Source organism: Algoriphagus algorifonticola (assembly GCF_007655305.1).
GTDB classification, from domain to species: Bacteria; Bacteroidota; Bacteroidia; order Cytophagales; family Cyclobacteriaceae; genus Algoriphagus; species Algoriphagus algorifonticola.
The window spans coordinates 57,672-104,161 of record NZ_VLOG01000066.1 but is presented as its reverse complement, the minus strand read 5'-3'; the positions used below and the strand labels follow the sequence as shown (position 1 = coordinate 104,161).

Annotated in this window: 46 protein-coding genes (1 of these 46 only partly in view); 28 read left to right on the top strand and 18 right to left on the bottom strand. The window is 40.3% G+C overall.

The genetic code is table 11. From position 1 onward, the window contains the following. Positions 1-639 precede the first annotated feature (639 nt). Entirely contained in the window at positions 640-1,878 is a 1,239-nt protein-coding gene (locus FL972_RS19270; protein WP_144607598.1) for a M20/M25/M40 family metallo-hydrolase, read from the bottom strand. Between the two features lie 67 nt (positions 1,879-1,945). Between FL972_RS19270 and FL972_RS19265 the strand changes: the two genes are divergently transcribed. From FL972_RS19265 to FL972_RS19255, 3 genes are all read left to right on the top strand, one after another. Further along, positions 1,946-3,055: a TolB family protein gene (locus tag FL972_RS19265; protein ID WP_144607597.1), complete on the top strand. Its 1,110-nt coding sequence runs from the start codon at positions 1,946-1,948 to the stop codon at positions 3,053-3,055. Positions 3,056-3,152: 97 nt separating this feature from the next. Then, positions 3,153-4,073: a mechanosensitive ion channel family protein gene (locus tag FL972_RS19260; RefSeq protein ID WP_144607596.1), complete on the top strand. Its 921-nt coding sequence runs from the start codon at positions 3,153-3,155 to the stop codon at positions 4,071-4,073. After that, positions 4,070-5,131, top strand: coding sequence for a porin (locus FL972_RS19255; protein WP_186300157.1), 1,062 nt, complete (start codon positions 4,070-4,072; stop codon positions 5,129-5,131). Before FL972_RS19260 ends, FL972_RS19255 begins: the two co-directional genes overlap by 4 nt. Here the strand turns inward: FL972_RS19255 and FL972_RS19250 are convergent. From FL972_RS19250 to lysA, 5 genes are all read right to left on the bottom strand, one after another. Next, the gene (locus FL972_RS19250) at positions 5,128-6,657 is read right to left on the bottom strand and encodes a cryptochrome/photolyase family protein (protein ID WP_144607594.1); all 1,530 of its coding nucleotides are present in this window, start codon (positions 6,655-6,657) and stop codon (positions 5,128-5,130) included. The two genes, FL972_RS19255 and FL972_RS19250, sit on opposite strands and share 4 nt — an antisense overlap. Before the next feature lie 50 nt (positions 6,658-6,707). Then, the gene (locus FL972_RS19245) at positions 6,708-7,733 is read right to left on the bottom strand and encodes a PorP/SprF family type IX secretion system membrane protein (protein WP_144607593.1); all 1,026 of its coding nucleotides are present in this window, start codon (positions 7,731-7,733) and stop codon (positions 6,708-6,710) included. 3 nt (positions 7,734-7,736) lie between these two features. Continuing rightward, positions 7,737-9,803, bottom strand: a complete 2,067-nt coding sequence (locus tag FL972_RS19240) for a T9SS type B sorting domain-containing protein (protein ID WP_144607592.1) — start codon at positions 9,801-9,803, stop codon at positions 7,737-7,739. Between the two features lie 364 nt (positions 9,804-10,167). Continuing rightward, positions 10,168-11,229 (bottom strand): PorP/SprF family type IX secretion system membrane protein, encoded by a 1,062-nt coding sequence (locus FL972_RS19235; RefSeq protein WP_317129962.1) that lies wholly within the window; start codon positions 11,227-11,229, stop codon positions 10,168-10,170. Between the two features lie 176 nt (positions 11,230-11,405). Next, on the bottom strand, positions 11,406-12,638 hold the full coding sequence (lysA, locus tag FL972_RS19230; RefSeq protein WP_144607591.1) for a diaminopimelate decarboxylase: 1,233 nt from the start codon (positions 12,636-12,638) through the stop codon (positions 11,406-11,408). 190 nt (positions 12,639-12,828) lie between these two features. Here lysA and FL972_RS19225 point away from each other — a divergent pair, with 190 nt between their 5' ends. Further along, positions 12,829-14,541: a sensor histidine kinase gene (locus FL972_RS19225; protein WP_144607590.1), complete on the top strand. Its 1,713-nt coding sequence runs from the start codon at positions 12,829-12,831 to the stop codon at positions 14,539-14,541. Then, positions 14,538-15,233 carry a response regulator transcription factor gene (locus FL972_RS19220; protein WP_091653099.1) on the top strand — a complete coding sequence of 232 codons (696 nt, stop codon included), beginning with the start codon at positions 14,538-14,540 and terminating at the stop codon, positions 15,231-15,233. Before FL972_RS19225 ends, FL972_RS19220 begins: the two co-directional genes overlap by 4 nt. Before the next feature lie 44 nt (positions 15,234-15,277). Here the strand turns inward: FL972_RS19220 and FL972_RS19215 are convergent, their stop codons facing one another. Next, positions 15,278-16,288, bottom strand: a complete 1,011-nt coding sequence (locus FL972_RS19215) for a dipeptide epimerase (protein WP_144607589.1) — start codon at positions 16,286-16,288, stop codon at positions 15,278-15,280. Between the two features lie 103 nt (positions 16,289-16,391). Between FL972_RS19215 and FL972_RS19210 the strand changes: the two genes are divergently transcribed. From FL972_RS19210 to rlmF, 4 genes are all read left to right on the top strand, one after another. After that, the gene (locus tag FL972_RS19210; RefSeq protein WP_144607588.1) at positions 16,392-17,864 is read left to right on the top strand and encodes a M14 family zinc carboxypeptidase; all 1,473 of its coding nucleotides are present in this window, start codon (positions 16,392-16,394) and stop codon (positions 17,862-17,864) included. 91 nt (positions 17,865-17,955) lie between these two features. After that, a complete protein-coding gene (locus FL972_RS19205) occupies positions 17,956-18,681 on the top strand; it encodes an SIMPL domain-containing protein (protein WP_144607587.1) in 726 nt (241 codons plus the stop codon). Between the two features lie 78 nt (positions 18,682-18,759). Then, entirely contained in the window at positions 18,760-19,242 is a 483-nt protein-coding gene (locus tag FL972_RS19200) for a CIA30 family protein (protein ID WP_144607586.1), read from the top strand. Positions 19,243-19,262: 20 nt separating this feature from the next. After that, on the top strand, positions 19,263-20,210 hold the full coding sequence (gene rlmF, locus FL972_RS19195) for a 23S rRNA (adenine(1618)-N(6))-methyltransferase RlmF (protein WP_144607585.1): 948 nt from the start codon (positions 19,263-19,265) through the stop codon (positions 20,208-20,210). 1 nt (position 20,211) lies between these two features. Here the strand turns inward: rlmF and FL972_RS19190 are convergent, their stop codons facing one another. From FL972_RS19190 to pdhA, 7 genes are all read right to left on the bottom strand, one after another. Continuing rightward, positions 20,212-20,502 carry a hypothetical protein gene (locus tag FL972_RS19190; RefSeq protein ID WP_144607584.1) on the bottom strand — a complete coding sequence of 97 codons (291 nt, stop codon included), beginning with the start codon at positions 20,500-20,502 and terminating at the stop codon, positions 20,212-20,214. Between the two features lie 109 nt (positions 20,503-20,611). Then, a complete protein-coding gene (locus tag FL972_RS19185) occupies positions 20,612-21,022 on the bottom strand; it encodes an OsmC family protein (protein WP_144607583.1) in 411 nt (136 codons plus the stop codon). Between the two features lie 70 nt (positions 21,023-21,092). Beyond that, positions 21,093-21,422 (bottom strand): DUF6787 family protein, encoded by a 330-nt coding sequence (locus FL972_RS19180; protein WP_144607582.1) that lies wholly within the window; start codon positions 21,420-21,422, stop codon positions 21,093-21,095. Positions 21,423-21,477: 55 nt separating this feature from the next. Continuing rightward, positions 21,478-22,797 (bottom strand): aspartate kinase, encoded by a 1,320-nt coding sequence (locus FL972_RS19175; protein WP_144607581.1) that lies wholly within the window; start codon positions 22,795-22,797, stop codon positions 21,478-21,480. Positions 22,798-22,960: 163 nt separating this feature from the next. Beyond that, positions 22,961-23,437: a 6,7-dimethyl-8-ribityllumazine synthase gene (gene ribH, locus FL972_RS19170; RefSeq protein WP_144607580.1), complete on the bottom strand. Its 477-nt coding sequence runs from the start codon at positions 23,435-23,437 to the stop codon at positions 22,961-22,963. 86 nt (positions 23,438-23,523) lie between these two features. Then, the gene (locus FL972_RS19165; RefSeq protein ID WP_091653125.1) at positions 23,524-24,234 is read right to left on the bottom strand and encodes a tetratricopeptide repeat protein; all 711 of its coding nucleotides are present in this window, start codon (positions 24,232-24,234) and stop codon (positions 23,524-23,526) included. A 110-nt stretch (positions 24,235-24,344) separates the two neighbouring features. Next, entirely contained in the window at positions 24,345-25,364 is a 1,020-nt protein-coding gene (pdhA, locus tag FL972_RS19160; RefSeq protein WP_091653128.1) for a pyruvate dehydrogenase (acetyl-transferring) E1 component subunit alpha, read from the bottom strand. Between the two features lie 91 nt (positions 25,365-25,455). Between pdhA and recF the strand changes: the two genes are divergently transcribed. The 3 genes from recF (at position 25,456) to FL972_RS19755 (ending at position 27,120) form a co-directional block, all read left to right on the top strand. Beyond that, complete coding sequence (gene recF / locus FL972_RS19155) at positions 25,456-26,556, top strand: DNA replication/repair protein RecF (RefSeq protein ID WP_144607579.1); 1,101 nt, start codon at positions 25,456-25,458, stop codon at positions 26,554-26,556. A gap of 79 nt (positions 26,557-26,635) precedes the next feature. Continuing rightward, the gene (locus tag FL972_RS19495) at positions 26,636-26,803 is read left to right on the top strand and encodes a hypothetical protein (protein ID WP_186300155.1); all 168 of its coding nucleotides are present in this window, start codon (positions 26,636-26,638) and stop codon (positions 26,801-26,803) included. Positions 26,804-26,889: 86 nt separating this feature from the next. Beyond that, on the top strand, positions 26,890-27,120 hold the full coding sequence (locus FL972_RS19755) for a PIN domain-containing protein (protein ID WP_222116055.1): 231 nt from the start codon (positions 26,890-26,892) through the stop codon (positions 27,118-27,120). Between the two features lie 101 nt (positions 27,121-27,221). Here the strand turns inward: FL972_RS19755 and FL972_RS19145 are convergent, their stop codons facing one another. Then, positions 27,222-28,127: a nucleotidyltransferase family protein gene (locus tag FL972_RS19145; RefSeq protein ID WP_144607578.1), complete on the bottom strand. Its 906-nt coding sequence runs from the start codon at positions 28,125-28,127 to the stop codon at positions 27,222-27,224. A gap of 284 nt (positions 28,128-28,411) precedes the next feature. On the opposite strand from FL972_RS19145, the gene FL972_RS19140 reads away from it, so the two are divergent. The 14 genes from FL972_RS19140 to FL972_RS19070 all read left to right on the top strand — a co-directional run bounded on the left by FL972_RS19140 (position 28,412) and on the right by FL972_RS19070 (position 42,301). Continuing rightward, the gene (locus FL972_RS19140; RefSeq protein ID WP_091653723.1) at positions 28,412-28,750 is read left to right on the top strand and encodes a P-II family nitrogen regulator; all 339 of its coding nucleotides are present in this window, start codon (positions 28,412-28,414) and stop codon (positions 28,748-28,750) included. Positions 28,751-28,774: 24 nt separating this feature from the next. Beyond that, the gene (locus tag FL972_RS19135) at positions 28,775-30,004 is read left to right on the top strand and encodes an ammonium transporter (protein WP_144607577.1); all 1,230 of its coding nucleotides are present in this window, start codon (positions 28,775-28,777) and stop codon (positions 30,002-30,004) included. A gap of 536 nt (positions 30,005-30,540) precedes the next feature. Next, positions 30,541-31,986 carry a BatD family protein gene (locus tag FL972_RS19125; protein WP_144607576.1) on the top strand — a complete coding sequence of 482 codons (1,446 nt, stop codon included), beginning with the start codon at positions 30,541-30,543 and terminating at the stop codon, positions 31,984-31,986. Then, on the top strand, positions 31,986-33,071 hold the full coding sequence (gene aroC / locus FL972_RS19120; RefSeq protein ID WP_144607575.1) for a chorismate synthase: 1,086 nt from the start codon (positions 31,986-31,988) through the stop codon (positions 33,069-33,071). Before FL972_RS19125 ends, aroC begins: the two co-directional genes overlap by 1 nt. Positions 33,072-33,081: 10 nt before the next feature. Continuing rightward, on the top strand, positions 33,082-34,410 hold the full coding sequence (locus tag FL972_RS19115) for a dicarboxylate/amino acid:cation symporter (RefSeq protein WP_144607574.1): 1,329 nt from the start codon (positions 33,082-33,084) through the stop codon (positions 34,408-34,410). A 126-nt stretch (positions 34,411-34,536) separates the two neighbouring features. Further along, positions 34,537-35,211, top strand: a complete 675-nt coding sequence (gene ccsA, locus FL972_RS19110; protein ID WP_091653152.1) for a cytochrome c biogenesis protein CcsA — start codon at positions 34,537-34,539, stop codon at positions 35,209-35,211. Between the two features lie 146 nt (positions 35,212-35,357). Further along, on the top strand, positions 35,358-35,603 hold the full coding sequence (locus FL972_RS19105) for a CcmD family protein (protein ID WP_175557875.1): 246 nt from the start codon (positions 35,358-35,360) through the stop codon (positions 35,601-35,603). 8 nt (positions 35,604-35,611) lie between these two features. Next, positions 35,612-36,028: a cytochrome c maturation protein CcmE domain-containing protein gene (locus FL972_RS19100; protein WP_091653155.1), complete on the top strand. Its 417-nt coding sequence runs from the start codon at positions 35,612-35,614 to the stop codon at positions 36,026-36,028. 27 nt (positions 36,029-36,055) lie between these two features. Continuing rightward, on the top strand, positions 36,056-38,575 hold the full coding sequence (ccsA, locus tag FL972_RS19095; protein WP_144607573.1) for a cytochrome c biogenesis protein CcsA: 2,520 nt from the start codon (positions 36,056-36,058) through the stop codon (positions 38,573-38,575). A gap of 129 nt (positions 38,576-38,704) precedes the next feature. Continuing rightward, positions 38,705-39,073, top strand: a complete 369-nt coding sequence (locus FL972_RS19090) for a molecular chaperone DnaK (protein ID WP_144607572.1) — start codon at positions 38,705-38,707, stop codon at positions 39,071-39,073. 5 nt (positions 39,074-39,078) lie between these two features. Next, positions 39,079-39,831, top strand: a complete 753-nt coding sequence (locus FL972_RS19085) for a hypothetical protein (RefSeq protein ID WP_144607571.1) — start codon at positions 39,079-39,081, stop codon at positions 39,829-39,831. Beyond that, the gene (locus FL972_RS19080; protein WP_144607570.1) at positions 39,831-40,586 is read left to right on the top strand and encodes a sensor histidine kinase; all 756 of its coding nucleotides are present in this window, start codon (positions 39,831-39,833) and stop codon (positions 40,584-40,586) included. The genes FL972_RS19085 and FL972_RS19080 overlap by 1 nt, the downstream gene beginning before the upstream one ends. A gap of 36 nt (positions 40,587-40,622) precedes the next feature. Continuing rightward, positions 40,623-41,249, top strand: a complete 627-nt coding sequence (locus tag FL972_RS19075) for a response regulator (RefSeq protein ID WP_144607569.1) — start codon at positions 40,623-40,625, stop codon at positions 41,247-41,249. Further along, positions 41,249-42,301 carry an oxidoreductase gene (locus FL972_RS19070; protein WP_144607568.1) on the top strand — a complete coding sequence of 351 codons (1,053 nt, stop codon included), beginning with the start codon at positions 41,249-41,251 and terminating at the stop codon, positions 42,299-42,301. Before FL972_RS19075 ends, FL972_RS19070 begins: the two co-directional genes overlap by 1 nt. A gap of 59 nt (positions 42,302-42,360) precedes the next feature. Here FL972_RS19070 and FL972_RS19065 read toward each other — a convergent pair whose 3' ends face one another. Next, positions 42,361-43,314, bottom strand: a complete 954-nt coding sequence (locus tag FL972_RS19065; RefSeq protein WP_144607567.1) for a pyridoxal-phosphate dependent enzyme — start codon at positions 43,312-43,314, stop codon at positions 42,361-42,363. A gap of 85 nt (positions 43,315-43,399) precedes the next feature. Here FL972_RS19065 and FL972_RS19060 point away from each other — a divergent pair, with 85 nt between their 5' ends. Continuing rightward, positions 43,400-44,062, top strand: coding sequence for a peptidoglycan DD-metalloendopeptidase family protein (locus FL972_RS19060; RefSeq protein ID WP_144607566.1), 663 nt, complete (start codon positions 43,400-43,402; stop codon positions 44,060-44,062). A gap of 2 nt (positions 44,063-44,064) precedes the next feature. Here the strand turns inward: FL972_RS19060 and FL972_RS19055 are convergent, their stop codons facing one another. Next, positions 44,065-44,835 carry a type III pantothenate kinase gene (locus FL972_RS19055; RefSeq protein ID WP_144607565.1) on the bottom strand — a complete coding sequence of 257 codons (771 nt, stop codon included), beginning with the start codon at positions 44,833-44,835 and terminating at the stop codon, positions 44,065-44,067. 65 nt (positions 44,836-44,900) lie between these two features. On the opposite strand from FL972_RS19055, the gene FL972_RS19050 reads away from it, so the two are divergent. Then, a complete protein-coding gene (locus FL972_RS19050; RefSeq protein ID WP_144607564.1) occupies positions 44,901-45,377 on the top strand; it encodes a GNAT family N-acetyltransferase in 477 nt (158 codons plus the stop codon). A 31-nt stretch (positions 45,378-45,408) separates the two neighbouring features. On the opposite strand, the gene guaB is transcribed toward FL972_RS19050, so the two are convergent. Beyond that, a protein-coding gene (gene guaB / locus FL972_RS19045) for an IMP dehydrogenase (protein ID WP_091653184.1) crosses the window boundary here: on the bottom strand, positions 45,409-46,490 show its 3' portion. It continues 397 nt past the right edge of the window; 1,082 of the gene's 1,479 nt are visible here — the last part of the coding sequence; the start codon falls outside the window, past its right edge — the gene reads right to left on this strand; it ends in the stop codon at positions 45,409-45,411.

Sequence of the window (46,490 nt, the reverse complement as noted above, 5' to 3'; positions counted from 1 at the left end):
TAATCAATTACACAATTACTCTTTACTTCTTCCTTCCTTGGCGGGAGACATTATCGCCGCGCCTTTGCGACGCCGCGAGCCTGTTTTAAACCACATAGCCACAATAGCCCACATAGATAAAAAACATAGCTTCACACACCCTTTGCCTAATCTATCCTTTTGCGGGAGATGATAAGATGAATTAACTATCAAATCGCTTCTCCGAAGCTCTTGATAACTCTTTCTTCGACTTTCTACAATCATAACGCCTCTCTGAGGCTTTAAGAGGCAGAACTCTTTTAGAGCACCAGAGGTGCGACCTGATTGTAGAGAATAAAGTCACAAACTTGCCAAAGCACCAGCGGTGCGATTTGATCAACCTTCAAAAAATCTCTTTGCCGCTTCCATCCTTGGCGGGAGAATAAAATCGCCAAGCCGTTGCGACGCCGCGAGCCATTTTTTCACCACATAGCCACAATAGCCCACATAGATAGAAAACATTGATTCATAAACCCTTTGCCTAATCTATCCTTTTGATGGAGATGATTGTAAGACTGCTTCGCTCCGCAAGCTCCGCTCACAGTGACGGTAAACCAAATTAACTCCAGATCAAACCCTCCGCGCCGTTGCGACGCCGCGAGCATTTCTTCCCGCCAAGCCTCAAAACTTCACCTGTGCTTCCAGCTTCTTCCCCTCTCGTTCGTACCAAACTTTCGCTTCATCTCCTTTTTGGAAAGCACTTAAAGCTCGCATATAGCTCATCATATCCACTATAGTAGAATCTCCCAATTGTAAAATGACATCTCCTTTTTGCAAACCTGCAGCTTGAGCGGGCTTGTCTTCCGAAACTCCATCGATTCTCATACCCTTGCCATCAAATAAATAATCCGGAACTACGCCCAAAGAAACCGTGAATCGAGGCGAATCACCTGAACTGTCCTTGGTTTTGGTAAAGGCCAATTTTGGTTCCTCATCCAGCTTCCCAACCAATCGCTCTATGTATCTCACCACCTTCAACAAGCCCTCATAATTGATCTTTTCTGAATCGTCTGAAGGTTTGTGATAGTCTTCGTGCTGACCAGTGAAAAAATGTAAAACAGGTAAGTCCTGCAAGTAAAATGAGGTATGATCAGAAGGGCCAACTCCTGATTCGGAGGTCACTAATTTCAAACTGTCTGCATTCACTAGATCCAAAGCAGACACAAAACTTGGACTGGTGCCTACTCCATTGATGGCTAGGGTTTTTTCTTCGTTAAGCCGACCAACCATATCCATGTTGATCATGAAGTTGACAGTTTCTAAATCTATGGTTGGATTTTTTACAAAATAATTAGACCCCCAAAGACCATTTTCCTCTCCTGAAAATGCGATAAACAAAAAGTTGGACTGATGCTTTTGATGCTTTAATAGTTCTGCCAAAGCCAAGAGTGCAGCAGTGCCGGAAGCGTTATCATCTGCTCCATTATGGATGGCGGAATCTCCCCGATGCAAAGAACCCACTCCACCAAATCCCAAATGGTCAAAATGAGCCCCTATCACAATTGTTTTTTCAGCCTGATTATCAATGAAGCCTAGAACATTTCTACCGGTGATTCCTTCTCCGTCTGTGCCAATCACAGCTTCTTCATGAGGGTTGGATGGTTTGGAAACGGTAAATTCCTGGAAAAAACCAGAGGTTCCTTTGGGCTCTACTCCTAATTGCTTGAAACGATCAGCCAAATATTGGGCAGCTTGCTCTTCTCCTTCTGTGCCAATAGCACGGCCTTCCAGTTGGTCTGCAGCCAAGAAACTGACATCTTTTTTCAAGTTTGACAATAGCTTATCATCGCTGGGAGCCGACTGACAAGACAGCATCACAGTTGCTATCAAAGAGGTAATAATCAGAGTATTGAATTTCATAAAAGCAGGAGTTTAGCTCAAAGATAATAATTGGTATCTTCGCGCAGCAAAATAAAATGAATACAAAATGCGTCTTTTACTATTCGCTTTGATCGCTTTGATCATTTCCTGCTCTCCCAAAATCTCAAACACCGAAGAGCTTGAAACTCCAACTCACACTGCCACTGATTCTTTACTTCTTTCTGAAAATGAAATGAAGTATCTCAGAAATATCAAACAATTGACTTTTGGAGGCAATAATGCAGAAGCGTACTGGTCATTTGATGACTCTTTATTGGTTTTCCAGTCTGATTATGCAGCCTGGGGAGCTTCTTGTGATCAGATATTCTATACCGACTGGAGAAAGGATGATCTAAAAAATAATGCTCCTCAGCGTATTTCAACAGGATTGGGGAGAACTACTTGTGCTTATTTCCTTCCGGGCAATGAAACCATCGTCTATGCCTCCACTCATCTGGGCGGGGACGACTGCCCTCCTGTTCCTGAAAGAAGAACTGACGGGAAATACGTTTGGCCTATCTATGACACCTATGATATTTTCACTGCGGACTTAAGCGGTAACCTTCTATCCCAACTGACCAATGAACCCGGTTATGATGGGGAAGCTACCTTATCACCGAAAGGGGATAAAATTGTATTTACATCCATGCGCACTGGGGATTTGGAATTGTTTACCATGAATATTGATGGAAGTGAAGTGAAGCAAATAACCTCAGATTTAGGCTATGACGGCGGAGCATTCTTTTCTCCTGATGGAAGCAAATTAGTATGGAGAGCCTCCCGCCCTAAGACTGAAGAGGAGATCAAAGAATATCAAGAGTTATTGGCTGAAGGATTAGTGAAGCCAACGGAGATGGAATTATATGTAGCCGATGCAGATGGGAGCAATATTCAAAAAGTAACGGATTTGGGTCAGGCGAACTGGGCTCCTTTTTTCCACCCATCAGGTAAAAAGCTGATTTTCGCTTCTAACCATCACACCGAGCGTGGCTTCCCATTCAATCTGTATATGATCAACTTAGATGGCTCAGGATTAGTCAGAATCACTGAAAATGACACCTTCGATGCATTTCCGGTCTTTTCCAACGATGGTAAATATCTGGTATTCTCCTCCAATAGAAATAATGGTGGAACTCGGGACACCAACTTATTTGTCGCCGAGTGGATCGGTGATTAAAGCTTGAGACCGCAGGGGCTAAAAACTCTTGCGGTTTTTCTTTTTTGCATGCTTGCAAATCCTTTTTTATCTTCTGCCTTCTCAACCTATTTTTGAAATGAAGATTTATCGAAGATTAATCATTCCTTTTTTGGTCACCCTTCTTCTGGTCATTGCCAAAATCTACTACAAAGGAGAATCTGAATCTTGGGAAGGCTTTTGGAGTTATCTTCCTCACCTCAATACCATTCTGATCATTTCGGGATTTACCTGGTGTCTATTGGTTTTTACAGGAATCCTCAAGCGGATTTTCCTGAAACAATACGATATCAGCAAAGAAGATAATCTCAGGGCAAGAAAGGTATACACCCAACTCAATATCCTTCAAAAGATCACAAACTTTGTTATCATCGTTTTGGGAATCGGGCTGATCTTGATTTCTTTCGAGCCAATTCGAAAAATCGGAGTTGGAGTCTTCGCCTCCGCAGGTGTAGCGGGTATAATAATCGGTTTCTCAGCACAAAAAGCTATAGGGGCACTGATTGCAGGAATCCAAATTGCCTTTGCACAGCCATTCCGGCTGGATGATGCGGTGGTGGTCGAAGGCGAATGGGGCTGGATTGAAGAAATCAACCTAACCTATGTAGTAGTCAGGATTTGGGATCAAAGACGTTTGGTTTTACCCACAACCTACTTTTTGGAAAAGCCTTTTCAAAACTGGACCAGAAGCTCTGCTGACATAATTGGTTCTGTTTTTCTCTACACCGATTACACGGTTCCATTTGATGCATTGAGAGAAGAGCTGGACAGAATCCTGGAAAAGACCAATCTATGGGATAAAAAAGTCAAAGTTCTTCAGGTCACCAATGCTTCCGAAAGGACTGTAGAAAGTAGGATTTTGGTATCAGCACGAAATTCTCCTACTGCTTGGGATCTTCGCGTTCATGTTAGGGAAAAAATGGTAGAATTTCTTCAGAAAAACTATCCGGATGCTCTCCCTCGAACCCGAGTTGTGTTAGAAAAATCAGAGACGACTTGAAAAAAATTATCATCCTTTGTCTCCTAACCTACTCCTTCCCGACCTTTGGTCAAGAGGATGAAAAACCAATACAATGGGATATTTCAGGATTTGTAGATCTTTATTATGGACAGGATTTCAGAGAACCAATGGCTGGTGATAGGTTTCCTTTTCTTTACAATCATAATAGAAAAAACAGGCCAAGCATCAATTTGGCTTTAGTGACTGTTCAGTTAAAGTCCAAATATTTCCGTGCAAATCTAGGCATTCAGCAAGGTACTTATGCCCAGGACAATTTAAGCGAGGAGCCCAAGGCCTTGCGATGGATTCACCAAGCCAATGTGGGTGTAGCTCTGGACCAGAACCAATCGCTCTGGCTGGATGTGGGTGTTTTGCCTTCTCATATAGGCTTCGAGAATGCGATTTCTACCAAAAATCTGACATTGTCGCGTTCACTTATCGCCGAAAACAGCCCTTATTTTGAAACAGGCGCTAGGTTAAAATGGAAAATGAACCAACGATGGGATTTTGCTTTTTTGGTGCTCAATGGATGGCAAAGAATTCGGTTTATCCCCGGCAAGGCTGCTCCGTCTTTTGGAACACGGGCAACCTACACTCCCAATGAAAATACTACTTTGAATTGGAGTACATTTTTGGGCACTGATCAACCTGCAGAAAGTGGTACTTATCTTTATTTCAGCAATCTGTTTGGGAAGTTTCGCCTTGATCAAAAATGGAACTTAATCATAGGGCTGGATGTAGGAAATCGAACTGTAGAAGGGGATTTTAACCCAACTTGGTGGGGAACTTCCTTAATTTTACAGCGGCAATTTTCTGGAAAATTTGCCTCAGCAATTCGCTATGAATATTATCATGATCCCTTCCAGGCAATTGCTACAAGCTTGAATAATTGGGGCATAGAAACAGGGGGGATATCTTTGAATACCGATTGGACCTTGGGAAAGGTTGCCATCCTCAGATTGGAAGGCCGTTATCTGACTGGGCCATCTTTGGGTCGGGATAATCGCAATTCAACTGATTTCTTTCTGCTGGGTTCTATAGAATTCACTTTGAATTAAAGCTCATTAAGTTTTTCCAAATAACTTTCCGCCTGATCGAGGATTTCCTGCTTATTTTTCAATTTATCCAAAGTTCTATAAGCCATTCCTATCCTGGGGTTTTTTTCCAATTTCTCCCGGTTTCTTTCATAAAATTGCCAATATAGGCTGTTGAAAGGACAGGCTTTTTCTCCAACTTTTTCCTTGTGATTGTAAGCACAATGCTCACAGTAATTACCCATTTTTTTGATGTAATTGGCTGAAGAAACATAAGGTTTGGTCCCTACGATTCCTCCATCTGCAAACTGACTCATCCCGCGCGTATTGGTGATTTCTACCCATTCGATCGCATCTATGTATATCCCCAAATACCACTGATCCAATTCATCGGGGTCTATTCCTGCAAGCAAAGCAAAGTTGCCTGTGACCATCAATCTTTGGATGTGATGTGCATAGGATTTCTCCAAAGACTGGGTAATGGAGTGGGAAAGGCATTTCATTTTGGTTTGACCAGTCCAAAACCAATCAGGCAACTTGCGATCATGCCCAAAAAAGTTCATCTCCGCAAAGTCCGGCATTTTAGCCCAATAAACTCCCCGCATGTATTCTCTCCAACCTATGATCTGCCGGATAAAGCCTTCCACTTGGGAAATGGCAATCTCATCGCGATGTTCTTCCCAGTATTTTTCTACTTCCTCCACCACTTCCAGAGGGGAAAGCATTTTTGAATTCATGGCAAAACTCAGTCGAGAATGAAATAAATAAGGATCCCAAGTAGTCAAAGCGTCCTGATAGTCTCCAAAATGAACCAATAAATTATTACAAAAATGATCCAGCACCTCCAATGATTCTTCTCTGGAGGTAGGCCAAGGGAAGTTTTTAGGATCTACTTCTCCAATTGTTTTGACCTCCGCTTTTTCAATCATTTTATGAATATCACTAAGATCTTTGGGATGTAATTTTGGCTTACGCAAAAGACGCTTGTCTTTCAGGGCCTTTCTGTTTTCCTGATCAAAATTCCATTTTCCATCCACCGGCTCCTTTCCATCCATGAGGATATCAAACTTCTTCCTCATCTCCCTGTAAAATGACTCCATCAAATAAGTCTTCTTACCCTTGAAAAAATCCTTGAGGAATTCTCTTTCTGTCAAAAAATGCTCTGTATCATAAGCCTTAGACTCAATTTCCAGAGATTCACTAATATTTTTCAGCTGCTCATCCAAACGATACTCATCAGGCAGCTGGTATTCAAACCTTTCAAATTCACCTTCTTTGATAACTTGCTCAATTAATTCATCCAGCTTTTGAGGATTATTTTTATTGTCGAGTTGAAAGTAAATTACCTGATGGCCTGCTTCCTCTAGACTTTTTGCAAAGTTTCGCATGGAGGCAAAAAACGCTAGCACTTTTTCAATATGGTGAGGAGCATAATCTGTCTCCTGCCTCATTTCTGCAATCAAATAATGATTGTTCTTGTCGGCTTTATCAAACCAGGAATGTTTTGAGTTTAATTGATCTCCGAGAATTAGGCGTAAGGTTTTAGACATAAAAAAAGGCTTTCTGATAAAAGCCTTTTTGATTGAGGTTTGTTTTGATTTTAATATTTGAAGCAAGGCATAGATGAAGTTCGGCCTCTTCCTTTTGCAGAGCCAGCCAGGAAGCTGTATCGAATGGAGATTTCATGAGCACCTCCTGTATTGGCATTTCCCAAAGAAGAAAGGGTGAAATCGTGGCTGTATCCAATATCCAATCCACCGCCCAATGAAATTCCTACCAAAGCAATTACTGACTCATGGTTGGGCTGGGATTTATCAGAAACCGGGATTCCTCTGTACCAAACTCCCAAAACCAATGGTTGAATATTAATCTGAGTTCCTAAATCCAACTGAGTAAATGGTCCTTGATTTTTATAATTAAATGCGAAAGTCAACTCTTTGGTGCCTGTTCTCTGATTGTAGAATTGGGTAGACGAACCACCTGAAAGGTCCAGCTTTATTCCTCCATGTGCGGAAACCTTGATAGGCAACTCACTGATTTCTCCTTCTATGAAAGAAATATTAGGCTGAGTCACGTGATGAGCGGATGCTCCAAACCAGAAATTATCATTGTGAAATAACATTCCAAAGCTATAATCCACGAACTGATGACGGAAATCAGAACCTAAGTTTTCACCGGAGAAGTCACCCACTGCTCCAGTTTGATCATCGATTTGGCTACCAAACAATAAATTACCAAAGTATGCATCTCTATCCATATAAGACACCTGACCACCCACTCTCAAAAAGGATTTAAACCCCAATCTTGCGCGATAAGAATATGAAGCTCCAATTTCGGATACGCTAAGATTGGCCATGCTTTGTTCAGATCTGTTGAAAACAATTCCGATTCCGCTATTAGCTCCAAAAATATAATGATCCAAATAGGCTGAATATGAGGTAAAGGACTGATCTAACCCAGGCCATTGATTTCTATAATTCACTCCGATTCGGGTCATCTCAGAAGCACCTGCCATAGCAGGGTTCAAGTACAAGGGAGCGGCATAAAACTGGGAATATTGCACATCCTGAGCACGAAGGCTTAGGCATACACAACTTAGGATGATAAACGTAAATAATGTTTTCATAACCTATCTGATTAGGGTGATTCCTCCGCTTTTGGTACTTTGGATACCTTCGCGGTTGGTATAGGTGATTTTATATAGGTAGTTTCCTGCAGGTAAGGTTTGTCCACGGTAGGTACCATCCCATCCACGAGCTTCCAAACCTGATTCAACAAATAGCCTTTCTCCCCAGGTATTAAAGACTTCCATAGTAAAGGCGGTGATTGCCTTCATTTTTGGTAAGAAAGTATCATTTAATCCATCTCCGTTTGGCGTAAATGCATTCGGGATGACTACCATTTCAGTGGCTGTTGCCACTTGAATTCGGTTCGTTTCAAAAGAGGAGCAACCATAAATATCAAAGCCCGTCAATTTCACTTCATAAATCCCTGCTTTTTCAAAAACATGGATTGGGTCTTTTTCCGAGGAAACTGTTCCATCTCCGAAATTCCACTCCCAGGCGATAAACTCAGGGGCAATCTCACTCTCAAAAAGTATTTCTTCCCGGGTAAGTACTTCTGGATCAGCATTGATAACCAGTTTTCTATAGTTAAAATCAAGTCTTCCTCCCTGAGTGGCCGCCTTCGGGAAATCAACTTTAGCTTCTGTTTCTACTTTGCAACCTAAGGCATCAGTGATTGTCACTTTAAGAGTTCCTGATTGATTGAAAGTGATTTCCTTTTTGTCAACCTCTCCGGTGCTCCACTTAATTTTAAACGGTGCTTTACCTCCTTGGAAAGAAACCCAAGCATTTCCTTTCACTGTACCTTGATCACAATTCACCTCAAGGGCTGACTCGATTCTGGCTGTGATTGATTCATTTTGACCAACTTGAACAGCTTTAGTGGATGAGCAACCACTTTCATCTGTCACTTTTACTTCATAGGTGCCAGCGGCTAGATTTTTCCTGGAAAGACTGCCTTTCACTCCGTCTGACCAAGTAATATCAACAGTTCCTTTTGCTCCAGTTACTTTGATTTCAATTTCTCCATCATTTTCACCTGAGCAGCTCAAGTTTTTGGATTGAACCAGTTGAAGATTTAATGCTGATTGATTTTCAAGCTTAAATTCTTGTTGGATGAAGCAACCTGAAGCATCAGTAACCTTCACTTGGTAAGTCCCTGCTGGAAGGTTTTTGATTTCAGATCCGGTCATGCCATTGCTCCAAGAGTAGGTATATGGTGCTGTTCCTCCGTTAATATCCAAAGTGATCTGACCATTTTCTGATGAAGAACAGCTTGGAGCGAGAAAATTGGACTTAAGCTCCATTCCTTTTGGCTCATCCACTTTGTAAATTCCCTGAAAAGCACAACCCTTACTATCTTTAATCAACACCTCATAAATTCCGGATTTAAGGTTTGAAACATCCTTAGTGCTAGCACCGGTGTTCCACTTATAAGTATAAGGTCCAACACCTCCACTTACAGAAAGAGAAATTGTCCCGTCATTTTTTCCTTGGCAAGAACTGTTGGTGATAGACTCGGATACACTCATTCCTTCAGATGCAGATCCTATTTCAAAACTGGTGGTGACATCACAATTGTATTTGTCGATGACGGTTACAGTGTATGTTCCTGGCTTAAGATTGTTTACCTCCCAAACATTGGTCAGACCATTGCTCCATTTTACTTTGTACGGCTCTCCTCTTCCGATTTTAACAGAAATTTTTGCTGAACCATCATTGCCGGAACCACAACTTGCGTCTTTCTTTTCAACAGGATTTAAAATCAACGGGAAAGGCGGTTGAACCACAATTTTTTCTATGTGCTTAAATCCAGTCGCATCAGTGATTTCAACAGTGTAAGTACCTGCAAAAAGATTGGTTCTGTTTTGAGTGGTTTCATTGGTGTTCCATCTAAAAGTATAAGGAGGTGTTCCCCCTTTGATATCCAAATTAATATGTCCTTTCTCAGAATTGGAACAAAGAGCAAGTTTACCGCTTACCTCCACTTGGATTGAATTGTAAGAGAGTATTCTCTGATTGGCTGAATTGGGAACCTCAAAAGAAAATTGGGCAAAAGCAGGAAAATACATTCCAATGCTCAGCAGGAGCAGAAGAAGTGATTTTCCATATGTTTTTAGCCCTAATTGCATTTCCTATTTTGACTATGAATTTCGATGGGTGAAATTTGCCTTATAAAACCTATTTTGTGTATTTCATTTTTTAGAATATTATTTTTTGTAAATCAAATACAACAAAATGATATTCTATTAAATCACTATTTACACCTAATAATAATAGTTTGATTCTTATTTCCAAGGGTTTGTATATACGAAGCAAATATGAAATGCAGCTTTAAAAAATCTTATTTTTCTAGAAATTCTACCATTTCCAAAAAATAGCGGTGATGAAGCTTTTTTTAGGTGACGAAATGAAAAAGGCCTGAAAAACAGGCCTTAAAATTTTTTTAAAATATTTTTAATTTTTTTTCGCTTTACTCAGCTTTCCTTCTGAAAATCAGTATCTGAAGCAAGGGATAGTTCGTGCCCTAAGATTTCTGTTTTTGGCATCTCCCCATAAAAATCGATAAGTAACTGAGACTTCATGTGCTCCTCCGGAGTTTCTCAACCCTAATTTGGAGACCGTAAAATCATAGGAGTAGCCTATGTCCAGACCGGTCGGAAGTGATACGCCGACTAAGCCGATAATTGACTCATTGTTGGGTAAGGAGTTTTTGGTTGGCAAACCTCTATACCAAAGTCCCAATACCAATGGATCCAAATACAACTGAGTACCAATATCTAATTGGTTGAAAGGGTCTTGCTGTTTGTAATTAAATGCAAAGGAAATTGCCCGCTCTTGGTATGCATGGGTAAAATAATCTCTTCTTCCTCCGGTAAAATCAAATTTGACTCCTCCTTGAGCTGATAGCTTCATCGGAAGTTTGGACATTTGACCTTCCACAAAAGAAACATTGGGCTCACTGAGATGATGCGCAGAGGCACCTAACCAGAAGTTTTTACTATAAAACATCCCACCTAGGGCAAAATCAAAAAAGTTGTACCTGCTATCTATTGGAATACCATTCAGCTCGTCTGTAATACCGCCTATTGTCCCATTGATGATGTCAATTTGAGTTCCAAAAACCAAGTCAGAAAAAAAAGCGTCTCGCTGCATATAACTTGCTTGCCCACCTAACCTGAAAAAGGTTTCCTCTCCCAACTGCAATTTGTAAGCATAAGAAAGTCCTACCTCATTGGTGGCAAGATTAGCCATACTTTCTCTATTGCCATTGAAAATAAGACCGATACCACTATTGTAGTCAAAAATATAATGGTCTATGTAAAATGAATAGGAATTGAAATTTTGGTCCAGGCCAGGCCATTGATTTCGGTAATTGACGCCAATTCTGGTGAGCTCGGAAGCGCCTGTCAATGCTGGATTCAGATAAAGGGGAGCAGCATAGAATTGAGAATACTGTACATCCTGAGCTAAGGAGTTTATCCCTAGCCCCAGTAAAAGTACCAATCCTATTAATTTCCTCACCATACGTAATCCCTCCTTCTGCAAATTAGCCATTAGCCAATTGGCAAAAGAATTTTGAATGTTAAAAGGTTATGAAACTACTAGGGCTTATGATTGGGGTGATCAATCAATTATTTGTTTCTGACCTTTTTTAACTAAACTATAGATCTATAATCACCCTCGATATTCAATAACTATACCAAAGACTTCTTGCCTTTGGAAACATTCGACTAAATATCGATAACCACTTGATTTCTAGTCAAATCCTCTATCGTCTCTCTAGTCCTGATTAAATGGGATTTCCCTTCCCATACTAAAACTTCGGCAGGTCTCAAGCGGGAGTTATAATTAGAAGCCATGCTAAACCCGTAAGCCCCGGCATTTTTGATTACTAAAATATCCCCTTCTCTTACTTCAGAAAGCTCCCTGTCTGAAGCAATGGTATCAGTTTCACAGATGTACCCGACAATATTATACGTATGAGTGTTTCCATCGGGATTGCTCAGATTATAAACATCATGATAGGCATCGTATAGCATGGGCCTCAACAAATGATTCAGGCCGGAATCAACACCTGCAAAAGTGATGGAAGGTGTCTTCTTCACTACATTGGTTTTCACCAGCAAGTACCCCGACTCACTGACCAAAAACTTACCTGGTTCTAGCCACAGCTCCAATTGCTTTCCATATTTTTCACAAAATTGCTGAAAAGCCTCGCTGACCTTTTCCCCTACCTCCTGAATGTCGGTTCTTGGATCTCCTTCTTTATAGGCAACCTTAAACCCTCCTCCACAATCGATAAACTCCAGGTCTGGAAATTTAAACGCCGTATCGAATAAAACATTGGCTCCTCTTAAGAATATTTCTGCATCTAAAATATCAGATCCGGTATGCACATGAAGCCCAACGATCTTGAGGTTTTTTTCTTTGACAATTTCCAGAATTTCAGGAAGTTGCTCTATGGAAATCCCGAATTTACTTGCTTTATGACCTACGGAAATTTTGATATTCCCTCCAGCCATGATGTGAGGATTGATCCGGATACAAGCGCCCACTTTGTTGCCATAGACCTCTCCAAATTTTTGCATCAAAGGAAGGCTGTCCAAATTAATCATCACACCTAGATCTACAGCCTCCTCAATCTCATCAAAGCCTACTCCGCTCGGAGTATACATGATTTCTGAAGGCTGAAAACCTGCCATCAATCCCAATTTCACTTCCTCCAAGGAGACTGCATCCACTCCAGCACCCGCATTTTTGATCAGTTTGAGTATACTGATATTGGATAAAGCCTTGGTCGCGTATTTTATTTTTAAAGGTACTCCCAGAAAAGCCTTTTGAATAGCATGCACTTGATTGGTGATTTTCTCACCGTCATACACATAAAGAGGCGTTCCATATTTTTCAGCAATAGATTCCAAGGAAATTCCTTGAATATGAGTAGGTTTAATAGCTTGTGGCATGTTCTCAAATTTGGCCACAAAGATAGCTAAATAGCCCTAGAATGAAGAATAAATAGCCCTCAATTAGCATCTCAGAGGGGCTTTCTGGGTACAAAATCCCATTTAAACTTGCCTTCAATGGTCTTTCATTCAAGCCGTTAAATATTGTTAACCCTACCTTTCTCCCCCGATAAGCCTTTAAATTTGTAACATGTCCAAAAATAAGATCACTTTAATAATTGTTTTGATGTCCGTAGCCAGCCTTGGCTTGGTGGGATTTCAATACTATTGGGTGAGAAATGCGATCCGAATCAATCAAGAAAGGTTTGATCAGGATGTCTATCAAGCACTGGCAGGGACTACAGATCAACTCGAAAAGAGTGAAGCTAGTGACGTTTTGCTAAGCCAATTAATGAAGGACCCCATTCTTCAAAAATCACTTTTTGAGAAAATTGAACCTATTGATTTTGAAATTCGCCCCAAATCAGGTTTTAGAAGGGGGCCCTCTATCATCGATACCTTAAAAATTACTCCAGTTCCTCAGGTCAGTGCTACTTTCAGAAGGATGCTGGAATCTAGAGGAATTGACTTATCCGTTTTACAGGAAATGGAAAGATTTTTTACGCTTATGACTCCTGAGGTAGCCTCTACTATTTTTACTCCGGATGAAATGGCTATCCTTTTGGAGGAAAAGGAGAGGCAGTTACAATACCTCAGCCAAGTGGAAGTATACAGTTTGGGACCAACAGGGAGCTACTTGGATCCAAACTTCGAAAAAGAGGTCAATGTCTCCGAGGATGCCTTGGAAAAAATCAAAAAAACCAACCTCAAAATTGACCTGATTAACCAAACTTGGGAAGAAATGGCAGCTGGGCAAAAAGCCATTTTAAACCGCCTTGATACTTCTCAGGTAAGAAAACTGGTCAAAAATCACCTGCTGGAAAGAGGAATTTATGAAGATTTCGAATTGGGCCTGTTAAAAGACGATGGTCTCTTGATGCCTATCGGACCTGTGTCTGAACCATTCCGACTAGTTCAATATGGCATACAGGCCAAGCTTTTCCCCAATGACATTTTTGGAAAGGAGAATTATCTCTACATATTCTTTCCGGAGAAAAACAACCATGTACTTCGTCAAGTATGGCTACCCGTGTCCTCTTCCATCTTATTTATCGGAGTAATCATCTGGTGTTTCATCTATGCAATTCGTGTCATTTTCAAACAAAAAGCGCTTTCGGATACAAAAAATGATTTCATCAATAACATGACTCATGAGTTTAAAACTCCATTAGCAACGGTGAGTTTGGCGGTGGAAGCACTTCAGGACCCTGAACTTTCATCTCAGGATAAATTTAGAACCCGGTATTTAGGCATTATTAAAGATGAAAATAAAAGGCTTGTAGCCCAAGTAGAAAACGTATTGCAGGCAGCTGCGTTAGATAAGAAGGATTTTAAACTCAAGGTGGAAGACATCGACCTTTCCGAACTCCTGGAGAATGCAGTGGATCATTTTTCATTACAGATAGAAAAAAGGGAAGGAAATATTGAGTTTGAAAATGAACTGAGCGATGGACTGATACAAGGAGATTTCTTTCATGTCACTCATATATTCAATAATCTCCTCGACAATGCCAATAAGTATAGTAGGGAAAAGCCAACTATCCATATCAAAGCTTGGGAAAATGAAGAACAAGTATGGGTAAGTATTTCGGACCAAGGAATAGGAATGAATAAGGATGCCCAGAAGAAAATATTTGATAAGTTTTATCGTGTACCTACCGGAAACCTCCACGATGTAAAAGGATTTGGATTGGGCCTTTCTTATGTAAAAACTATGTTGGAAGCCCATAAAGGAGAAATTCAAGTACAGAGTGAGTTGGGAAAAGGAAGTACATTCACAATTAATCTACCCAAAAAACAATGAGCAAAGCAAAACTACTAGTGGTGGAAGATGACCCAAATTTGGGTGATATCTTAAAGGAATATCTCGAAATGAAAGGCTATGAGCCCACACTTTGCCGGGATGGGGAAGAAGGATGGAATAAATTCAAAAAAGATAAATACGACCTTTGCCTATTGGATATCATGATGCCCAAAAAGGATGGTTTTACCTTAGCCAAGGAGATCAAAAAGGTGCAGGATGATCTCCCTATCCTGTTTTTGACTGCGAAAAATCAAAAAGATGATATCATCGAAGGATTAAAAATCGGAGCAGACGATTATCTCACCAAGCCCTTCAGCATGGAAGAATTGCTATTGAGGGTCAATGCGATTTTGAGAAGAACACAAAAATCCACTGAAGTAGAAGCCTTGAAAGTTTACAATTTCGGGGATTTTGAATTGCACTACGATGAGCAAGTCCTTGATGGTCCGAAAGGCAAGCATAAACTCACTTCTAAAGAAAATGAATTGCTGAGACTCCTAGCTTCGGAGATGAATAGATTGGTCAATCGCTCCCACGCACTCAAGCAAATCTGGGGAGATGACAGCTACTTCAACGCCAGAAGTATGGACGTTTACTTGAGTAAAATTCGAAAGATATTAAAAGACGACCCCAAAGTTCAGATCATAACGGTACATGGAGAAGGCTTTAAACTGATTGTTGGGGAATCTTAATTCAAAATAACCCAAATCCAACCGTGAGTTCGCTCACGGTTTTTTTATACTAAAACTGTTCCAATACCATTCCTTTCAGGGAAGGTCACTTTTTCAGGGCTAATTTTAACTCCATCTGCCGGATCTTTTGCCAGCAACATCGCCCCATCCATATCCACATAATCCAAAAGTGGAGCGATATGAGCGATCGCAGAAATTCCCACCGAGGATTCAGTCATACAACCCACCATCGTTTTCATTCCCAATCTTTTCGCTTCTTGAATCATTCTCAAACCCGGAGTAATCCCGCCTGCCTTCACCAACTTGACATTAATCGCGTGAAAAAGACCGTGGCATTTTTTCACATCTTCTTCTACAATACAACTCTCATCTGCCATTACAGGTAACTTAGAGTGCAAGTACACCTCCCGCATTCCTTCCAAGTCATCCTTGCCTAAAGGCTGCTCCATAAACTCCACTCCTAATTTGACCAATTCTTCAGAGTTTCGGATGGCCTCCTCAGCGGTCCAAGCACAATTTGCATCTATTCTGAAAACAGCATCGGTATGCTTCCTCAGTTCCTTCACAATTGCCAGATCATCGTGAGTTCCTAATTTGATTTTATAAATAGGCCAGTCCACCTCCTTCATTTTCTGAACCATCTTTTCAATGCTGGCAATTCCTATGGTAAAGTTGGTGGTGGGGATGTTTTCAGGATGTAACTGAAGGTATTGATATAGCTTTAGCCCCTGCCTTTTTGTGAATAGATCCCATGCGGCCATATCCAATGCACATTGAGCAAAGGGATTGCCTTTGAAATAATCTTTACCCATGGCCCAAAGCGTTTCTGGATTAACCGTTTTAGTATCTTCCAATACAGGCCTAAATGCTTCCAGGGCCTCCGTCATAGTTTCAATTGTGACGCCGTAGAAGGGATTGGTAGTGGACTCGCCTAAACCGAAAAAACCTGCATCCTCCAATGTCACGATGAGTGTATCCTGAATATCCCTGCTTTGATGGGCAATCGTGAAGGTATGTCGGAGTGGTAAATCAAATACCTGATAAGATAATTTCATGGGAAGAAAAGAGTCTGAATTGTAAGAAATAGGCCGATTTTTCAACAGAAGATTCCTAGATTTACTTCTATTCCTATCCTATCTGTTTGAAAACATGAAAATAATGAAGAGAAATCAATTTAGCCTGTTTTTGCTGTTTTTAGTTTTTATTATTGGATGCAAAACGGCAAATGAAGAAAAGTTTGAAAGCCTGAATACCCCTTTTTTGGAAAGTGCCTTTGAAAAATTTAAGGAACCCGCTATTACTCATAGGCGATTTAGGCATGCTGATTTACAACCATTGATCCAAAAACATCAAAATTCTTTTCAAATTACAGAATTGGGGAAGTCAGTAGAAGGAAGATCCATAACATCTTTGGATTGGGGTAAGGGTTCAACCAAGGTCATGCTTTGGTCTCAGATGCATGGAAATGAAAGTACTGCAACCATGGCTTTATTTGATCTTTTCAATTTCTTGGAAGCATCCGGAGACGAATATGATAGCTTAAGAAATCTTCTGAAAACTTCCCTCAGCCTCAAGTTTATTCCTATGATCAACCCCGACGGAGCGGAAGTATTTCAAAGAAGAAATGCTTTGGACATAGATTTAAATAGGGATGCAATTTCTCAGATTTCCCCGGAAGCCGTGATTCTGAAAAATGCAAGAGACAGCTTCGAGCCAGAATTTGGTTTCAACCTCCACGATCAACAGGTTTATTATAATGTGGTTAATACAGCGAAGCAGGCAACTATTTCTGTTCTAGCTCCTGCTTATAATTATGAAACAGAAATCAATGAGGTAAGAGGAAGAGCCATGAAAACCATTGTGGGAATGAACAGGCTTTTACAAGAGCTTATTCCCGGACAGGTAGGAAAGTATGACGATGCATTTGAGCCACGAGCTTTTGGAGATAATATCCAAAAATGGGGAACCAGTACGATCTTGATTGAATCTGGAGGCTATGTCGGTGACGCAGAAAAGCAGTATATCCGTAAATTAAACTTCCTGATAATCCTGAATGCTCTACATCAAATTGCCACCCAATCCTACGAACAGCATAGCATTGATGAATACTTTGCAATCCCTGACAACGATCTGCAATTGGTTGACCTGATCATCAAAGAGATGCAAGTAGAAGTTGAGGGGAAAAAATTCCCGGTAGATCTGGCAATTCGTAGAAGAGAAAACAATGCAGACAGTACTTTTTATGTTACTGGAAACGTGGAAGATTTAGGAGATATGCAGGTCTATTTTGGCTTTGAAGAAATAGATGCAACAGGTTTAAGTTTTAAGGAAGGCAAAGTATTCGAGCAAGAATTTGAAAACTTGGCAGCTATCAGTTCAGAAGAAGCGATAGAGCTGTTGAGACAAGGCTATTTGGGAGTTAAAATAAAAAATGGAAAGCCCGGAGATCTTCATCAATTACCCATTCTGATTTTACAGAGTAAAAAAGATTTCAATTTCGGCTGGAAGACAGGCTCTTCACCAAACTTCTTTTTAGCAGAAGGCGATTTACTGAAATACGCAATCGTAAATGGCTATCTCATTGACCTTGAAAATCCCAAGGAGCAGGTTTTGAAGCAACGGGTTTTCTAAGCGTTAAAATTTATGAATTGACCAAAAGCCTGGTTTTTCCCGGGCTTTTTTTCGTACAAAATATCTATATTATTCCATAAACCTCTACACTATGAAATCATCGTCCATCATTTTTTCTTTGGCCATAGTTCTTTCTTCTATCGTATTGGGACAGGCTGTGATCAATCGAAACCGACCACAGGGCACCATCAACGTAACTGGCTTAGGAGAAAGTAATTTTACTTCTGACCTGATCGTATGGGAAGGTAATTTCAGTCGGGAAAGTAAAGACCTTCAGACTGCCTATTCCAATCTGGAAAGAGATCGCGAATCGGTCACAACCTATTTGGTTTCCAAAGGAATTCCGAAGGAACAATTGGTTTTCAACGCGGTCATCACAAACCCTCAATATCAGCAAAACTACTCCAACGACGGAAGATACATGGGGCAAACCTTTACTGGATATCAATTGAGTCAATCCTTACAAATTGAATCCAAAGAAGTAGAAAAGGTGGAAAAAATCAGCCGGGAAATCACGGAATTATTAAATCAAGGAATTGCTTTTTACTCCCAACAGCCCCGATACTACTATACCGAATTAGAGTCCCTCAAGCTGGAAATGATAGCAAAAGCAACTGAAGATGCCAGAATTCGCGCAGAGCGTATCGCTGAAAATTCAGAGGCAAAACTAGGCGATTTGATTTCTGCCAATATGGGAGTTTTTCAAATCACCGGACAAAACTCAGGAGAAGATTATTCCTGGGGAGGAGCCTTTAACACCAGTTCAAAAAACAAAACTGCATCCATCACCATGAAATTGGTTTTTGAATCAAATTAATTTTTCCAAACAATTTCACAGCCAGTGGATTCTATCTAAGTGGTACTATTGGCTATTTTCATTCAATTATTTACGAGCATGACTCTTTACGACTTCCAATCCGATAGTAAGAAATCAGACTGGAGAATTATCGATGATGTGGTCATGGGGGGAAGATCTGATGGCTCATTCTCTATCAATTCAGAGGGACATGGTGTATTCGAAGGGAAAGTTTCCTTAGAAAATAATGGTGGCTTTTCATCGGTCAGATATCAACCTGATAAAACCATCATAGATGGAGCTTCTCAAGTAAAAATTCGGCTTCGAGGTGATGGAAAGACCTATCAATTCCGGTTTAAAAGAAAGCGATCAGATTATCACTCCTACGTGGCGAGTTTCCAAACAAGCGGAGAGTGGGAGGAAATAACCATCCCCTTAAATCAATTCAAACCTGCCTTTCGAGGCAGAGATCTTAACATGGAAAATTTCCCGGGAGATCAAGTACAAGAAATCGCATTTTTGATTGGGAATAAAAAGGCTGAAAGCTTCAAGCTCGAGATCGACTACATCAAATTATTCTAAAGGAAGGCTTAATTTGCATCATGGCAAAAGCTAATCCTCAGGAAAAACCCACATTGCACCCCCGAAATTACCATCAAGGTACTTACGATCTGGAGGCACTTTCCAAAAGCTTTCCCAGACTTGCCGAACATATCTTTACCAACTCTTTTGGAAATCAAACAATAGACTTTGCCGACCCGAATGCCGTTAAGGCCCTAAATAAAGCACTATTATTACATTTTTACCAAGTAGAATTCTGGGATATCCCGGACGGATTTCTAGTTCCTCCGATTCCCGGTAGAGCAGATTATATTCATTATTTAGCAGATCTTTTAGCATCTAAAAATCAGGGAAAAATCCCGAAAGGAGCTAAGATTCAAGCTCTGGATATAGGAACTGGCGCCAATTTGATTTACCCCTTGATTGGTAGTTCAGTATATTCTTGGTCCTTCATCGCTGCGGAAATAGAAGAGCCTGCCTTAAAAAATGCCGAAGAAATCCTGGCTCAAAATCCCACATTTAACAAAAAAATCAATCTCCGGAAACAAGAAATTGAAAGCCGGATATTCAAAGGAATTATTCAACATGATGAATACTTTGATCTAACCCTATGTAACCCTCCCTTTCACAGTTCCGCACAGGAGGCAAAACAAGGAAATCAACGAAAAGCCAAGAATCTAAACTTAAAAAGCAATGAGCTCAATTTTGGTGGACAAAGTCATGAACTTTGGTGCAAAGGGGGAGAATTGGAATTTGTTGGACAAATGATTCAAGAAAGCACTCATTTTAAGCATCAGTGTTTTTGGTTTACTTCCCTTATTTCCAAAGAAGCTAACCTGAAGTCACTTACAAATAGACTAAAGCAGGTTGCCGTAAGCGAATATGAGATTATTGAAATGGCTCAGGGCAATAAAAAATCCAGGTTTTTAGCCTGGACTTATCTGAATTCAAAACAACAGGAGAATTGGAGTAAATTCCGATGGAAATAGCTTATAAAGCTAAAGCCATTGGAATTAATAGCAGATAGCCCGCTATTCCGATTACCCAACCGAAAGCCTGCTTCAGGCCCGAAGAGTATCTTAATTCTTCCGTGTTTTTGAAAATAATTCCTCCTATACCTGCAGCGATTGGAGTGAAGATTAAAGGCAAAATCCAAGTGGAAGAAAAACTTCCTTGAAATGCCAATATAATCAGTAAAACACCCAAGGTTATTCCTGCATGTTTGATAAATGTAATTCTGTTAGAGCCGGAGTTCTGAAATGGATGAGCCGTCATTTCCATGGTGGTAGTGGTTTAGTAATCAAGACTTTGTTATACGGATCAATTCCAGTACCGTTCAAGAAAAAAACAGGTTTTTGAAGACCTGTTTTTTCTTAAAATTTCCTAATGCTTAATTCAGCGTATATTCTACAGATATTTCTGTGTTTAAGACTTTGGAGATAGGACAATTTTCCTCCGCATCTTTCACCAATTCTGCAAATTTTTCCTCTGTAATTCCATCTACCTTTGCTTTTAGCACAAGGTGGGATTTCTTCAAGGAACCATCCTCGAATGTTATATTACAAGTAACATCTAATTCCTGAGGAGGAAAATCAGCTCCGCTTAAATTAAAGCTAAGCTTCATAGCAAAGCATCCAGCATGAGCTGCTGCAATCAACTCTTCCGGATTGGTACCAATGCCATCCTCAAATCTGGACTTAAAAGAATATTGAGTTTTATCTAAAACGGTGCTAGGAGTAGTCAAATGACCATTACCGTCTTTTCCGCTTCCTTGCCATACGGCAGTTGCTTTTCTAATCATGGATTAAAGTGTTTTGGTTAAAAATCTGTCTTATCCATGTAATCAAATACGATGCAGAATAGTTCTTGGATTAGTCTGATTTCTTTGAAAAGAGCTTTGCTATTCTTCGAAAAATTTGCTTCTCCTTTTCCCAGAAAAATTGGAATTGGCCGAAGATAAAGCCATAAATCAACAAGAATATCTGATAGAGCGGTAAAACCAATAAGAGATACAGAACTGTGTTAACAAAGCCGCCTTTTTCAACCCCGAAGAAATCCAAAATGGGGTTTTTGATAAATAAAATTGTAAAGCCCGTGCAGGCGAAAACTACCAAAACCAGAACTACCTGAAGCAGGCTATCCAGTTTCCATTTAGTCTGTAATCGCTGAAGAAAGCCAGGTTTTTGTTCTTTATTTTTCATGAAAAGCTTTCGTAATTTGGAAAAAGGCGAGGAAAATTTCCTCGCCTTTCAATTATTACCAGGTAAACACGCCCTCGTTTAAGTTTTGGAGCGCATCATTTTTAAACTTTGAGTCAATCAATAGGGAGACATTATGTCGGCTACCTCCGTAAGATACCATACGGATAGGAAAATCAACCAAGCTATCCATCACTGATTTTACTGCACCTCTGGTTTCAGAAACCATATTACCTACAATACATATGATGGATTGATTTTCGTCCACTTCCACAGAACCCAACACCTCCAACTCCTTCAGAATTTGTTTCAGGTGAGTCAAATCATCGATAGTCACCGAAACCGCCACCTCAGAAGTGGTGATCATATCGATAGGAGTCTTGTATTTTTCAAAAATCTCAAATACTCTCCTCAAAAAACCGTAAGCTAAAAGCATCCTGCTGGATTTGATTTTGATGGCAGTAATTCCATCTTTGGCAGCAATCGCTTTGACGCCCTTTGCTTCTACTCCTGCTTTAATTAAGGTGCCATGGGCTTCAGGATCCATGGTATTCAGAAGTCTAACAGGCACATTGTATTGCTGAGCAGGCCAAATAGAAGCAGGATGGAGAATTTTAGCACCGAAATAGGCCAACTCTGCCGCTTCATCGAAAGATAACTCAGCAATAGGCCTAGTTCTGTTCACAATGCGGGGATCATTATTATGCATCCCGTCAATATCTGTCCAAATCTCACAAACTGAGGCATTGATCGCTGCAGCCACAAGTGAAGCCGTGTAATCAGAACCTCCACGCTTCAAATTGTCTACTTCATTTCTGTGGTTTTTACAGATATATCCTTGGGTAACAAATAATTTTTGTTCTGGATGCTGAGCAATAATGGCTTTCAGTTTTTCAGAAATCTTCCCCAATTCAGGCTCGGAATTTTCATCAATACTCATGAAATCCAAGGCAATTAAAAATACCGCAGGAATTTCGAGTTCTTCCAAAAGTGTATAAAACAACTTTGTGGATAGCAATTCTCCCTGAGCCAGAATATCCCTATTAATCGCCTCGTTAAAGGAGATTTTCAAAATAATATTCAAAAACTCAAAATGTTCTTTGATGATATCTTCAGCCTTTGCTCTTCCTTTTTCAGTTTTTAAAAGCTGAGGATAAAAATCCATATAGTGAGCATGAAGAGCATCGATTCTCTCCTTTGCCAATATTCTATCAGCATCAGCCAAAGCCTCTCCTATCCCTACAAGGGCATTGGTAGTTCCAGACAAGGCTGATAATACAACAATTGTGGGTTCATCTCCACGGGTTACCAGGTCTTTCACCTGATGCATACGCTCGGGCTTTCCTACAGAGGTTCCCCCGAATTTCATTACTTTCATTGGTAGAGTTTGTCTTTTAGATTACCCTGAAGTCTGCTGATTTTCGCTTGTTTATCATCAAGCAATTTCCACAATAGATTCAAGGATGAATTAATAGGTTTGTTATAATAGATAAAGCTTGAAAATAGGACTTGAGAGTCTATTCTTTTACTTCTAGTTCTCTTTAAAAACCAAGCATTTTGATGGCGGTGATTGCGGCTTCATCTCCTTTGTTTCCATGCTTTCCGCCTGCGCGATCCAAAGCCTGCTGTTGATTGTTTGGAGTTAAAACCCCAAAAATTACCGGCTTGTTATATTTCAATCCAACATTGGTAATTCCATGGGCAACTGCATCACAGATAAAGTCAAAATGCTTGGTTTCTCCCTGGATTACGCAACCTAAACAGATAACAGCATCTATACTTTCATCCTGAGCACACCATTGAGCTCCTAATGTCAGTTCAAAAGAGCCCGGCACATTTTTGCGAATGATATGCTCTTTCTTTGCTCCATGCTGTAGCAATGTTTGATAAGCGCCGGAATACAATGCTTCCGTCACATCTTCATTCCACTCCGAAACAATGATTGCAAATTTTTTGCTGCTGATATCCTGGATATTCTTGGAGCTATGCTCGCTTAGACTTTTTAATGATGTTGCCATCTGAGTTTAATTTTTGAAATGTGGTAAACAAAAAAAGAGTAAGATCCCGAGGACCTTACTCTTCTAATTGGTGCTAGTATTCAGCACTACTTAGCGGCAAGGCCTTCTAAGCGAGCTTTGTGTTTTCGTGCAGCAGCATACTCATAAGACTCGAAATATTTCTCTTCGATCTCTCCATAAGTTGCGATAGCTTCTTGAGTCTTTCCTGCTTCTTCATAGGCTACAGCCAATTTGAATAAATACTTAGGAGTAAAGTATTTATTTTCTTCGCTGCTTGCAGCTTTTTTGTAATTGGAAATAGCCTTATCTAAGTTACCTGTTTCCAAGTATGCATCCCCTAAAAGAGCATAAGCTTTAGACTGAACCAAGAAATCATCCGCAGAGAAATCTTCAAGATAATTGATTGCATCGGTGAAGTTTCTTTCAGAAAGGTAAATAGATCCGATGTAGAAATTAGCCAGATTGGCTGCATCAGTACGAGGATACTCTTCTACAATCTGAAGGAATCCAGGATTAATCCCGTCTCCATTCAAGGCAAACTCAATACTATCTTGCTCATAGAAATATACCGCTTGGAACATTTCTTCCTGAGCTTTCTCATTTTGGTTTGCATTATTGATCTGGAAGAAAAGAATTCCTCCGATCAAAATGATGGCAGCGATCAAAACGCCACCTAATATTTTGCTATTTTTCTTCAAAAAAGCTTCACCTCGACCAAGCGTTTCTGCTAAAACTTCTGGGTTTTCTAGCAATTCGTTTTGCTCTTCCTGTGCTTTTTTGGATAATTTCTTTGCCATGTTACTGATTTTTCAGGCGCAAATATACGTTTTTTATGAATTACACAAAGCCCAATAAAAAAGCCATGAATCCACCTAGTTTTCATGGCTTTTCGAGCTTTGGATATGAATTATTCCATTACAAAAGGATAGTCCTCCTGTACGTAGACATCTTTGAAAGCATCCTGACCATCAGGCCAAGGTGACTCTTCTGCAAATTTCACAGCTTCAGTCACTTGCTTTTTCACTTTTGCATTGATTTTTTCGATCTCTTCGTCGCTTAGGATATTGTTGTCCTTAATAGTCTTCAATACCTGCTCGATAGGATCTTTTTTCTTGTAGTCCTCTACCTCTTCTTTGGTTCTGTATTTCTGAGGATCGGACATGGAGTGTCCTTTGTATCTATAAGTTCTGAATTCCAACAAAGTTGGTCCATCACCTTTTCTGGCTCTTTCTGCTGCTTCAGCAACTGCTTCATGAATAGCTTCTACATTCATTCCATCAACCGGGAATGCAGGCATATCATAAGACTCTCCGATTTGGTATAGTTCGGTCACGTTAGAAGTACGGGCAACTGAAGTACCCATTGCATATCCGTTGTTTTCGATCACAAAGATCACCGGAGTCTTATAAAGCATGGCCAAGTTGAAGGCTTCGTGCACAGCACCCTGACGAACCGCTCCATCACCCATATGACAAATACAAAGGTTTTTGGTGCCTTTATATTTTTCAGCGAAGCCGATTCCTAGACCCATAGGTACCTGAGCACCTACGATCCCGTGACCTCCCATGAAATTTCTTTCCTTATCGAAAATGTGCATAGAACCCCCTTTACCTTTGGTTGTTCCTGTTGCTTTTCCATATAATTCTGCCATCACAGCGCCTGGATCTGTCCCTAAGCCTAATGGGTGTGCGTGATCTCTGTAAGCTGTGATCCACTTATCATCTTTCTCCAAAGCTGTGATAGCTCCGGCGGCGCAAGCCTCCTGACCTATGTAAAGGTGACAGAACCCGCGTATTTTTTGTTGACCATAAAGTTGTCCGGCTTTCTCCTCAAATCGTCTCATCAAGAGCATGCTCTCGTACCAGAACGTATAAGTTTCTTTCGAATATTTTACCTTTGACTTGGTCGCTGCAGTTTTCTTTGCCATATCGTAATGATCAAAATATGCTATTTTAGGCCCCAAATATAACCAACCTCTCCTAAAAATCAGGCTGCCGCCAAAATAATTACCCAAACAGATGTATCTAAAGTCCCTGGAACTCTTACAATTCAAAAATCATGAGAAGACCCGAATGGACTTTAGCACTCAAATTAATTGCTTTACTGGGCTAAATGGTAGTGGGAAAACCAATATACTAGACGGAATCCACTACCTATCGCTCACCAAAAGCGCAGTGCAATCCAGTGATACCTTGAATGTGCAGCATGACAAAGATTTTTTTGCGATCAAGGGTCAATTTGAACTGGATCAAAAACCGCTGGAGGTCAGATGTACGTTTGAGTTGGGAAAAAAGAAACAGATTTGGCAAAACGGAAAGGCTTTAGACAAAACTTCTGAGCATGTAGGGTTAATCCCATTGGTGCTGATTGCACCAGATGATACAGAATTGATCAAAGGGGGAAGTGAGGGTAGAAGAAAATTCTTTGATGGTTTATTATCCCAATTGGACAGAAATTATTTGAATCAACTGATCCGGTATCATCATTTCTTAAAACAGCGGAATGCCCTTTTGAAAAAGTTTGCTGAAACAGGAAGAAGAGATTTGACCTTATTGGGAAGTTACGATGAGGAGATGATTCGGTTAAGTCAGATTTTGGCTAAGCGTAGAGCAGAATTGATGGACGAGGTGGCTCCTATGCTTCAGGCCCATTACGCTGAAATTTCACAAGGACAAGAAAAGGTAACCATCATCTATGAAACCGAAGCGCTTCGAGAGGATTTTGCAAGCTACTTTCAAGGCATTCGGAAAAAAGATTTTATAACCAAGAATTCCAATGCAGGAATTCACAAGGATGATTACAATTTCCTGATCGGAGAGCATCCTATCCGAAAAATCGGAAGCCAAGGGCAACAGAAATCCTTTATTATTGCTCTGAAATTAGCCCAATTTCAAATTTTTGAAAGCGCTAAGGGGGAGAAGCCTCTACTCTTATTGGATGATATTTTTGACAAACTGGACGATACCCGAATTGCCCAAATGATGCAATTGATTTCCAAACATACCTTTGGGCAGATTTTTCTGACTGATGCAAGACCCGAACGCTCACAAGCAATTTTGACTGAGCTGGATTCGGAGGTGTTTTTCTTTGGGGTTGAAAATGGCCAAGTCAGTCAGTGAAACGAACTTAAAATGGAAAATTTTCTATATAATAATTAACTTTTTAAAGAGTCTTATTTTTTCATATTGATATATAACAATGAAAGAGATGACAATTACTGTAAACAAAAAAAATAAGGATGATTTAAAAAAGATTCTTAAAGAGAAAAAGGGTCAGTCCGGCAAGCTCCAAAAGCACTTTGGAAAGCTAAAAAGAAAATTGGATGGTCTTGATTATCAAACGGAAATAAGAGAAAATGAAGATTGATTTTTTGCAGACACCAATTTTTTAATCTATCTACTCGAAGGAAATAATATTTTGTCACTGAAGTTGAATTACTTGGATTTAAAGGAATATCCAAGCCAGAAGAATTAAAGATAAAGGCCCTAATCAATGATTGTTTTCTTACAGAATGGAATTTAAAAATTAAGGAATGGACCATTGACCTAAGGAAAAAGCATAACCTGCGGCTTCCAGACTCTATTATTGCCGCTTCATCCTTATCAATAGGAATACCGTTAATCACCGCAGACCAAGGATTTTCTAAGATAAAGGAATTAGATCTTATACTCTTAGAGGTTTAATTTTAATACCTGCAATGCAATTCAATGCACCTTTTTAGAAAGTAATTAAATACCAAAATCCCCAGGAAGAAATAAAAAAAGAGGCCGCCGCCTCTTTTCATTTATTTCCACAATTCAGCTGGATATTCTCCAGAATCATGCAATGATTTTAAGGCCTCGATGACTACGGGTTTATCTTCTGTGTAGGTCACTCCAAACCAAGTTTTACCTCCAGGCAAGATTTCAAAAGCAGCTTTACCCGACTGTATTAAATTATTTGCAACCGTTGGAATATAGAATTCCGACTTCAGGTTATCCCGATTTGCAGGTAGAAAATCCTTCCACATTTGCTCCACATCCGCAAAAACATCCGGATGAAAACCCCAGAAGTTCATGCTGACAGGAGTGTTTTCAGCAATTTCTAGCACCTCCCCTTCTCCTTTGCTGAGAATTTTTCCTCCTTCACGAGCGATTGAAGTGCGTTCGGTCATTCCTATCAATTGCCCTTTCTCATTCGTTTTGCAAACTCCCCGGCTTACAGTTCCATTTTCTGAAAGCACATTTTGAATGGCATATCCTACCATGGCATGTAAATCCGGACGGGCGTCTTTAGACAAAAACTTTCCGATCTCGTCGAAAGCTTCCTTTCCGTAAAAATCATCTGCATTGATCACAGCAAAGGGCTCCTTAACTGCATCCTTTGCACATAATACTGCATGTGCTGTTCCAAATGGCTTTACCCTATCCGCTTGTTTCAATTCCGAAGGCACAAAGCTATCCAAAGACTGTATAACCCAATCGACTTCAATTTTACCTTGAAGCTTCGGAAGAAACTTTTCTTTGGCAACATCCAAAATCTCTTGCCTCACGATAAATACGACTTTTCCGAATCCTGCCCGGATGGCATCAAAAATGGAATATTCTAAAATGGTTTCTCCATTAGGGCCGAAACCGTCAATCTGCTTATTCCCTCCATATCTACTGCCCATGCCAGCAGCTAATACTACTAAAGTTGGTTTTTGAGTCATTCCTCTGTGTATCTGTTAAAAACGTGTGCAAAATTAATTGAATTGCCCACTGCAACAAGTAAATGAAATTCTAAATTGGATCTTGACAGGTTTAAAAATCATCCAGAATTTTATTTTTAAACATATATTTTTTCAAATAAGGGCTAATAAACACCCCTAATTATCAAAATGAGAGGCAATTTTTTAAAAATCAAGATATTTTTTTAACCCATTTTTGATTTTCATGTAAAATTTAAAGTACTTTCATGCCGAATTCTCAACAAACCTTTAAACTCATTGAAAAAATGAAAAAAATAGAAGCAATTATCCGGACTTCACGCTTTGAGCAAATTCATGCCTGCATTTCCGGTTTGGGAGTGAAATTTCTCTCCTTCTATGAAATCAAGGGAATGGGCTTCGAACACGCCCGGCAGGAAATGTACCGCGGAGTCGCCTATGAACCCGCATACATTCCAAGAACGAAATTGGAAATCGTCACTACAGATGATCTGGTAGAATCAGTCATTCAATGCATTCTGAAAGAAGGTAAAACAGGAGAAATCGGAGACGGAAAAATCTTTGTTTTCGATGTATTGGAAGCTTACAGAATCAGAAATAACGATCAAGGCGAAAAAGCGCTTTAATAATCACCGAACCTATTCAAACCTATGCAAGAATTATTTACCGTCAACAACCTGTGGATGATGATGGCCACCATTTTGGTCTTCATCATGCACTTGGGCTTTGCCAGTCTGGAGGCCGGACTGACAAGAGCAAAAAATACCGTCAACATCCTATTTAAAAACACCATTATCCCTGCAATAGGGCTTTTAACCTATGCACTGGTTGGGTTTAACTTGATGTACCCGGGAGCAGGATTCGAAGGAGCTGTTTTTGGCTTCGCCGGTTTTGGTCTCGACCTTCCTGAAGGTTGGGATACTTCTAATTATAATGAAGGCTATACTTTCTTTACAGATTTTATCTTTCAGGCAATGTTTGCAGCCACAGCTGCTACGATAGTGTCCGGAGCTGTTGCTGAGCGCATCAAGCTTGGACCATTTATTTTCTTTTCTATTCTCTACGTGGCCATTTGCTATCCAATTGTGGGAATGTGGAAATGGGGAGGAGGATTTTTGAATACTTTGGATACTCCATTTTATGATTTTGCAGGATCTACGATTGTTCACTCAGTGGGTGGCTGGGGTGCCCTCATAGGAGCCTTCTTATTAGGTCCTAGAATCGGCAAATACACCGAAAGAGGAATGAGTGCTATTCCAGGTCATAATTTACCACTTGCAACCTTTGGTGTCTTCTTACTTTGGTTTGGCTGGTTTGGCTTCAACGGGGGATCCGTTTTGAGCGCAGACCCGGGAGCCGTTTCCAAAGTATTTGTGACTACTTCTATGGCTGCTGCTGCAGGAGCTTTTGGAGCTTTGCTTGTTTCCTACATCAAATTCAAATCCTATGATATCACCATGGTGCTCAACGGTATCCTGGCTGGACTAGTGGGAATCACCGCCGGGGCAGATCAAATGAGTTTGAATGAATCAGTCATCATCGGTTTTATAGGGGGTGGATTGGTAGTATTTGGCGTAGTCCTGTTTGATAAAATCAAAGTGGATGATCCCGTAGGTGCTATTTCTGTGCACTTGGTCGGCGGAATTTGGGGAACATTGGCTGTCGGAATCTTTGGGGATTTGGCAGGCTGGAATCAGTTTGTATCCCAACTAATCGGAGTAGGAGCAGTAGGATTTTTCTGTGTGCTTTTCGCAGGAATTATTTTCTATTCCATGAAAAAAACTATTGGAATTCGGGTAGATGAAAAAGAAGAAGTCGAAGGACTGGATATCAATGAGCATGGCATGAGAGCTTATCCCGATTTTGCCAGCAAAGATTAATTTCACTTTTAACCTGAATTATGCATTAGAATTCGTAGCGAGAGCTTAAAATGCAAGAAAATCAAGCACTTTGGAGATCGAAGCGTAGCACCGCTACGGTAAGATCGAAAAGTGAAGTGAAGCGATTGATTTTGAAGCATTTTGAGATCGAAGTAGATTTTATAATGCTTATTTCAGGTTTAACCACCAACCAAAAAAGAGCCCCGGTCAAAATGATCGGGGCTTGTTGTTTTTAGATGGCAGGTTGAAAATACCGATTTAGAATTGATTGGTGAACTTTACCAAACATCTCATAGCACCAGTTCTTAAATTCCTCGACTTCAGTTGGTAAAATAAGTCGAAGGCCCTTTCGCAGTTCCCTTTCAAACAAATAGGTTGAGAAGCTGACTTTTTGCAAAATGGTCTTCACATATTCTATCATAGTTTAAAGAGTTTAGGGTTTATTAACTGATTTTAAGTATCCATACGAAGGCTTTTCCTTCATTGTTACGTAAAATTAGGGTTCCAAAAATGGAATTATCCTTAATTTCGCAACTATGTCTAAAACGCTCATCATTTCCTTTTTGGTATTTTGCTGTACCTTTTTCTCTCAAAACCTTCTTGCGCAGGAAGTAGAGGTGGAATTAGGCCCAAACCAGATAGGACTGAATGAAACTTTCACCATTAAAATAAACGTAGCCAACGAAAAAATCAAGTCCTACGATCAATTCCCTGAAATTCCGGGCTTCCAAAAACAAGGAATTTCGCAATCATCCTCCATGAATGTGATCAACGGACAGGTGACTAGTTCCAATAGTATTATTCAGTATTATAAGCCTTCCAGAAAAGGTGAGTTTACTCTTCCCTCTTTCTCTATAACCATCAACGGAAAAGAGTTTGATTTCGCGGGCAAAACTATCTCCGTAACGGATCCTGTAAGTGCCCAAAACCTAGGGGGCAACAATTACGACCCTTTTGCAGAATTTTTTGGAAGGAATGCCGAAGAACCTGAATATATAGAGCTAGACGACGAGGCTTTTTTCTCTGTAACTGTAGATAAGGAGGAAATATATGCAGGTGAGGGCTTTTCTCTTACACTTGCATTCTATATGTCTGAAAATAATCAAGCTCCATTTAACTTTTATAAGCCAGGAGAGCAATTGGATGGAGTTTTGAAAAAAATCAAGCCTTCCAATGCCTGGGAAGAAAACTACAACATTTCCAATATCGAACCAGAGCAAATCACTATCAACAATAAGCGTTGGGTGAGGTACAAGGTATACGAGGCGACTTTTTTCCCTTTCTCTGAAGGAAAAATTCAGATTCCGAGTATCCCTTGGGAAATGATTAAATATAGAGTCGCAAAGAACCCTACTTTTTTTGGAGCTAATAGACAGGAAGACTTTAAGACCTTTTATTCTGCTCCAAAAACTATCACAGTGAAACCTTTGCCTCCACATCCCTTGAGAAATGAGGTGGCAGTTGGTCAATATCAATTACGGGAGAACATTACTGAACTGCAAGTAGAAACCGGAGAAGGCTTCAATTACAATTTTGGAATCAGCGGCGTAGGAAACATTAACGCTATTTCAGAGCCTCGAAGAATTTCGGGAGGTAATCTCAATACCTACGACCCGAATGTGAGACAACAAATCAATCGGGGATACGGAAGAGTTTCGGGTATCAAGGAGTTTACCTATTACATCACCATCAATGAAGCTTCTGAGGTAGATCTAGCCAAGCATTTTGAATGGATCTATTTTGATCCTGCAAGAGCAGTATATGATACGCTCAGACCTTCAGCAAAGATTAAAGTGGTGGGAGAGAGCAAAGTAAACCAAGCCATCTCCAGTCAAAGACTAGGAGGAATTTATGATAGAATTGGGAGTGAAGACAACCAATTTTTAAACGAGCGATATAAATACTATTTTACGACCGCAATCAACCTGCTCTTATTGGCTTCAGTGGTCTTTTTGGCGGTTATAATTATTCGAAAGAAGTAATGGGGAATTCATTTGGAAAGCTCTTCAAAATCACCACATTCGGTGAATCCCATGGAGTAGCTTTAGGAGTAACTATAGAGGGTTGTCCTGCAGGCTTAAAAATCGATGAAGATTTCATTCGGGCTGAAATGCAACGCAGAAAACCGGGCCAATCAAAAATTACCACACAAAGAAAAGAAGAAGACGAGATAGAAATCCTTTCCGGAATTTTTGAAGGACAAACTACCGGAACTCCGATTGGAATTGTCATTCGTAATGCCGACCAAAAGAGTAAGGACTATTCTCATATCTCAGATAAATTTCGCCCTTCACACGCAGATTATACCTATTTTGAAAAATACGGGCTTCGGGATTACCGGGGTGGAGGCCGTAGTTCGGCAAGAGAAACCGCCGCCCGAGTTGCTGGTGGAGCCATAGCCAAACAGCTATTAGCAACAAAAGGAATTTCTGTCCAAGCCTTTGTATCTCAGGTTGGAGATCTTGCTTTGAAGAAACCTTATCAAGAATTGGATCTTCACAAAGCTGAGGAAAATATTGTGAGATGTCCAGACCCTGAAACTGCTGATCAAATGATCGAATTGATCGATTCAGTTAGGAAGGACCGTGATACTATTGGCGGTATTGTCAGCTGTGTGATTAAAAATACTCCAGCTGGATTGGGAGAACCGGTATTTGATCGATTACATGCAGAGCTCGGAAAAGCTATGCTTAGTATCAATGCTGTGAAAGGATTTGAGTTTGGCTCCGGTTTCGAAGGGGTAAAAATGAGAGGCTCCCAGCACAATGATGCAATTGTAAAAGAAGGCGATCAAATCAAAACCTTAACCAACCACTCAGGCGGAATTCAAGGCGGAATTTCAAACGGAGAGGACATTTATTTTAAAGTAGCCTTCAAACCCGTGGCCACAATTATGCAAGATCAGGATTCCATCAATGAGGCTGGTGAAAAAGTAACCGTTTCAGGAAAAGGACGCCATGATCCTTGTGTAGTGCCTAGAGCCGTACCAATCGTGGAAGCAATGGCCGCTTTGGTCATAGCTGATTACCTTTTATTGTCAAAAACCAATAAACTTCGAGATCTTTAAACCCAGCCTCATGAGGAAGAAAATACCTTTACATACAAAAATTATTATTGGTTTGGTTTTAGGCTTGGTTTTCGGTCTAGTAGTGATCAAAACTAACCTACCTAATTCTTTCACCATTGATTACATCAAACCAGTAGGCACTATTTTCATCAATGCGCTCAAAATGATCGCGGTGCCTTTAGTCTTGGCCTCCTTGATTGTGGGTGTTTCCAATTTAGGAGACATTTCTAAACTCAGCAGAATTGGTGGAAAAACCATAGGAACATATTTGGTCACAACCGTGATCGCTATCAGTATTGGTTTGATTTTGGTAAACATTTTCAAACCGGGAAAAAGTCTTCCGGTAGAGACTAGAGAAAGCTTAATGCAGCTTTATGAGGGAGATGCCGGCTCCAAAGTAGGTGTCGCAGCCGAATTACAACAACAAAGCCCTTTGCAGCCTTTTGTAGATATTGTCCCACAAAACTTTTTTTTGGCGACTACAGACAATGGAGCGATGCTTCAGGTGGTATTCTTCGCCATCATTGTAGGTATTTCATTGCTCCAAATCCCCAAAGAAAAAGGAAATCCTGTCATCGCCTTCTTCGATGGCTTTAATGATGTCATTATCCAAATCGTGAATTACATCATGATGATTGCACCTTATGGCGTTTTTGCTTTGATGGCATCCCTAATTGTTGAAATCGCTGGAGATAATCCGGATTCAGCCATAGAGTTACTATTAGCCCTATTGAAATATAGCCTAGTGGTCGTTGGAGGATTGCTGTTGATGATCATGGTCATTTATCCTTTGATCTTGATGGCCTTTACCAAGGTCAAATATTTGGATTTCTTCAAAGCTATCAGACCTGCCCAATTATTGGCTTTTTCTACGAGTTCCAGTTCTGCTACCCTTCCTGTGACTATGAAGCAGGTTGAGGAAGAAATCGGAGTTTCAGAGGAAGTATCCAGCTTTGTTCTACCTCTAGGCGCTACAGTAAACATGGACGGAACCAGCCTATACCAAGGGGTTGCGGCAGTATTTATCGCCCAGGCTTTAGGGATGGATTTATCTTTGACTCAACAGCTGATGATTGTATTGACAGCAACCTTAGCTTCTATTGGTTCGGCAGGTGTGCCTGGCGCAGGTTTGATTATGTTGATCATCGTATTGGAATCTATCGGTGTTCCGGCTGCAGGTATCGCCTTGATCATCGCACCGGATAGAATTTTGGACATGTTCCGAACTGTAGTCAATGTTACCGGAGATGCTACCGTCTGTACCATTGTAGCAAGTACCGAAGGTGAATTGCCAGATGGATTGATAAGAAAAAGTAATCCTTTGACTCCTAACGAATAAAGGATTTGAGAGTACAAACTAAAGGCCAGAGCGGATAAGCTTTGGCCTTTTGTCTTTTCTGAGAAAATCCGACGTTTTCAGGAACTTATGCCTTATTTTTGCGCTTGAAAAAGCAAAAATTACCCTATGCGCCAATCCTGGTGGAAAATCCTGGCCATTGCCCTGCTCATTTATACCTTAACGGCAGGTTTACTGATGGACGTTCCAAGACTTCCAATTCTGAATGAAACTATCCGTGCATTGCATTTTCATGTGACGATGTGGTTTGGGATGATTCTTATGCTGATGGTATCTGTGTATTACAGTATCAAATACCTCCGAAGCAATGATTTGAATCACGATGACATGGCGATTGAATTCACCAATGCAGCCATTCTTTTCGGAGTACTGGGAATTGTTACGGGTATGCTTTGGGCAAAATTTACATGGGGAGATTACTGGAGCGGTGATCCCAAGCAAAACGCCTCTGCAATAGGCCTTTTGATGTATTTTGCCTATTTAATTCTGAGAAACTCCCTAACTGATATGCAGCAAAGAGCAAGAATAGGTGCCATTTACAACATCTTTGCTTTTGCAGCATTTATTCCACTCATCTTTGTACTGCCAAGATTAACCGATAGCCTGCATCCTGGAAACGGTGGAAACCCTGGCTTTAATGCCTATGATCTTGACTCCAAATTGAGAATGGTGTTCTATCCAGCCATTATTGGATGGACGCTTTTGGGTGCTTGGATAGCAACAGTCCGCGTGAGAATGCGTAGAGTGGAAAGAACTTTGGAAGATAAAATGATTAATTCCTGATAGATGAAATCGAGCACGACGAGAACGACACACACTGGCATGCCCCGATGTATCGGGGAATCTATGCGACCTGCCTGCCGCAGGCAGGGATTCCATAGCTTGCCCCGACTATTCGGGGTGACCTTTGAGAAACAAATTATAAACACATGAAAAAATTACTAACAATATTCTTCCTGGTTTTGAGCCTATCCGTCATGGCACAGGAAAAAATCCCTGTGACAGAATCGGATTATTCCAATAATTCCGTAGAAATGGCTGATCAGCTTAGAGCTGATGGAAAAATCTACGTGCTGGTTGGGATAATTGGGATCATTTTCGCAGGAATTACTGTTTATCTAATCAGTACGGAAAGAAAGATCAGTAAACTGGAAAAAAGCATTTCCACCAAATAAGTCAAATTATGAAAAAAGGACATATCATCGGAATCGGCATCATCGCAATAGCCATTGTGATTATCATGACTTCAATAGGAGATGCGAGCAGCTATGAAACTTTCAATACTGCTTTGGAGATGAAGCAGGATGGAAATGACAAAGCTATCCACGTAGTTGGCCAATTGAAAAAGAACCCATCCGGTGAGGTAGAGGGACTTCAAGTGAGAGATGACAAAACATCCTTTACCTTTATTTTGGTGGACAATGATGGAACAGAACAAGAAGTGTTCTATAATGAGCCAGTGCCTGCTGATTTCACGAGATCAGAATCAGTGGTAGTGATTGGCTCTTACAAGAATGATGAGATATTTATCGCAGATAAAATCCTGATGAAGTGTCCTTCCAAGTATCAGGAAACAGAAGTGCAGGCGGCGGGAATGTGAGGCAGAAAGCAATAGATCCAAAAATTCATGATTAACACCTTTATCGGCAACTTAGGCCATTTGATGACTATCGTGGCCTTTGTTAGTTCATTGGTTACGGCATTTGCCTATTACAAGTATTTTTCAGCAAATGAGATTGAAAAAGCTAGTTGGCAAAAATTCAGTCGAATCAGCTTTTATGTACATGCTGTAGCCAGTGTTCTGGTTGCATTTTCACTTTTTGAAATAATCTACAATCATAGATTCGAATATTTCTACGCCTACTCTCACTCCAGCAAAGCGCTTCCAGTTCACTACATGATCTCCAGTTTTTGGGAAGGTCAAGAAGGTGCTTTTATCCTTTGGATTTTCTGGAATGTGGTCCTTGGGCTATTTTTAATCCATACCAACAAGAAATGGGAAGCTCCAGTAATGATTGTATTCTCTCTGGTTCAGGCCTTCTTGGTATCCATGATTTTGGGAGTTGTAATCGGAGATTTAAAACTGGGAAGTTCTCCTTTTATACTATTAAGAGACGCTACGCAGGCACCAATATTTGAGGTGAATCCGGACTTTATACCGGAAGATGGCACTGGGCTTAATCCTTTGTTGCAAAATATCTGGATGGTCATTCACCCACCAACACTATTCCTGGGATATGCCTCGACTTTAGTTCCATTTGCATTTCTGATTGGAGGGTTGGTAACCAAAAGATATTCTGAATGGATTCGTCCAGCTCTGCCTTGGGCAATTTTCTCTGCCATGGTCTTGGGAATGGGAATCATCATGGGAGCCTATTGGGCCTATGTAACATTGAATTTTGGCGGGTATTGGAATTGGGATCCTGTTGAAAATGCAGTATATGTACCATGGTTGATCTTGGTGGCCTCCATTCACACTATGATCACCTTTAAGAAAAGTGCGACCGCCCTGAAAACTTCCATAGTCTTGGTCATTCTTTCCTTCATCTTGGTCCTATATGCAACTTTCTTGGTAAGGTCAGGCGTCTTAGGAGATGCCTCTGTTCACTCCTTTACTGACTTGGGTTTATCCGGTCAGCTATTGATCTATCTGCTTTTCTTCTTATTCATTTCAGTATTCCTAGCCATTCGTGCATGGAAGCATATTCCTACCTCTGAAAAGGAAGCATCCGTTTATTCCCGTGAATTTTGGGTTTTTATAGGCGCTACTACCTTAGGCTTGATGGGCTTCCAAGTAATCCTTCCTACATCCATTCCTGCATGGAATGCCTTGGTGGAAAGCTTTGGAGGGATTTCTAATATGGCGCCCCCTGCAGACCAGGTAGAATTCTATACTAAATTCCAGCTGTGGTTTGGAGTGGCCATCGCATTGCTAACGGCAGTCGGCCAGTTTTTCTGGTGGCAAAAAATGGATAAAAAAGCGTTGAAAGACGCTCTTTTGACACCCTATATAATTTCGGTAGTCATAGCTGCATTGGTAATCGTACTGGCCAAAGTGTATGATTGGAAATATATGATAATCGTAGTGGCTGGAACATTTACCGTTGTAGCCAATGCTGTGATTTTATCCAGAATTTTGAAAAATTCAACCTTCAAATTGGCGGGTGGATCTTTAGCTCACATAGGCTTAGGAATGATCCTGATTGGCATCATGTTTAGCTCAGGTTACTCAGATACCATCTCCATCAATATGTCTGGGCTAACCTATAGCAATAGCTGGGAGGATGAGTTGAATAAAGAGCATGTGTTGCTTTGGATCAACAAACCAACCCAGATGAAAGACTACACAGTAATCTACCGGGGACGTCAGAAAAAAGTCGTGGGTATTCCTGAATATGTGCCTGCAAAGATTCTGGAATCAACCGGGAATGTGAATGAAGCTATTGCTCTGGAAGATTATAAAGATTTCATCAAGAAAGGCGATAAAGTAAATCTGGTTTTAGAAGAAAATGACTACTTCAAGATAGACTACTATCAAAATGAAGTTTTAAAATTCTCCCTAAGCCCCATGTCCCAATTCAATCAAAACATGGGAGGTTTGATTTCTTCTCCAGACTCTAAAATTTACTTCGATCGTGACTTGTATACCTACGTGGCCGCAATGAATGACTACGAAGATCCGGAGTGGAAAGATGATCAGTTTCATGAGGTTTCTCCAGGTGAACAGTTCCACATTGCTGATTATGTGACCTATTTCGACGGAGCAGAGGTATTAAATCAAATCGAGGGATATACGCTTCAGGAAGGTGATGTAGCTGTGAAAGCCAAGCTTCGGGTTTTGGATTATGATGTGGAGAAAAAACTAGAACCAACATTTATCATCCGAAACAATCAAGTGGGTAAACTACCGGTGGTGGACAATGAATTAGGTATCAAAGTGACTTTGGATAATATTCTCCCAGAACAAAATAAATTTGTTTTCAAGGTCAATCAATATCAAAAAGACTACGTGGTCATGAAGGCAATTGTAAAGCCTTACATCAATGTACTTTGGATTGGCTCCATTATCATGCTGATCGGATTCACCGTCGCCATATTTAGACGATTCGACGAGTTCAAAAAAATGCGAGATAAAGGAATGGAATAAAAGCCATTACCACACATACAAAAAGGAGCTTAGCAGCTCCTTTTTTATTTTATCAGAGGCCTAAAATAAGCTATATTCATCTTCTCAATTAATCTTTTATAAAAACCTATTAGCTAACGGACGGCATCAATGAAAATAAGCAAGAAGGACTTTGACCAGATGAAGAAAAAGTATGACGATGAAATCCGAAAGGGCGGAAAAGGTCAGGGTCCAAGTAGAAATGTAGATAATCAAACCAATTGGATTTTTTTTGACAGAAAGACGATTGAAGAGCTCTTACAAAAAACAGATCCTGACAAAGGCGGTATCAGAATTTATTTTACAGAATACACTGAGGAAACAGCCCAACAACTTTATCCCAATAATCCGCAGGATTATGTAGGAAGACTAAATCTTGTCATTTCTCCCGCAAACGAAGAGGGAACTACTTTAACCTATGCAGGTGAGGAAGAGGAATACTATAACCGAGGTACAAGCTGTCCTCCAAAATGTGAATAGTAAAGGTGGTATTTGATAAATTCTGGGAATTAATCATTAATAACTATTATCTAATAGCCATCATTATTCTGGGGTTGGCAGGGATAATATTGTTCGCTTTTTTGCCATCTGGAAAAAAGAAAATCCCGCATTTTTATCTCCCCTTTTCTATTTTGGTTTTAGTGGTCTTTTATGAATTATTAGCTACCTATATGGTAGCTAACAGAGTACTTCACGAGAAAATCCACTATTTATTAACTTCAGATACTTTTAAAGGATGGAATACCTGGGTTTTTAATGTTTTCAATTATCAGCTTTCAAAAATTCTGTTTTTACTGCTGATCCGGGAAAATCTCAATAATAAAACCAGGAAAACCTGGGTACTTTATTTGATAGGAATTTTAATCATTGGTAGCCTTGGATTAACTTTTTCAGAAATCGAAAAAATACACGAACCCCAACCGGTTATTTACTTCTTGGGCAATATCTTTTTGATAATTGCCAGTGGATTATTTTTTATAGATTTAATTTCGGAAGATTATTTTTTGTCGTTAAATCCAGTTGAATTCCTGCCATTTTGGTACATCACCCTTATTTTATTTCAGTCTGTCCTAACTTTATTATCAGATGTGGCATTTGAGTATTTGGCTTTCAATCAAGTAGAAATTTATTATTTGTTTAACTACACTTCTATGATTTTGTACTTTTTGATGTCAATTGCCTTTATAATGCTGTTTTCTTTGGGCAGAAACACACTTTTAAAAAACACAGAAATATAATGGGCGGAGAAGATACCCAAATTCTATTTATTTTATTCTCAGGAGTTTTTCTGGCTGCTGTCATGGCCACTTTCGTAGTGGCTATGGTAATTCTACATAGGCAACGTCAAGTTCAGAATAAACAAAAAGTGGAGCAGCTCAAGGTGGAGTTTGAAAAAACTATGTTGAATATAGAGAATGAAATTCAACAGGAAACACTCAACCATATCGGTAGGGAACTACATGACAATATTGGTCAATTGCTTTCACTTTCTAAGCTTTATTTAGGCTCATCCAAACCCGAAAGACAGGCAGAAGGGAAAGAATTGATTTCAAAAATTATCACTGAGGTCAGAAGCCTTTCTAAGTCTTTGAATTTGGACTGGGTAGAGAATTTAAAACTGGAGGAGTTTATTCAGGAACAATTGGTTAAAATTGAGGCATCAGGATATTGCAAGACTAGATTTATTGCAAATAATCTCCACTGGGAGCCTGGCAAAGAACAAAAAATGATCTTGATCCGGGTGATTCAGGAATGCCTCAACAATGCTATCAAACACGCTTCTCCTGAAACTATTACCATAACTCTTGATTCCTCGGGCACCGAAAAATTCATCCAGATCAAAGATGATGGGAAAGGCTTTGATACAAGTATTGCTTCAACCGGCAGTGGAATGACCAATTTAAAAAAGCGGATGGAAACTATAGGAGGAAAATTCCATCTTCATTCTATCCCAGGAAAAGGCACCGAAATAAAACTCCTTTTGCCAGTTTAATATTTTAGGTTTAATTTCGGTTTCACCCTGATTACAATGATTCGTATAGCTATAGCCGACGACCATACTTTATTTGCCAAAGGAATTGAAGGCCTTCTTGAGGAACATGAAGACCTAGAAGTACTTGGGCTTTTTAGCAATGGAAAAGAACTGGTGGACTTTTTAGAAATCAGCGAAGTCGACGTAGTGCTTACCGATCTCAACATGCCTATTCTGAATGGCTTTGGGGTGCTTTCAGCAGTAAAAAATGGTAATTCTCAAACCAAGGTGGTCGTACTTTCCATGTACGATGAAGAGAAAATCTATAGAGAATCGCTAGAAAAGGGGGCTGACGGATTTGTTCTGAAGGATGCTGACCCAGATGAACTCGTCTTCACCATTCGGGAAGTCCATGAAGGAAGGCATGTATTAAACTTTGAGCGAGTAATCGAGCAAGCTCGTCCCAATGCATTTTTTGACTCCTTTAGAGATAAATACCGCTTATCCAGAAGGGAAATTGAAATAATCAAATTAATCAAAGAGGGTCTGACCAATAAGGATATTGCAGAAGAATTAGGTCTAAGCCAAAGCACTGTAGAGACACACAGAAAGAATATCCACAATAAACTTGGAGTAAGTTCCAGGGTTGAATTGGTCAATAAAGCCCACGAAATGAACCTGTGATGAAATTATTCTCCCCTATACGTACTGCAATTGTAGGATTCGGCTCCGTTGCTGAAAAAATGCATGCACCACTCATTGATGTATCCCCAGATTTAGATTTGGCAGCTGTAGTGGAGAGAAATTCCAACCGCTGTGAGCAAAAATATCCTAAGGTTCAAACCTACAGGAGCTTGGAATCATTGCTGGAACAGGATGGAGCAGACCTAATTGTCATTACTACTCCCAATGAGTTTCACTTTCCCATGGCCAAAATGGCCTTAAATGCCGGAAAGCACGTAGTGGTTGATAAGCCTGTTACGATCTATCCGCATGAGGCGGAAGAACTTCAGCAACTTGCAAAAGATAAAAATCTAATCTGCTCAGTATTTCATAACCGTAGGTTTGACGGAGATTTCCTGACGCTTCAAGAAATATTAAAGCAAGATTTATTGGGTAGAATTGTCTATTTAGAATCTCATTTTGATCGGTTCAGACCTCAAGTTTCTGAAAACTGGAGGGAAAAAGAAGTTCCTGGAAATGGAATCACCTACGATTTAGGCTCGCATTTAATTGACCAAGTGGTCCTCGCTTTTGGAGCGCCAAAAAGTATTTTTGCCGATATCAGAAAACAAAGAACTCATGCTGTTGCAGATGACTATTTTGATATCACATTAGACTATGAAGATAAAAAAGCCCGAGTGACCGCAGGAGTCTTAGTCAATGCGCCCACTCCCAAATTTCTTTTATTGGGAGAAAGGGGCTCTTATAAAAAATTCGGATTGGATGTTCAAGAAGCTGCATTCAAAGCAAACATTCGCCCAGAAGGAAAAGACTGGGGGGTGGAACCAGAAGAACGGTGGGGAAAACTGTATCTCGAAAATGAGAGTAAAGCCTATCCAACTTTGAAGGGGGACTATAGAATTTTTTATCAAAATGTGGCTGACGCGATTTTGATTGGAAAAGAACTTTTGGTCCAAGTCCCTCAAACCATCAGCGTCCTAAAGCTGATCGAAGCTTCCTTTAAAAGTTCAAAAGAAAACAGACCTATTCGAAGAGAGGAAGGACTCTGGTAAGATCACTTGCGCTTTATTCAATAGTAAATTACCGATTCTTCTCTTTATCATATTGAAAATCAAAAAGGTAATTTCCCCAAATCCACGTTCCCGCCGGAAAGAATAATACCTACTTTTTTGCCTGCAAATTTTTCCTTGTTGGCCAATAATGCAGCTAGAGGTACTGCACATGAAGGTTCTATTACGATTTTCATGCGCTCATAAATCATCCTCATTGCTTCGATAATCTGTGGATCAGTGGCTAGGAAAATATCCTTTACATATTTCTTGATCAACTCAAAATTCAATACCCCTACTGAGGTCAAAAGGCCGTCAGCAATGGTATTCGGTTTGGTTTGAGGGATGATATGTCCTGCTTTTAAGGATCTGTAAGCATCATCTGCTCCACTGGGCTCAGCTCCATAAATGATTATTTCCTCATCCCAATGATGAGTTAAAAGAGCTGTGCCACCCAACAAGCCGCCTCCTCCAACCGGTGCCATGATGATTTCCAAATCCGGCTGATCCTCTAAAAACTCCAAAGCACAGGTCGCCTGTCCTTCAATAACATCCATAAAATCATAAGGTGGAATGAAAGTCGCTCCTGTCTCTTGAACCACCTTCTTCAAAGTTGTTTCTCTTGCTTGGAGATTTGGCTCGCACTCAATTATCTCACCTCCATAGCCTTTAACCGCCTTTTTTTTGATTTCGGGAGCATTGGAGGGCATTACTATATAGGCTGGAATACCCGCCACTTTTGCTGCACGGGCCAAAGCTGCTGCATGATTCCCGCTACTGTGTGTAGCAACTCCCTTGGATTTTTGCTCTGGTTTTAATTTCAATACGGCATTGGCAGCTCCTCTTGCTTTGAAAGCCCCCACTTTCTGAAAATTCTCGCATTTGAAATAAATCTCACATCCTGCAATTTCATTGATGGCAGTGGAAGTTAATATAGGCGTACGATGGACAAAATTTTTGATTTTGACCAAGGCATGGCGGATATCGTTGAGGGTAGGAAACTCTTGCTCTTTCATACTTGAAAATTAGGAACCTTCAACCAAAAATCAGGATTTTGAGAGGATTATTTTTAGGTGAATCCAAAATCTGCTTTCTTCGGATATGAATTGGAAAGCATATGATTTTTTCCCTGTAATGGGAACAGCCCTAAACAGAGATAATACACTTCCTCTGGACTTTAGTCCAGCTAATACCTTTCTGGAAAATGTGAACCTAAGCGACACTTCGGAGTTTGATCAATTTGTATTTGAACAACTCAAAGGAAAAGGAAAGCAGTTTGGAATAGGCGGATATATGGAACACCGCGCCATCTATCGAAGATCAGAAGTATTCGCCACCGATGAAGCTGATTTCAGAAATATCCACTTGGGGATTGATGTATGGACTGAGTCGGGAGCACCTGTTTATGCGCCCTACACAGGGAAAATCCACAGCTTCCAGGATAATGCGGGTTTTGGAAATTACGGTCCAACAATCATATTAGAGCATGACTTGGATGGTACGCGGCTTTTCAGTTTATATGGCCATTTGGCAATAACAGATTTAAAAGGCCTACAAAAAGGTCAAGAAATACAAAAAGGAGAGGCATTCTGCCATGTGGGTCCTTATCCTGAAAATGGGGATTGGCCTCCCCATTTACATTTCCAACTGATGTGGGATATGATGGGAAATCAGGGTGACTTTCCCGGTGTAGCATCGAAAAAAGATTTAGCACACTATCAAAGGATTTGTCCTGACCCGAATTTCATTCTTCAATTTGAGTAAACTCAAAGGTTAGCCAAAGTCATTAATCTTAGGCCTTCCAATGTCAGATTTTTGTCAATTGTATCAAACTCTTGTTCCAATGAGGTCAGAATTTCTGCTAGACCTCCGGTTGCAACTACCTTGAAATCCAATTGAGCCTCTTTTCGAATGGTTTCTAGCATTCCTTTGACTAATCCTGTGTATCCGTAGAGAATTCCAGCCTGAATGGCATGAACCGTATTTTTCCCAATGGCTGATTCGGGAAGTTTTAACTCCACATCCGGCAATTTGGAAGTATTCATAAATAAAGCCTTGATGGCTGTACGTAGTCCTGGAACAATATCTACCCCCATTATTTCTCCGGATTCATCCAAAATTGTAAAAGTTAGAGCCGTACCAAAATCCACAACAATACAGGCATTTTTAAATTTATACCAAGCGGCAAGCCCATTGCACATCAAGTCAGTACCCATTTCCTGAGGTCTTTTGGTCTTGATCGGTAGCTTGGAATAGCTGTTTGGAGAAATCAAATAAGGCTCTAGGCCAAAGTAATTTTTACAGAAATCAATGAGAATTTGATTGATCTCTGGTACTACAGAGCTCATGCCTATTTGCTGAATTGTGTCAGGAGTCAAGTTGTGCTCCAAAAAATAGACAGGGACTTTTTTCCCCAATTGGGAAATTAATTTGGAAGTCTTGGTTTCCAACCTAAAATGATTGGTCCATTTTCCCGTTTTTTCATCAAAAAGCGCAAAAACCACATTGGAATTGCCGGCATCAATGGCTAGAAACATGCTTTATTCAGGTTTTGACTAATTTAGGCTTTCAATTAAGGAAAATCCAAAAACAGAAAACAAATATGTACTCACTAAGAGAAGGAAAAGTAGCCGATCTTCCAAGGGTTTTAGAACTCATTAAAGAATTGGCGCTTTATGAAAAAGCTCCGGAACAGGTCACCAACACTTTGGAAATGATGGAAAATGATGGCTTTGGACCCAATCCGATTTATGGCCTCTTTGTCTGTGAAAAGGAAGAATCCAGTGAAATTATAGGAATTGCTATTTATTATTATCGCTACAGTACCTGGAAAGGGAAGCGTCTTTACCTGGAAGATATTGTAGTAACTGAATCTGAGAGAGGAAATGGTGCCGGGAAAATGCTTTTTGACAGAGTAATGGAAAAGTGCCTGGAATCAAATTGTACCGGAATGATGTGGCAGGTATTAGACTGGAACGAGCCAGCGATTAATTTTTACAAAAAATATGGCGCTTACCTGGAAGCCGGATGGATCAATGCCCATCTTCAGGATTCCGAAATCAAACAGTTATTGGCATAAAAAAAGGCCGGGATCAATCCCGGCCAATTTTTTATGATTTAAAGCTATAATTAGGAGCTTCTCTAGTCACACTCACATCATGCGGGTGGGACTCTTTTACTCCAGCTGCGGTGATCTTCACAAACTTCCCGTCTCGCTGTAGGTCTTCAATGGTTTTTGTACCACAATATCCCATTCCTGCCTGCAAGCCTCCTACTAATTGATATAAGACTTCAGAAACCAAGCCTTTGTAAGGTACGCGACCTACGATTCCTTCCGGAACCAGCTTTTTAATATTATCTTCTGCATCCTGGAAATATCTGTCCTTGGAGCCTGACTCCATAGCTTCCAATGAACCCATTCCACGATAAGACTTGAACTTTCTTCCTTCAAAAATGATCATTTCGCCTGGTGCTTCTTCTGTCCCGGCCAATAATGAACCGATCATGATAGAGCTACCTCCAGCTGCAACCGCTTTAACCAAGTCCCCGGAATATCTTATACCACCATCAGCAATTACAGGAACACCCTTGTCTTTCAATGCTTGCGCACATTCATAAACGGCCGAAAGTTGTGGAACTCCAACTCCTGCAATCACCCGGGTAGTACAAATTGAACCTGGACCCACCCCAACTTTCACGGCATCTGCACCAGCATCTGCAAGTGCAAGAGCCGCTTCAGGAGTTGCAATATTTCCAACAATCACTTCTAAATCAGGGAATGCTGTTTTAATCTTTTTGCAGGTTTCAATCACACCCTTGGAATGTCCATGAGCTGTATCGATGGATACTACGTCAACTCCGGCAGCTTTCAATGCCTCCACTCTTTCAACAATGTCTGCAGTAACACCTACAGCAGCACCTACTCTCAAGCGTCCATACTCGTCTTTACAAGCATTTGGCTTATCCTTTCTTTTCAGGATATCCTTGTAAGTGATCAGGCCGGTAAGTTTGTCTTCCTCATCAACGATTGGAAGCTTTTCGATTTTATATTCTTGAAGGATTTCCTCTGCCTGCTCCAAAGAGACGCCTGCTTTGGCTGTGATCAGATTATCAATGGTCATGATTTCCCGGATCGGTCTGTTCGGATCTTTGATAAATCTTAAATCACGGTTGGTAATGATCCCTTTTAATA

Coding starts and splice junctions, on each gene's coding strand:
- FL972_RS19205 (WP_144607587.1), top strand. CDS start 17,956: ATGAAATCATCGTCCATCATTTTTTCTTTGGCCATAGTTCTTTCTTCT.
- FL972_RS19235 (WP_317129962.1), bottom strand. CDS start 11,229: ATGGCTAATTTGCAGAAGGAGGGATTACGTATGGTGAGGAAATTAATA.
- FL972_RS19050 (WP_144607564.1), top strand. CDS start 44,901: ATGTACTCACTAAGAGAAGGAAAAGTAGCCGATCTTCCAAGGGTTTTA.
- FL972_RS19065 (WP_144607567.1), bottom strand. CDS start 43,314: ATGAAAGAGCAAGAGTTTCCTACCCTCAACGATATCCGCCATGCCTTG.
- FL972_RS19090 (WP_144607572.1), top strand. CDS start 38,705: ATGAAAATAAGCAAGAAGGACTTTGACCAGATGAAGAAAAAGTATGAC.
- rlmF (WP_144607585.1), top strand. CDS start 19,263: ATGGCAAAAGCTAATCCTCAGGAAAAACCCACATTGCACCCCCGAAAT.
- FL972_RS19270 (WP_144607598.1), bottom strand. CDS start 1,878: ATGAAATTCAATACTCTGATTATTACCTCTTTGATAGCAACTGTGATG.
- FL972_RS19125 (WP_144607576.1), top strand. CDS start 30,541: ATGTCTAAAACGCTCATCATTTCCTTTTTGGTATTTTGCTGTACCTTT.
- pdhA (WP_091653128.1), bottom strand. CDS start 25,364: ATGGCAAAGAAAACTGCAGCGACCAAGTCAAAGGTAAAATATTCGAAA.
- FL972_RS19055 (WP_144607565.1), bottom strand. CDS start 44,835: ATGTTTCTAGCCATTGATGCCGGCAATTCCAATGTGGTTTTTGCGCTT.
- FL972_RS19260 (WP_144607596.1), top strand. CDS start 3,153: ATGAAGATTTATCGAAGATTAATCATTCCTTTTTTGGTCACCCTTCTT.
- ribH (WP_144607580.1), bottom strand. CDS start 23,437: ATGGCAACATCATTAAAAAGTCTAAGCGAGCATAGCTCCAAGAATATC.
- FL972_RS19225 (WP_144607590.1), top strand. CDS start 12,829: ATGTCCAAAAATAAGATCACTTTAATAATTGTTTTGATGTCCGTAGCC.
- FL972_RS19145 (WP_144607578.1), bottom strand. CDS start 28,127: ATGACTCAAAAACCAACTTTAGTAGTATTAGCTGCTGGCATGGGCAGT.
- FL972_RS19175 (WP_144607581.1), bottom strand. CDS start 22,797: ATGAAAGTAATGAAATTCGGGGGAACCTCTGTAGGAAAGCCCGAGCGT.
- FL972_RS19100 (WP_091653155.1), top strand. CDS start 35,612: ATGAAAAAAGGACATATCATCGGAATCGGCATCATCGCAATAGCCATT.
- recF (WP_144607579.1), top strand. CDS start 25,456: ATGTATCTAAAGTCCCTGGAACTCTTACAATTCAAAAATCATGAGAAG.
- FL972_RS19135 (WP_144607577.1), top strand. CDS start 28,775: ATGCAAGAATTATTTACCGTCAACAACCTGTGGATGATGATGGCCACC.
- FL972_RS19200 (WP_144607586.1), top strand. CDS start 18,760: ATGACTCTTTACGACTTCCAATCCGATAGTAAGAAATCAGACTGGAGA.
- FL972_RS19495 (WP_186300155.1), top strand. CDS start 26,636: ATGAAAGAGATGACAATTACTGTAAACAAAAAAAATAAGGATGATTTA.
- FL972_RS19265 (WP_144607597.1), top strand. CDS start 1,946: ATGCGTCTTTTACTATTCGCTTTGATCGCTTTGATCATTTCCTGCTCT.
- FL972_RS19250 (WP_144607594.1), bottom strand. CDS start 6,657: ATGTCTAAAACCTTACGCCTAATTCTCGGAGATCAATTAAACTCAAAA.
- FL972_RS19105 (WP_175557875.1), top strand. CDS start 35,358: ATGAAAAAATTACTAACAATATTCTTCCTGGTTTTGAGCCTATCCGTC.
- FL972_RS19060 (WP_144607566.1), top strand. CDS start 43,400: ATGAATTGGAAAGCATATGATTTTTTCCCTGTAATGGGAACAGCCCTA.
- FL972_RS19215 (WP_144607589.1), bottom strand. CDS start 16,288: ATGAAATTATCTTATCAGGTATTTGATTTACCACTCCGACATACCTTC.
- FL972_RS19075 (WP_144607569.1), top strand. CDS start 40,623: ATGATTCGTATAGCTATAGCCGACGACCATACTTTATTTGCCAAAGGA.
- FL972_RS19185 (WP_144607583.1), bottom strand. CDS start 21,022: ATGATTAGAAAAGCAACTGCCGTATGGCAAGGAAGCGGAAAAGACGGT.
- FL972_RS19115 (WP_144607574.1), top strand. CDS start 33,082: ATGAGGAAGAAAATACCTTTACATACAAAAATTATTATTGGTTTGGTT.
- FL972_RS19165 (WP_091653125.1), bottom strand. CDS start 24,234: ATGGCAAAGAAATTATCCAAAAAAGCACAGGAAGAGCAAAACGAATTG.
- FL972_RS19245 (WP_144607593.1), bottom strand. CDS start 7,733: ATGAAAACATTATTTACGTTTATCATCCTAAGTTGTGTATGCCTAAGC.
- lysA (WP_144607591.1), bottom strand. CDS start 12,638: ATGCCACAAGCTATTAAACCTACTCATATTCAAGGAATTTCCTTGGAA.
- FL972_RS19220 (WP_091653099.1), top strand. CDS start 14,538: ATGAGCAAAGCAAAACTACTAGTGGTGGAAGATGACCCAAATTTGGGT.
- FL972_RS19190 (WP_144607584.1), bottom strand. CDS start 20,502: ATGGAAATGACGGCTCATCCATTTCAGAACTCCGGCTCTAACAGAATT.
- aroC (WP_144607575.1), top strand. CDS start 31,986: ATGGGGAATTCATTTGGAAAGCTCTTCAAAATCACCACATTCGGTGAA.
- FL972_RS19070 (WP_144607568.1), top strand. CDS start 41,249: ATGAAATTATTCTCCCCTATACGTACTGCAATTGTAGGATTCGGCTCC.
- FL972_RS19140 (WP_091653723.1), top strand. CDS start 28,412: ATGAAAAAAATAGAAGCAATTATCCGGACTTCACGCTTTGAGCAAATT.
- ccsA (WP_144607573.1), top strand. CDS start 36,056: ATGATTAACACCTTTATCGGCAACTTAGGCCATTTGATGACTATCGTG.
- ccsA (WP_091653152.1), top strand. CDS start 34,537: ATGCGCCAATCCTGGTGGAAAATCCTGGCCATTGCCCTGCTCATTTAT.
- FL972_RS19240 (WP_144607592.1), bottom strand. CDS start 9,803: ATGCAATTAGGGCTAAAAACATATGGAAAATCACTTCTTCTGCTCCTG.
- FL972_RS19080 (WP_144607570.1), top strand. CDS start 39,831: ATGGGCGGAGAAGATACCCAAATTCTATTTATTTTATTCTCAGGAGTT.
- FL972_RS19180 (WP_144607582.1), bottom strand. CDS start 21,422: ATGAAAAATAAAGAACAAAAACCTGGCTTTCTTCAGCGATTACAGACT.
- FL972_RS19210 (WP_144607588.1), top strand. CDS start 16,392: ATGAAGAGAAATCAATTTAGCCTGTTTTTGCTGTTTTTAGTTTTTATT.